The following is a 57366-nucleotide window of genomic DNA, read 5'->3' on the forward strand; positions in this document are numbered from 1 at the left end:
GGCCTCCCGCGGCCTGGGCGAGGCCATGGTCGGAATCAACGTCGACGAAATCCCGGCCCCGCACCGCCTCGCCGAGCGCGGCTGGTAGCCCAACCACTCTGAAAAGGAACGAACTTCATGATCCTTCATGACGACTGGGCACACCTGATCGGCGCAACAGTGGAAATCCGGCGCCAGGGAAAAACAGTCCGCACAGGCCGCGTCGACCACGCCACAAAGGATTCCAATATCCTGTGGCTTGCCCAGGACGGCAACAATCCGCGGAAAATGATCGACAAAGCGCAAGGCTACGAAGCTTGGAAGGTCTCTGCGTTTCGCCACTGATCTCGGGGAATCTCGGCACATCGGCCATCCCTCCCCGAATGAACGCCACGGCCCCAACCTTCCTTATGTCCGTCGCCCGCCATGTCGAGGTGAGAGCCAGATGTCGCACGCGTTGTCCGGCCAGCGAGTGCCCGAAACCCAGAATCGGAACGGGCACAGTTTTCGGCGGTAGGCCTTGGAAAGCCCCACTTTTCGTGGTGGAGCCTCACGTCAGGGAACCAGCCAGCTGGTGTCATCTTTGGTTCCAGATGGTCGCGGTCGCGGTGTTCTCTCATATCGCAGTTGTAGAAGGGCCCTTGTGGGTCCAGCAGAACTCGCATGTGGTGGTCTGCGGGGTCCCGCCACCATAGTGTTCAAGCCGGCTGGGCTTACCCCGCCAACCGCCCAGCTCTTTGCGCAGACCATGCTGGATGCTGGCCTGCCCGCCGGAGTACTCAACGTCGTGGCCTCCGCCAGCGCCGCGGGCAGCTCCGGGCCGCTGCTGGCCGGCGGGCAACGACTCATGGCCGACACCGCCACCAACGTACTGAGCATCTGCATGGAGCTCGGCCGGAACGCGCCGTTCATCGTCTTCGAGGACGCACCTGGACAAGGCCGTCGACGGCGCCTTTGCCGCCAAGATGCGGAACATGGGGTCGGTATGTGACCAAAGGAACTTAAACCGAAACGGGCCGGCAATAGAGCCGGCCCGTTCTCAGGGTGATTCAGTGCTCAGCAGCGAGTGGCTACCACTTGGTGCGGGGCTTGAAGCCGCCCTCGGTGCGCGGCTTGCGCGCGGCGTCGGTGCCGACGCCGCGCTCGTTGCGGTCGCTGAAGGAACGTCCGCCACGGTCCGCGGAGGACCGCTCGCCGTCGGTCTTGCGGAATTCGCGCTTGAAGCCGCCGTTACCCTTGAAGTTGCCCCCGCGGTCGCCGCCGCCGGAGTAACCGCCGCGGTCGCCACTACGGCTGCTGCTGCCCTGGTAGCCGCCACGCTCGCCGGAGGGCTTGCGTCCGTTGTCCAGTTCGAGGTGGATCAGTTCGCCGCCGATCCGGGTGCGGGACAGCGCCTTGAGCTGGTCGGCGCTGAGGTCCGCCGGGAGCTCCACGAGGGAGTGGTCCGCACGGATGTCGATGCCGCCGATCTGGGCCGAGGAGATGCCGCCTTCGTTGGCAATGGCGCCAACAATGGAACCCGGCATCACGCGCTGGCGGCGTCCGACGGCGATCCGGTAGGTGGCGTTGCCCTCGGTCAGGGTGCGGGTCGGGCCACGGGAGCCGAAGCCATCCTTGGCGCGTTCACGCTTCTGGAATTCCGGGGCTGCCGGCAGTTCCTTGACCAGGAGAGGCTGGCCGCCCTGAGCCATCACGGCCAGTGCGGCAGCGATCTCCGACGCCGGAACGTTGTGCTCTTCCTCATAGGAGGCGATGAGGTCGCGGAACGCCGCAACATCCTCGGAGGCGAGGGTTTCGGTGATCTTCTCCGCGAACTTGCCAAGGCGCAGGGTGTTGACCGATTCGGCGGTGGGCAGGTGCATCTGCTCCACCGGCTGGCGGGTCGCCTTCTCAATGGACCGGAGCAAGTACTTCTCCCGCGGCGTCATAAAGAGGATCGCGTCGCCGGAACGCCCTGCACGGCCGGTACGGCCGATGCGGTGCACATAGGACTCGGTGTCGTGCGGGATGTCGTAGTTGACCACGTGGCTGACGCGCTCAACGTCAAGGCCGCGGGCCGCGACGTCGGTGGCGACGAGGATGTCGATCTTGCCGTCACGCAGGGCCTCGACAGTTCGCTCACGCTGCTGCTGCGGGATGTCACCATTGATGGCAGCAGCCTGGAAACCACGCGAGCGCAGCTTGTCGGCGAGGTCCTCGGTGGCCATCTTGGTCCGGACGAAGGCGATGACGCCCTCGAACTCTTCGACCTCGAGGATGCGGGTCAGCGCATCGAGCTTGTGCGGGCCCATGACCTGCAGGTAACGCTGGCGGGTGTTGGCGCCGGTGGTGGTCTTGGACTTGACCTGTACCTCGGCGGGGTTGTTCAGGTACTGCTTGGAGAGCCGACGGATCTGGCTCGGCATCGTAGCGGAGAACAGCGCCACCTGGCGGCCCGCGGGGGTCTGCTGGAAGATCTGCTCCACGTCTTCGGCGAAGCCCATGCGGAGCATCTCGTCGGCCTCATCCAGCACGAGGTACTGGAGCTCGGACAGATCCAGGGACCCCTTGGTGATGTGGTCGATCACGCGGCCGGGGGTACCGACAACAACCTGGGCGCCGCGGCGCAGGCCGTTGAGCTGGGGGCCGTAGGCGGAGCCGCCGTACACCGGAAGGACGGTGAAATCGTCGATGTGCTTGGCGTAGGAGGTGAACGCTTCGGCAACCTGGAGCGCGAGCTCACGGGTCGGTGCGAGCACCAGGGCCTGGGTCTTGCGGGACGGGCCGTTGAGGTCGTGGAGCTCGGCCAGGCGGGACAGCGCCGGTACTGCGAATGCTGCAGTCTTACCGGTACCGGTCTGGGCCAGGCCCACGACGTCGCGGCCTTCGAGCAGCAACGGAATGGTTGCTGCCTGGATCGGCGAAGGCTTCTCGTAGCCCACATCCTGCAGGGCGGCCAGGACACGGCCGTCAATGCCGAGGTCTACGAACTTGACGCCTTCGTCTTCGGCGTCGTCTTCCTTCGCCGGAGCTGATGCGGCTTCGGGCTTAGATTCGGTCTGCGGTGCGGCTTCGGCGGCGGCCGGAGCTTCGTGGTCCGCAGGCGCCTCGGTGAATTCCGGGGCGGAGCCAGCTGCGGGGGCAGCCGTTTCAGAAGTCTCGACGTCGACCTGGCTATTCTCGGTGGTGATTTCGGTGTCGACGGAGTTGTTCTGATTTTCGGGCATAGGTGAAATATCCTCATCCATAGGGGCCAAGCGGCACAACCCGAGGTGAGCGGAGCCGCAGTACGCGTGACCTGAATCGCCGGACGTACTTGACCGGCCGGTCACATAGAAGCCCGGCGCTTTCGCAATCCCGTGGCAGGACTTCCCGCTGCATCTCTTGGCTGCTATCACAGCAGTCTGTACAGCGTTTTCTTTAGCCGGCTCTCCCTATGAAAATGCCCGCATCTCAATTGCGCGGGCCCCAACACTTACCAGTCTTGCCTCAAGAATTGGGCAGGAAATAAGGGATTTCCGGAGTGGGGGATACTTCAATCATAAAGCATGAATCCTCGCATGGGTAACCAGAGGGCCCGGAACAGCGGTGAGCTTGCGCACACGGGGCCCGCTGCCCTACGCCCGGAGACGGCGCTGCAGCTTCTCGAATTCCCCGTGGTACTCAGGCTGGAGGCGGATCTCACCGTCGGCGTCGGCGTCACGCAGGGCCTCCATATCCTCGAATGCCGGCTCGCTGAACCATTTACCGATCGTCACCCCGTGGCTGGGAACGAAGATCCGGTGGATGTGGTCCCCTGCCTGGATGCTGCCGACGCGCACTACCCGCAGATACGTTCCCACCCGCCCGGCATCGCCGAACCGCTTGGCCCAGTGCGGCTCTTGCATGCGGCGCTGGAACGTGGCGCAGGGCGTGCGCGGAGAAGTTACTTCAACTTCGACGTCGAGTCCGATCTTCCAGCGTTCCCCAATGACGGCGTTGGTTGCGCTGACGCCGGCGACGCGCAGGTTCTCACCAAAGGTCCCGGGCGGCAGTTCGCGGCCGAGCTCCGCTGCCCAGTAGTCGGCGTCGTCCTGGGAGTAGGCATAGAGCGCCTGGTCTTCGCCGCCGTGATGGATCCGGCTGGCCTGGATGTCACCGCGCAGTCCAAGCCTGTGCACCTTGACCGGCCCGGCCACCGGCCGTTTGTCGATGGCTGTCACGCCCACGCTTCCGGTGTCGTTCAGCAACTGGTGCACGCGGCAGACGGCGAAAACAGAGGCGGTGTCCATTTCACCAGTGTAGGCCCGGGCCGCACCGGCGTCGGAGACCGCCCGGGTTGTCATTTCGCGGCAGTGTTTGGCGCAATCATCGCCATCAAGTGCCGACTCGGCGGTAGTCCGCTTCATCGACCTGCGGGGTCTGGATCGCCGGCGTCAGGGAAGCGCGGCGCAGGACCAGAAGCCGGCACACCATGATGGCCAGGGCACAGAACACGCCGGCACTGGAGGCCATAATCCACGGGTAAGGCGCCTGGACATTGAGGTTTTCGGCGCCGAGGGCCACACCGATGGTCTTCGGCGACCAGAAGAAGACGGGTGCGGACAGGCCCAGCGCGGCTCCGGCGAGTGGGCAGCTCGCGGCGCTACGCCCCCGGGGCAGCCTGCGGGTGCAGCACCGTCCGGGAAGGCCGGTACGCCAGCGCCCAGTAGATCAGAATGGCGACGCCGCAGAGCACCCCGAGGCTGGCCACGATCAGCTGCCACTGGGTCTGCGGGTCCTTACCCCACTCCGCTGCGCCCGCCAAGACCGAGAGGTACTTGGGCGTCAGGTAAAAAGAAAGCGCGGAGAACGCGACGATGATCCAGCCCGCACGGCGCATCCGCCCGTTCCTGGATGGCACCCGCCGGATCGCGAAGCCCATGCCGGGCAGGGCGACAGCCATCCATACCCAGTGGTGGGACCAGGAAACCGGGCTGACCAGGAGCATCAGCACGGCGGTTGCCGAGACGGCGACCAGGTTTTCGTCCGCGGCCACGGCCCGCGTGATCACAAGTGCTGTGATCGCAGCCAGCGCCAGGGCCAGCACCAGCCACAACACGCTGGTCACGCCGGAATCCGGCAGCCCCAGGTGCAGCAGCAAGCCCTTGACCGAAAGATTGTCCACGTATGCGGGCCCACCGATTCGACCGGTGTCAGGCAGGATCTTGGTCCAAAAGGTGAGCGATGCCGTCGGCAGCACGGCCCAGGCGAGGCCGATGGAACCGAAGAAGCCGGCCGCCATCCAGGCGAGGGCTTTGAAATCGCGGCGGACCAGGAAGTAGAGCCCGAACGCGAGCGGAGTCAGCTTGATGCCCGCAGCCATGCCGATCAGCAAACCGGCGGGCCAGCGGATATGCCCGGCACGGGCTTTGCCGTAGAGCGCGAAGTCGGCCAGGATCAGACCCATCAGAATGATGTTGATCTGGCCAAAGTCGAAAGTGTCCCGCCAGGGCCCCAACAGCAGGATCGCTGCCGTGCCGGCCAGGGCCATTGTCCGGAAACGCCAGTCCGCGAATGCGTTCCGCCAGTTGCCGGGGCGGAAGTAGTGCCGCGCCAGCCAGGCGGCCAAGACAGCGGCGCCCAGCAGTGCCGTGCAGGTGAACAAGAGACTCCCGCCGCCCTGGCCCAGTGTCGCCATGGCCGCGAACAGCAGCGCCGCGAATGGCGGGTACGTGAACGGCAGCCCGTCCCGCGCCGCGTACAGCTCGTTGACGCCGATTTCCCCGGTCTGCAGCACCCGGCTGCCGCCGTAGAAGTAAACCTCAAAGTCATTCATCAGCGGAATATACGCCGAATACAGCACCACCAGCGCGAGGCCGACGGCGAGCGCGCCGGCCGCCGTCGCGAGCCAGCCGCGGGTGGTTGAGGACGTGGCAGTGGTGGTGGTCACGGGTGGTTAGCTGCCTGACCCGCCGGTCTGGGACGCAATCTGTGAGAATGCCTGCTCCAGGTCAGCGATCAGGTCCTCGACATCCTCGATGCCGCAGGAGAGCCGAATCAGGTTGACGGGGACGGCCAATTCGGTGCCCTTGACCGAGGCATGGGTCATTTCCGACGGGTAATTCACCAGCGATTCGATGCCGCCGAGGGACTCCGCGAGGGTGAACACGGAAGTCGACTCGGCCACCTTGCGCGCCGCCGCCTCGCCGCCCTTGAACTGCACGGAGATCATGCCGCCGAACTTCTTCATCTGCCTCCGGGCGAGCTCGTGGCCGGGGTGTGAGGGCAGTCCCGGGTAGAGTACGGCTTCCACTTCGGGGCGCTGCAGCAGCCACTCGGCCACGGCCTGGGCGTTGTCGCTGTGCCGGTCCATCCGGACGCCGAGGGTCTTGAGCCCGCGGGTGGTGAGGAAAGCATCCATCGGGCCGGAGACGGCGCCGACGGCAAACTGCACAAAGCCGATCTTCTCGGCCAGGTCCGCGTCGTTGACGATGATGGCACCGCCGACAACGTCCGAGTGCCCGCCGATGTACTTGGTAGTGGAATGCACCACAATGTCGGCGCCGAGGCCCAGCGGGTTCTGCAGGTACGGGGAGGCGAAGGTGTTGTCCACTACCAGGAGGGCTCCGGCGTCGTGCGCCACCTTGGCGAGCGCCGCGATGTCGGTGATCTTCATCATCGGGTTCGACGGCGTCTCCACCCACACGAGCCGGGTTTTGTGGGCCGCCACGGCCGTCGCCACGGCGTCAAGACTGGACATGTCCACCGGAGTGTTGCCAATTCCCCACTCCCCCAGAACCCGGCTGATCAGCCGGTAGGTGCCGCCGTAAGCGTCGTTGCCCAGCACAATGTGGTCGCCGGGGCGGGTCAGCGCACGGATCATGGAGTCCTCGGCGGCCAGACCGGAGCTGAAGGAGAAGGCAGCGGAGCCGCCTTCCAGCGCGGCGAGCTGTTCCTGCAGTGAATCCCGGGTGGGGTTGGTTCCGCGCCCGTACTCGTAGCCGGACCGTAGACCGCCGATCCCGTCCTGGGCGTAGGTGGAGGAGAAGTGCACGGGCGGCACAACGGCGCCGGTCCGCGGCTCGAACGCCTGGCCGGCGTGCACGGCGCGGGTGTTGAAGCCTGGGTTCTTTGAGGAGGAGTTGGCTGGCAAAGACATGTGCGTTCCTTTCGGCCGGCGGGCGGGGCATGCTGCAACGGCATGCCCCGCCACCGGGTCAGTTGCTGAGGTAGGCGAGCAGGTCGTGGCGGGTCAGGATCCCCACCGGAGCGCCGACGAACGTCACCATCAGGGTGTCGGCGCCGGAGAGGAGATCGCGGGCGGTCGAGATGGATTCCAGCGAGCCGATGACCGGCAGCCGGGCCTCCATGTGTTCGGAAATCTTGTCGGAGAGCTTGGCTTCGCCCCGGAAGAGCTTCGCGGTCAAGGTGCGTTCGTCAACCGCCCCCAGCACCTCGCCCATCACGACCGGCGGCTCCTGGGAGAGCACCGGGATGTGCGAGACGCCGTACTCATTCATGATGTTGATAACGTCGCGGACGCTTTCGGTGGGGTGGATATGCACAAGGTCCGGCAGCTCGCCGGTCTTGGACTTGAGGACCTCGCCCACCGACGCTTCGTCCCCGCCGGCGAGGAAGCCGTACGAGCGCATCCACTGGTCGTTGAAGATCTTGGCCAGGTAACCGCGGCCGGAGTCCGGCAGGACCACCACAACGACGGCGTCATCGGGCAGGTCCCTGGCGACCTGCAGCGCGGCCACGACTGCCATGCCGGAGGACCCGCCCACCAGCAGGCCTTCTTCCCGGGCCAGCCGGCGGGTCATCTCAAATGAGTCGGCATCGCTCACGGCGATGACGGCGTCGGCGACGGTTTTGTCATAGTTGGCGGGCCACATGTCCTCACCGACACCCTCGACGAAGTACGGCCGTCCGGTGCCGCCGGAGTAGACCGAACCTGCCGGATCAGCGCCGATGATCTTGACCACCCCGCCGTCGGCCGCCGCCCGGCCGGCCGAGACGTCCTTGAGGTACCGGCCGGTACCGGTGATGGTGCCGCCGGTACCGGCACCAATCACACAGTGCGTGATCCGGCCGTCCGTGTCGGCCCAGATTTCCGGGCCGGTCGATTCGTAGTGGCTGGCCGGGGCGGCCGGGTTGGAAAACTGATCGGGCTTATAGGCGCCGGGGATTTCGGTCACCAGCCGGTCCGAGACGCCGTAGTAGCTGTGCGGGCTGTCAGGGGCGACGGCGGTGGGAGTCACCACAACCTCGGCGCCGTAGGCCCGGAGGACGGCGCGCTTGTCCTCGCCGACCTTGTCCGGCACGACAAAAATGCACCGGTAGCCCTTCTGCTGGGCTACGAGGGCCAGTCCCACACCGGTGTTGCCGGAGGTGGGTTCCACGATGGTGCCGCCGGGCAGGAGCTTGCCGGTGCGTTCGGCCTCCTCGATCATCTTCACCGCGATGCGGTCCTTGATGGAACCGCCGGGGTTCAGGTATTCCAGCTTCACCAGGACCGTGGCCCCGATGCCGTCGGTAACGTGGTGCAGCTTGACGAGCGGCGTATTGCCGATGAGGTCCAGAACGGACTGGGCGTACTTCATAGATACAAAGTTACCGTCTCCGCGGACCGCGGGACGTCGGGGCAGTCATTCGGCGCATCCGGGTGCGAAGATTATCCGGTGACGAGCATGCGCTGGCCCAGGGAATTGAACGACCATCTGCTCCCCGCCGGCATGCTGGCCGCGGGCACCGCCGTGCTACTCACCGAGTTGTTGCCCTGGCCCGCGTTCGAGGCCCTGGCCGCCCGCACCGTCCCGGTGCTGGCCTTTGTGGTAGCCATGTCCCTCGTGACCGAAATGGTTGACGACGCCGGCCTGTTCCGGGTCGTGACGGAGCGGCTTGCGGTGCTGGGCCGGGGGCGGGTCTTCCTGCTGTGGCTGCTGGTGATCGGCCTGGCCACCGTCTCCACAGTGTTCCTGTCCCTGGATACAACTGCCGTGCTCGTGACCCCGGTCGTTGTGCTGCTGGCCATCCACGCCCGGATCCCGCCGCTGCCGTTTGCGCTGACAACGGTCTGGTTGGCCAACACCGCATCGCTTTTGCTGCCGGTGTCGAACCTGACGAATCTGCTGGCCCAGGACCGGCTGAAGCTCAGCCCGGCCGCCTTTGCCGGCCTCGTCTGGGCGCCGGCGCTGGTGGGGATCCTGGTCCCGATCGGGTTGCTGTGGCTGGCGTTCCGGAAGGACCTGGCCGGCCGCTACATTCCACAGCCAGCCGGCAAGGCACGGGACAGGCTTTTGCTGTACTTGGCGTCGGGGGTGATGGTGCTGCTGCTGCCCGCCCTCGTCTCCGGCGTTCCCGTGCAGCTCCCGGCGATCACGGCGGCGGCGGTCCTGCTGGGCCTCTTTCTCTGGCGCCGTCGCGCGGCGCTGCGGTGGTCCATGATCCCCTGGCGGCCGCTTAGCCTCACCGTCGGGCTGTTTATGGTGGTCGAAGCCCTGCACGCCCAAGGCCTCACGCGGTTCCTGTCCGGAATCGCCGGGTCAGGCGAGGGTCTTCCGGCGCTGCTGCAGCTCGCGGGAATCGGCGCTGGGTTGGCGAACGCGGCGAACAACCTGCCGGCCTACCTGGCGCTGGAACCGGCAGGCGACTCGCCGGTGCGGCTCGCGGCCCTGCTCCTCGGGGTGAACCTCGGCCCGCTGGTAACCCCGTGGGCGTCCCTGGCCACTCTCCTCTGGCACGAACGGCTGCGCACCCTCAACGTCAAGATCCGCTGGGGCGGGTTCGCGGTCGCAGGCCTCGCCGCCGTCGTCCTCACCGTGCCGCTAGCGGTTGTGGCACTCTGGCTGACCACGGAAATGCACTGATCACAGCGGCCGGGGAGCCGGCGCTTCCGCGCGCCGAGGCGTTTTGCCACAGTCCTGGAACGTTGCCCTCGGTGTCCTTGAAGTACGCGTTCCATCCATCTCCGGCAGTACCTGAAACTCCCAGCCGAAAATCGACCTGTAGAACTCCCGTGCGCGGTGCTCGTCGTCAGCGGGGATCTCAAAATGTACTACTCCACCAGCCATTACGTTCTCCTAGGAACAAGGATTCGGGCCAGGGGCGGGCGTACGCGGCCAGCCCCACAGCCGGAGTCTAACCCCGCCGGCCCGGGACGTTACGGGCCCTGCGGGGCGGGCCGCCGGCGGCCAAGATGCGGTCGCCGCTGGCCGTGCGTGGAATCATTGTCGGATGACCATTGCAGACGTCCCGGCAAGCGTTGCCGCCGCGGCCGACGCCTCGCTGCGCTGGCACCCGGGCGGCCCCTTCGACCTGTCCCAGACGCTCGGGCCGCTCCTGCGCGGGCAGGGAGATCCGTCCATCCGCACCGCGGCTGACGGACTGTGGCTGGGCTTCACGACGGCGTCGGGTCCGGCGTCGCTGCGCCTGACCGCCGCCGGACCGAGCTCGGAACCGGCCGTCAACGTCCAGGCTTGGGGTCCGGGAGCTGCCGCGGCCGTGGAATCCGTTCCGCGGCTGCTGGGCCGCGATGATGACTGGTCCGGCTTTGACGAGGCCGGCTTCCACGCCACGCTCCCCCGGATGGTGGTTGAGGCCCGGCGCCGAAACCCGGCTGTGCGGTTGCCCGCCACCGGCCGGATGATCGATTCCCTCGTGCCGACGGTGCTGGAGCAGAAGGTCACAGTCATTGAGGCGAGGCGCGGCTACCGGTATTTGATGTACCGCTTTGGCACGCCGGCACCCGGAGCAGGCACCGTCGCTCCCGCCAACCTGATGGTCCAGCCCACCGCCGAGCAGTGGCTGCGCATCCCGTCCTGGGAATGGCACCAGGCCGGGGTGGGGCCGCAACGATCGGCAACCGTCATGCGCGCGCTGCGCTCCGCCGTCGCGCTGGAGCGGCTCGCCGCGCTTCCGGCGTCGGAGGCCTCCGCGAAGCTGCAGACCCTTCCCGGAATCGGCGCGTGGACCGCGGCGGAGGTGGTGCAGCGCACCCACGGCTGTCCGGACTCCATTGCCGTGGGCGACTACCACCTTGCGGCGTATGTGGGCGCGGCGCTCACCGGCCGCCGGACGGACGACGCCGGCATGCTCCGGCTGCTGGCACCGTGGGCCGGGCAGCGGCAGCGTGTGGTCCGGATGATCGGGTTCAGCGGCTTCCGCAAACCCACCTTCGGGCCGCGGATGACCATCCAGGACCACCGCAGCCACTAGCCCGCCGCCGCGGCAGGGCGGGGTCAGAGCCCCAGACGGGCCACGGCTTCCTGCCGCATGTCCATTTTGCGGATCTTGCCGGAGACCGTCATCGGGAAATTATCCCGCACGTCCACATAGCGCGGGATCTTGTAGTGCGCCAGCTTCCCGCGGCAGTACTCGGCCAGGCTCTCGGCGTCCAGCCGGGCGGCGCCGGCCCTGAGGATAATGCAGGCCATCAATTCCTCGCCGTACCGGGCGTCCGGCACCCCGATCACCTGGACGTCCTGGATGTCCGGGTGTGTGTACAGGAACTCTTCGATCTCGCGGGGATAGACGTTTTCACCACCACGGATCACCATGTCCTTGATCCGTCCCTCGATCACGATGTAGCCGTCCGCATCCATCCGGGCGAGGTCGCCGGTGTGCATCCAGCCCTCGGCGTCGATCGCCTCCGTGGTCTTTTCCGGCTGGTTCCAGTACCCCTTCATAACGGAGTATCCGCGGGTGCACAGTTCTCCGATCTCCCCGCGCTGCAGCACCCCGCCGGTCATTGGATCCACAACAGTGCTCTCCAGGTGCGGCATCGTCCGGCCCACGCTTTGGGTGCGCTGGGCCATTGTGTCGACACTGCGGGTCATGGTGGACACCGGCGAAGTTTCCGTCATCCCGTAGCAAATAGCGACGTCGCGCATGTTCATCTCCGCTATGACCCGGTTCATCACCTCGATGGGGCACAACGATCCTGCCATCACCCCGGTGCGGAGCGTGGAAAGGTCGTAGGAGGCAAAGTCGGGCAGCGCCAGTTCGGCGATAAACATCGTGGGCACGCCGTACAACGAGGTGCCGCCAAAGTCCTGCACCGCTTCCAGCGCGGCTGCGGGGGCGAAGCCCCGGCCGGGAATGATGGTGGCGCAGCCGTGGCTTAGTGCGGCGAGGTTTCCAATGACCATACCGAAGCAGTGGTAAAACGGCACCGGAAGCACCACCCTGTCCCGTTCGGTGTATTCGAGCAACTCACCGATCGAGTAGCCGTTGTTCAGGATGTTGTGGTGCGAGAGCGTGGCCCCCTTGGGGAAGCCGGTGGTGCCCGAGGTGTACTGCAGGTTGATCGGGTCGTGGGGGTCCAGCTCGGCCATCCGCGCCTTCAAGGCAGCGTGCCCGACGTCGTCGGCACGTTTCAGGAGTTCCGCGTAGCTGCGCTCGCCGCCAGCTTCGGGGACGCCGGCCGTAAGGCCCGGCAGGCCGGAATCGGGAAGGAAAACAAGTTCGACCAGTTCCTGGCATTCGGCCAGCGCCTGACGAGCCATGGCGGTGTAGTCGCTGTTACGGTCCGAGGGGGCCACGACCAGCATCCGCATGCCGTTCTGTTGCACCACAAATTCCAGCTCGTGGCTGCGGTACGCGGGATTGACGTTGACCAGGATCGCCCCGGCCTTGGCCGTCGCGTACTGCAGGATGGTCCATTCGGCGCAGTTCGGGCTCCAGATCCCGATGCGATCGCCTGCTGCCACGCCCAGGGCCAGCAGGGCACGGGCGACCCGGTCGACGTCGTCGTTCAGTTTGGTATAACTCCAGCGGCGCGCTTCCTCCCCCGGAACCGCCGCAGCCTCGATCAAGGCGTCCTGATAAGGGAACCGGGCCACGATTCGTTCGAAATTATCGCCGATCGTTTCCTCAAGCAGCGGGACGTCAGTGTCCCCGGCTGTGTATGCAAGCATGCTGTGACGCTACCAACACTCGGCCGGCAAAAGAAGACCAAAGCTTGGATGTCCTACGAAATCTTCGGACACAAGGACGCGACCCGGTATGGTGAAAACCATGAGCGAACCCATAGACCTTCAGGCCACCTTCATCCCCAACGACGGCGAATTCTTTCGTGTGAAGCTCGCGCTGGAGATTGCGATTGAGCAAGTAGTCAACGAACCCGGCTGCATCCGGTACGAGTTGACGGAGGCCACCGAGGCCAAGCTGGTGCTGACCGAACAGTGGGCCTCGCAGGAAGACCTGGACACGCATTCAAAAGGAACAGCGGTCCAGGACCTCAACGAATCCCTCAGCGCACTGCTGGCGGAGCCGGTCAAGCTCGTGAAACTCTAAGCCCCCAGTCCCAAAACAACGCGGGGCCGCTGCCCACCCATTGGTCTTACGACCATGGGTGCGCAGCGGCCCCGCGTTTTTCTCTGTGGGTCCGTGCGGGGTAGCTAGGACTCCGGGATCTGGCTGCCGTCCTGGGCGGTGGCTGCCGTGGCGGCTTCCGCCTGGGACCGCGCGACGTGCGCGTGGACTTCTTCCATATCGAGGGCCTTGACGGCGTCGATGACCTGCTCCAGCTGCTGGGCGTTCAGCGCACCCGGCTGGGAAAACACCAGCACCTTTTCACGGAACGCCATCAGGGTGGGGATGGAGGTAATGCCGGCCTCGGCAGCGAGCTGCTGCTCGGCCTCCGTGTCCACCTTCGAGAACACAACGTCCTGGTGCTTCTCGGAAACTGCGGCGTAGGTGGGTCCGAACTGCTTGCACGGGCCGCACCACTCGGCCCAAAAATCAACAAGGACAATGTTGTTGTCCTCGACGGTCGATGCGAACTGTTCACCTGTAATGTCTACGGTAGCCATGGTTCAACGGTACGCGAGCAGCCCCGCCTTGTCCCGCGCATTTCGCTGTTGGCACATCCATGTGACGACACACCGGCGGGCCCGGATTTCCGCCCCGGGGCCTTAGGTGTACCCAGCCGGCCCGGCGGCTTGGGCCTGTCGCCGGCGCCACGTGGGGACTTAGGCCCAGACGTTCGGGGCGGCGCGGCGCGCCCCGGGAAGGGCATTGGTTTCGCGCCACTCGTGAATCCAGGCGGGCAGTTCCAAATCCGCCGGAGGCGCCCCGAACTCACGGATGATTTCAGCCTGGCTAACCGGCTTGCCCTTGCTGACCAGACGGGTTGCGATGAAGGCACGGGCGTAGATTTCCCCGTCCACCACCATCCGTTGCTCGAAGTAGATGGCTTTCTCGTCCAGGCCGATGATCCTCGTTTCAATGGTGTACCGCTGCCACAACTGCAGCGAACGGCGGAAAGCGATTGTCTCCCCCGCCGCCACGGGACTCCATCCCCTGCGGCGCATGGCCTTCCAGGTTCCGCTGCGGGCCATCAGGTCAAACCGGCCCAGGTCCATCAGGGAGAAATACATTCCGTTGTTGACATGCATCGCAATATCAATATCGGTCGGCAGTACCTTCAACGGCAGCGACGCGGTGTCCCAGATGCTTAGCGGAGAGCGGCGGGACGAGGTAAAAAGCAGGACGAGCGTGCGCAGGAGCAGATGCATGGTGAACATGTTACCCGCGAGTAACAAAGCTGCCAAGACCCGTACCCGCGGCGTGCGCCCCGTCCGGCGGTAGGTTGAGTGTCCGCCGGCCGGCCGCTTCTCCGGGGTATTACGCTGTTCGGATGACAAGGGACCTGACTGTACGGGCCGTTTCGCCGGCGGACGCTGGCGGTATTGCCCGCGTGCACCTCCAGGCCTGGCGCGAAAGCTACGCCCACCTCCTGCCGGCAGCTGCCCTGGCCGGACTGCAGCAGGGCCCGCGGGAGAGGAGCTGGCGTTCCATCATCGCCGCCGGCACCTCAAGTGTCTGGGTGGCCTGCGCCGGCGCCGAGATCGTCGGCTGGGCCAGCGCCGGGGCCGGACGCGATGAGGACGGACCCCGAGACCGGGAGCTGATGGGACTCTACGTACTCGCCAGCCAGTATGGCTCGGGGGCGGGCCAACTGCTGCTGGATTCAGCCGTGGCCGACAGCGGTGCCTATCTTTGGGTTGCCGAACAAAATCCCCGGGCGCTCGCCTTTTACCGCCGCAACGGCTTCTCCCCCGACGGCTCCGCAGCCGACCACGAACTGCTCGGCACCCCGGTCCGGATCCTGCGGATGGTCCGCTGATCCCCGGTCCCTGGCCGCGCGACGTTTCAGACGGTCGCGATCAATTCTGCTTCGAAGCCGTCCGAATTCACCAAATATGCGGCGTAGTGGTCCGGGCCGCCGGCGTGCGGGTACTTCTCGGGGAACAGTTCCCGCCAGCCATGCGCGACGGCGTCCACCGCCACGGCATCGACCTGACGCCGGGTACCCGCTCGAAAGGCAAGGTGGTTGAGTCCGGGCGCGGTGCGCTCGTAGGCGCGGCTGCTCAGCGCCGGAGACTCCTCGACGACGATGTACGTCGGACCCCGCCGCCAACTGCACCCGTGCGGCCAGTCCTGGTGGTCGCGATAGCCCAGCCGGGTCAGGAGCCAGCCCCATTCGGACTGCGCACGGCCAAGGTGCGGGACCCACAGTTCCACGTGGTCCAGGGCTCCGGGCGTTTCATCAGTCACCTGAAGAGTCTCGCACGCCTTGAGGCAGAACTTGCCGCCGCCGTGCTCCCGCGGCTTACGCCAGAATGCGCTGGAAGAGGAGGTGGTCCTGCCAGGCGCCGGCAATGTTGAGATAGTCCGGTGCCATGCCGATCTGCATAAACCCGGAGCGCTTAAGGACCTTCTGCGAGGCTGCGTTGTGCCGGAGGGTGGCCGCCTGCAGCCGGTGCAGGCCCAGTGCCTCCCGCGCTGACTCGACGGCGCAGGCGACCGCAGCCGAGCCGATCCCGCGCCCGCCGTAGCCTTCGTCCACCCAGTACCCGAGGTTGGCGCTGAGAAACGGGCCCCGGACGATGCCACTGAGGGTCATCAACCCCACAATCACGTCACCGTCGGTGAGAACCCAGGGAACAGCCGATCCCGCATCGAACAAGTCCAGCTTGGATTGAATGCTTGCCCGTTGACCGTGGACGGTGAAGAACTCCTCTGCCCGCAGCGGCTCCCAAGGCGCCAGGTGCTCGCGGTTCCGCCGGTATGCAGCGCTCAGAGCCGCCGCGTCGGATGCTCGCAGCACCCGGACCTGGACGCTGCCGGCCAGGGTCTGATCGTTGGCACGCAAAAGCTCAGGCCGCATCGTCGTCGTCCTCGCTGGAATCGGCGCCACGGACGCTGACGCTTGCAACGCCTTGCAGGTCCATAAGCGGCAGGACGAGGTTGCGCAGCGGATGGCGTCCGAAGAACCGCACGTCCATGGAGACCATTGGCTTCTGCTCATCCCCGCTGCGACGGGTGCGCTGGATCGAGGAACTGAACCCCAAGGTGGTGGCGATCTCGAGGATCTGCCGCAGAACGCCCTGGCCATCCGCATAGTCGATGTGCATCACGCGGTTCCTGTCCACGGAAGGGATCCTGCCGGCGCCACAGGCGCCCCGGGGTCCATCACAAACGCGAAACCGTAGGCGGACACCAGGGTGAACGCGCAGGAGCCGAGTCCCACCAGCACATGGGTCCGGTAGCCGGCGCTCTTCTGCCGGACCTGGCGCTCAATGCCGATCAGCGAACAGAGCACAAACGTCGCAAGCAGCAGGCCGGCTTCCACCAGGCTTGTTTCGGTGAAGAATGCAAACATTCGGCCCACCTTACTTGGCCCGTGAATCAATGGCCGGGCTGGCCGGGAGCACTGCTGCACGAACCCCCTCTTTCCTCGGACGCTTCCGCCACCATAGGATCGAAGAACCGCGCCGCTGTGGCAGCGTGCGGCCGGCCTCGGTCGCCGGCTGTCCGGACGTCACGGCCCGCTGGGGCGCAGACGCGGGCCGGGCCAGGGAGGACACTGTGGAGGACCCCTACCAGCTGGAACGTTTCGTCACAGCCCAGGATTCAGACGAAAGCTACCGGCGTGCCCTCGATGAGCTTCGCGGGGGATCTAAGCGCAGCCACTGGATGTGGTTTGTGTTCCCGCAGCTCGCCGGACTCGGGAGGAGCGCGACTGCACAGCGGTACGCAGTGACATCGCTGGATGAAGCGAAGGCCTATCTGCTGCATCCGGTCTTGGGTCCCCGGCTGGTCGAATGCACACAGGCGGTGGCCGGCCTGGCAGGGCGCTCCGCCGTGCAGATCTTCGGCGGGATCGATGAGCGGAAGCTGCGCTCCTCAATGACCCTGTTCCTGCGGGCGGACCCCCGTGCGGGCATCTTCCGGGAGGTGCTTGCCGCATACTTCGACGGGGTGCCCGATCCGGCCACCGACCAGATCCTCGGCCTCAAGCGTCGACCCGAAGCAGGACCCGGTTAGGCTTCCGGCGTTGCCAGCGCCGTGATCATCCGTTCCAAGCGGGCGACACCGGCGTAGCGGCCGGCGTTGTCAGTTACCAACAGGGGCTCGAACCGGCTGGAGGCGGACCGCGTCATGGACCGGGCCAGGGCCTCGCTCAGCGGGGTATCCAGGTTCACGCGCATGCCGGGGTTGACCACGCCCAGCCCCGCTGCGGCCGGGGTCAGCACAGAAACCGGCCGCAGGTGCTCACCGATCAAAACCACCGACTCAAGTCCGGGGTTTCCGGCGAAGGCCTCCGCGGCGAGCACGACAGTACTTGCCGTCGTCGCAGATTCTAGGACATCGCGAACGACTGCCTTGCCGGATGCCGCTGGCTTCGAAGCGAGCCGGTGGGCCAGATCCAGATCGATGCCGGCCCAGGCCGGTGCCGGCCTGGCCAGGTAATAGCCCTGAACCAGGGGCACACCAAGAGAGACCAGAGCGTCGAGTTCCTCCACCCGTTCAACACCCTCGGCCAGGATCCATGCGTCGACACGGCTGGCAAAGGTGCCCAGCATCTCGATCAGGGCTCGCTTTGCTTCATCGCGGTCGACGTCCTGGATGAGGTCACGGTCGATCTTGATCAGGGAGGGCCGCAGCGACAACAGGTGCCGCAGTCCCGCGTAGCCGGCACCGGCGTCGTCCACGGCGATCAGGGCGCCGGCGGCACGCAGCTGGTTCAGGTCAGGTTCCAGCCCCACGTAGGAATCGATGGGGGTCTGTTCGGTCAGTTCAACGATGAGTCCACCCAGATTTCCTTCCTCCCGCCAGATGCTCCGGATCTCCTCGGTGCCCAGCAGCTCGGGAGAAACGTTGAGAGTCAGGAAGCAGTTGGTCGGCAGCGTGGAACGGGCCGCGAGTGCTGTCCGCAGGGCGGCCGATTCGAGTTCTGCAGACTTCCCATGGTCGCGGGCAGCGGAAAACCACACTTCGGGATTTTGCTCGGTGAAGCCGGGAAACCGGGCGAGCGCTTCATAGCCCACCACCGAACCGCGGGCTGTGTCGACAATCGGCTGGAACGCCGCTGCGAGGCCGTCTCCACGGCAGGCGACCGCCAAGAGCTCCTCCCAGTGCGGTCCCGCGGGGGCGCGGGCAGCGGGAGACGGCCGGCCCGCCGCGGGGCTGCTCAACTAACCGGAACGATTGCTCGGTGGACCGACCGGACGACTTCGTCGGGCAGTTCCACCAAGCCATGCGCGGCCGCTGCGTGCGCGGCGACGGTGACCAGGATTTCGTCTTCCGTGCTGCATACCCATCGGGCTTCGCAACCAGGTACTACGTCTCCACAGGCAAAAGATTTCACGTAGGCTCCTTGATATTTGACGGCGATAATGAATATTTGGCGTCAAAACTGTTTGACGGCGAACGGCACTACAGTACTGCCCTGAGCGGCAATACACGGTGATATGCGCCTGGCGGCTGCCTTTTATCCTGGCTGCTGCTCCGGTGCAATTGCTGCTTGATGTTCAGCTTTTGGCCCCGGTGTCATCCTCGCCGATGATCTCCCGAACCCAATGGGCTCCCGGCGGGCCGCGCCGGACTGCTTACCGCCTTGGCCTACCGAAGAGCTATTCGTGGCCCGTCATCGCACGGATGGGACTGAATATTAACATTTGCGCTCCAGCGTCCCGTCCCTTCCCCGGAGCAGCCTCAGCACCGTCATTTCCAGCACTTTCAACGTCGGCTGCCCGACGGAATTTTCCGGGCCGCCGCGCAGCACCGTTTAGGACGAGGCACTCGCCGCCCACCGGATGTTGAACCAGTTGGACGCCGGGGTGCTCCCGGGCCCCGAAAAGGACTGTCCAGCCGGGGAACAAAATTGAGCTCATCGCGGTGCACCCCGGCATGGCCCAAGGGCCGACCGGGCAGCGTTGACACCGCCGGTCAACCGGACTATTCTACAACCAAATGGTTGTAGATAAGCTAAGGGATGCCGAATTTGACCGCCTGTTTCAGGCGCTTGCGGATGCTACCCGCCGCGATATCGTCACTCGGGTGACGGCTGGAGAGTCGTCCGTGTCGGGGCTGGCGGACCACTACGCCATGAGTTTTGCCGCCGTACAGAAACACGTGGCGGTCCTGGAGCGCGCTGACCTGGTGACGAAGGAAAAGCGCGGACGGGAGCAGATCGTGCGCGCACGCCACGATGCCCTGCAAAGGGCCCGGCGGCTGCTCGATGAATACGAGGTGATCTGGCGGGACCGGGCCACCAGGATCGCAGAAATTCTCACCGAGGGATAGGAAGAGTTCCGCCATGGCCGTTATCAGTTCACACCAGAATGCCGCAGCCCTCAGTTTCACCGTCATCGCCGAGTTCGACGCCGGCATCGAGCGCGTCTGGCAGCTCTGGGAGGACCCGCGCCAGCTGGAGCGCTGGTGGGGCCCGCCCACGTGGCCTGCGACCTTCGAGAGCCACGACTTTGTGCCCGGCGGGAAGGCCAGTTACTACATGACCGGACCCGACGGCGAAAAAGCCCGCGGCTGGTGGCGGTTCACCGCCATCGAGGCTCCGCACCGCCTGGAGTTCGACGACGGTTTTGCTGATGACAACGGCGACCCGAACCCCGACCTGGGCACGAGCCATGCAGTGATGAGGCTGGCGGCAGTCGAAAACCGCACCCGGATGACAGTGGTGTCGACCTTTGACTCGGCCGCCGCACTGGAACAGGTCCTCGCCATGGGCATGGAAGAGGGCATGAAGCAGGCCCTCGGCCAGATCGACGGCATCCTCGCCGGCTCAGGCCCCGCCTGACCACCACCGTCCGCCCCGCAGCTCCGGAGCGGAACGAGGGGCCCCGGCAAAGAAAAAGTCTCCGGAACCTATTGGTTCCGGAGACTTTTTCAAGGGTGGCAGATGAGGGATTCGAACCCCCGTAGGCGTTGCCAGCTGATTTACAGTCAGCCCCCTTTGGCCGCTCGGGTAATCTGCCGAACTTCAAAAGAAGATCACTCCCGGCCGCTATCTACAAAACGCCTGTTTCCAGTCCGTTCCGCTTCCAGTAACCGCGGGCAAGACAACTTTACAGAACTTCCGCCGAAGAATCGAATCGGCGGTCTGCCACCTCAAAAAGCCTGGAAACTCAGGCCTCGCCTAGGATGCGGCCGGCGAGTTTCGCCTCGAACCTTGCGGCCTGTTCCTCGGTGACCTGGTTCAGCTGGATGGCCCGCGCCAAGTCCGCATGAACACCATCCAGCCTCGCCGAGGCATCGGCGGCGGGGCTGAAAATGATCGAAGCCGCCAGTGTTGCGGCAGCCACCGAGGTCGCGGCGGCGGCAATTCCGCCAACTGCCGCCGCGGTGGAGCTAATGACGTACCGGACGGCCTGGTTTTGCATAAGGTCTACCTTTCGGGGAACTCTTCCAACTCCCGCAACTCTGCGCGCCGAAACTTCGTTCCCGCCCTGACTCAGCTTTGAGCGGACTGTGAAAGCGGCGGATCGCGGCGCCTTCAGATCGGGGCATCCGTACTAGGCTGGATTACAGACCCCAGAGCCCCTCGACGGGCACCCCAACGATCAGGAGGACAGTCATGGCAGGCGAATCCACATTCGACGTCGTCAGCAAGGTAGACAAGCAGGAAGTCGCCAATGCGATGAACCAGGCGCAGAAGGAACTGGTCCAGCGCTACGACTTCAAGGGAGTCGGCGCCGAGGTTGATTTCAGCGGCGAGAAGATCCTGATGAAGGCCAACTCCGAAGAGCGTGTGCTGGCCGTCCTGGACGTGCTGCAGTCCAAGCTGATCCGACGCGGCATCTCCTTGAAGTCGCTGGACACGGGTGAGCCGTATCCCTCCGGCAAGGAGTTCCGGCTCGAGGCCACCATCAAGGAAGGCATCGAGCAGGATCTCGCCAAGAAGATCAACAAGCTGATCCGCGACGAGGGTCCCAAGTCCGTCAAGTCGCAGATCCAGGGCGACGAGCTGCGCGTGACTTCCAAGTCCCGCGACGACCTCCAGGAAACCATGAACCTGCTCAAGGGATTCGACGAGGCAGACCTGCAGTTTGTGAACTTCCGCAGCTAAGAGCCTGCCGCGGCACAAAGTTGCCGACGACGCGCGAAAGGGCTGTCGATGCCGTAATACCGGCATCGACGGCCCTTTCGCGCAGCACGGGCACTTCTCGGCGTCAGGGAGGGTCGCCGCCCGCCGGTGCCGGGCCAGCGCCTAGCCCGATTGCCGGCCGGCCATCCGCTCAAGCCGGCCGATCCTCTCGCTCATCGGCGGATGCGTCGAGAACATCTTCGCTACGCCGCCGGCGCGGAACGGATTCGCGATCATCAGGTGCGAGGCGTTAACCAGCCGCTGGTCCTGCGGCAGCGGCGCCAGTTGCACGCCCTGCTCAATCTTGCGCAGGGCGGAGGCGAGCGCCAGCGGATCACCCGTGAGCTTGGACCCGTCCTCGTCGGCGTCGAACTCCCGGGTCCGGGAAATGGCCATCTGGATCAGCGAGGCGGCAAAGGGTGCGAGCAGCGCCATCGCGATCGCGGCGATGGGGTTGGCATTGCGCCGGTCCCCGCCGCCGAACAACAGGAACATCTGGGCCACGGAGGTAATAACCCCGGCGACGGCCGCAGCCACGGACGAAGTCAGGATGTCCCGGTTATAAACGTGCATCAGCTCGTGGCCCAGCACACCGCGCAGTTCGCGGTCGTCCAGCAGCCGGAGGATGCCTTCCGTGCAGCACACCGCCGCGTTCTGCGGGTTCCGTCCGGTAGCGAAGGCATTTGGCGCCATTGTCGGCGAGAGGTAGATCCGCGGCATGGGCTGCTGTGCCGTGGCCGAGAGCTCTTGGACAATCCGGTGCAGTTGCGGCGCCTCGGCCGCCGTCACGAGATAGGCCTGCATGGACCGGATGGCGATTTTGTCACTGTTCCAGTATCCGTAGGCAGTGGTGCCAACGCCGATCAGGGCCATGATCCACAATGGCGCGGCGCTGCGCAGGCTGGCGGCCATCAGTGCGCCGATACCCAGCAATACCGCCCACAGCACGCCAAAAAGAGCGGCGGTCTTCAGTCCGTTGTGATGCTGGTGCAATGTCCCTCCCGCAAGTTGTCCTGCCCTGGACCCGGACCCGGACAACGTTTCGTTACGGCACCGGGTTCCGCGCGTCGTACCTCAGGAAGCCCGACTGCCAGCGCGCCACGGTCCAAGCCACCGCGACGCACAACAAGCCGCCCAGAAGCAGGACCCAGCCTTCACTAAGAATTTTAGTCCCGCCGCCCGCCAGCATGTCCCCCACCCTCGGACCGCCTGCCACCACCACTATGAACACTCCCTGCAAGCGGCCGCGCAGGTGGTCAGGGGCCGAGGCCTGCAGGATGGTGGTGCGGAAGACGGCACTGACAGAGTCCGCGATGCCGGCCAGCCCGCAGCACAGGGCCGCCGGAAGCAGCCACCACGTTACGCCGCCGGCGCCGGAGTTCCCGGCAAGCACCACGACGAGGCCGAAACCGGCAATCGAGGCGCCCCAACCCATCACGGACCAGACGACGGCCGTTCCCTGCCGACGCACCGCCCCCAGCGGCCCGGAGAAGAGGCCGGCCAGGAACGCCCCAACCGCGGTGGAGGCAAGCAGGATGCCCACGGTGGTTTCGCCGCCGCCGATCATGACGGCGCCGATCGCGGGAAGAAGCGCCCGGGGCTGGGCAAGGATCATCGCGACGAGGTCAATCACAAAGGTCATCCGCAAGTTGGGGCGCGTGCCCAGGAACCGGAAGCCTTCGACGACGGAGCGCAGGCCCGCCGGCCGCGCATGCTCACCCGGCGGCATGGCGGGCAGACGCAGGAGGGCCCACAGGGCGAAGGCGAAGGTGCCGACGTCGACTGTATACGTCCAGGCGAAGCCGACGGAGGCCACGAGAAGCCCGGCCAGCAGGGGCCCGGCCGTTAGGGTGAGGCCGAAACTGATCATGCTCAGCGCGTTCGCCGCCGGCAGGAGCTCCTTGCGGATCAACACCGGAATAATGGCGCTGCGAGCCGGCTGGTTGATGGCCTGGGCGCCGCTCTGCACAGCGACCAGAACGTACAGCAGCCAGATATTTCCCAGTTGCAGCCAGGCTTGCAGTGCAAGGCAGGCGGTGGTCAGCCACAGCACAGACGAAGCCAGCAGTGCTACCCTGCGTCGGTCGTGGGCGTCGGCGATCGAACCGCCCAGCAGGCCACCGATCACCAACGGGACCAGGGCGAAGATGCTCAGCAGTCCAACGTACAGGCTGTCCTGGGTGAGCCGGTAGACCTCCAGGCTCACGGCGACCAGGGTCAGTTGGCTGCCCAGCGCGGCGACGGCGGACCCGAGCCACAGGCGGCGGAACGCCGGACTCTCGCGCAAGGGCGTAATGTCCGCCAGATATTTCCCCACCCGGATACTCTAGCGGCGGCGGAAGGGCCGGCCGGTGTTCCGGACGTCCGGCGCGGTCTGGGGGTCGCCCTTGGGACGGGGTCGCTAAGGGGGTGCGTAGTTAGCCGAGCCTTATTGCGATCGAATCATAATAAGTGCTTGAATGGTGCCATGACGGTTTCGACAGGCAGCCAGGCAGCATGGGCTGCTGCCCTGCGCGCCCATGGCCGCCGCGTGACCAAACAGCGGCTGGCCGTCCTTACCGCCGTCGAGCATCTCCCGCATTCACCGGCCGAGCACATCCTGGCCGCCGCACGCCGGGAACTTCCCGAGTTGACCGCACAGTCCGTCTATGTTGTCCTCGGCGACCTGACCGAGTTGCAAATGCTGCGCCGCTTCGAGCCGCCGCACTCTCCCGCCCTGTACGAGACGAGGGTGGGCGATAACCACCACCATGCTGTCTGCATCGGTTGCGGCCGGGTGGAGGACGTCGATTGCGCCGTCGGCCATGCCCCGTGCCTGACACCCAACTGGGATACCAACGCCCGGCCGATGAGCATCCAGATCGCCGATGTGCTCTACCAGGGCGTCTGCCAGGACTGCCAGGAAACCCAACAACTTCCCGCCACCTCTGAAAACAAGTAATCCACCAAGGAGAATGATGACTGCGAACCTTTCCGCGCCCATCCCGCACACCGCGACCACTACCCAGACCGGAGCCCCCGTCGCCTCCGACGAGCACTCGCTGACCTCCGGTGCCGACGGTGCCACCGCGCTGCACGACCGTTACCTGGTCGAGAAGCTGGCACAGTTCAACCGCGAGCGGATTCCGGAGCGCATCGTCCACGCCAAGGGTGGCGGCGCCTTCGGCACCTTCACGGTGACCGGCGACGTTTCCCGGTACACCCGCGTAGCTGCGTTCCAGCCGGGCGCCCAGGTTGGCACGGCCATCCGCTTCTCCTCCGTCGCCGGCGAGCAGGGCTCCCCCGACACCTGGCGCGATGTCCGCGGTTTCGCGACCCGCTTCTACACCCCCGAGGGAAACCTGGACATCGTGGGCAACAACACCCCCGTGTTCTTTATCAAGGACGGCATTAAGTTCCCGGACTTCATTCACTCGCAGAAGCGCCTGCCGGGTTCCGGTCTGCGCGATGCCGACATGCAGTGGGACTTCTGGACGCTCTCCCCCGAGTCCGCCCACCAGGTCACCTACTTGATGGGTGACCGCGGACTGCCCCGCTCCTGGCGCGAGATGCACGGTTTCTCCTCCCACACCTACCTGTGGACGAACGCCGCGGGCGAACGCTTCTGGGTCAAATACCACTTCCGCTCCAACCAGGGCGAGCACAACATCACCAACGAACAGGCCGGGGAGCTTGCCGGCGCCGACGCCGACTACTACCGCCGCGACCTGTATGAGGCCATCAACGAGGGCAACTTCCCCAGCTGGGACCTGCACGTCCAGGTCATGCCTTACGAGGACGCCAAGACGTACCGCTTCAACCCGTTCGACCTGACCAAGGTCTGGCCGCACGCCGACTACCCGCTGGTCGAGGTCGGCCGTTTCGAGCTGAACCGCAACCCGGAGAACTTCTTCGCCGAGATCGAGCAGATCGCACTGTCTCCGGCGAACGTCGTCCCGGGCCACGACATCTCGCCGGACAAGATGCTCACGGCACGTGTGTTCTCCTACCCGGATGCGCACCGCTACCGCGTGGGCACCAACTTCAACGAACTGCCGGTCAACCGACCGGTCTCGCCGGTGAACAACTACTCGCAGGACGGCTCGCTGCGCCACGGCTACAAGCCGGCAACGGCCCCCGTCTACGCGCCGAACTCCTTCGGCGGTCCCGTGGCCGACCCGGCCCGCGCCGCTGAGGGTTCCTGGGAGTTCGACGGCGCCCTGATCCGCACCGCAGCGACCCTGCACTCCGAGGACAGCGACTTCGGCCAGGCCGGCACGCTGTACCGCGACGTCTTCGACGAAGCAGCCAAGGCCCGCTTCCTGGACACCATCACCGGTGCCGTCGGCGGGGTGCAGAACGCTGCGATCAAGGAACGCGCCATCCAGTACTGGACCAACGTCGACGCCGGACTCGGCGCGAAGCTGCGCGCCAACCTGGGTGCCGGCGCTGCCAGCTCCGAGGCTGAGGCAGCCAACAAGATCTGATCCTCTTGTTGGCGGCTGCCGCGTAACGCCGAAGTCGCCGGAGCCGTGCCAGTTCGTCGGAAGTTTCCGGCGAACTCGCACGGTTCCGGCGACTTCGCTGTGTCGGGACCGGCCACTCCCTGATCAGGAGCGGGTGAGGGCAGCGTTCCTGTCGCCGGGGCCGTTAACCGAAGCCTTGGCCTCGGCGAGTTTCTCGTTCAACCGGGAGTGCCGCTGGCCGTAGGAGAAGTAAATAATCACACCGATCACGAGCCAGCCGGCGAAGAAGATCCACGTCTCCACGGCCAGGTTGGTCATCAGATACAGGCACAGCACTGCAGAGACAATCGGCAGGACCTTCCCCAGCGGCACGCGGAACGCCGGTTTCAGGTCCGGCCGCTTCTTACGGAGCACCAGCACTCCGATGCTCACCGTCACAAATGCCGAGAGCGTGCCGATGTTGATCATTTCCTCCAGCAGGTCCACGTTGGTGAGTCCGGCGACGACGGCAACGGCGGCTCCGCAGATGATCTGCAGCCGGACCGGCGTCGCGCGGATGGTGCTGGTCTTGGACAGCGAGCGGGGAAGCAGGCCATCGCGGCTCATGGCCAGCACCACCCGGGAGAGGCCCATCAGCAGCACCATGATCACAGTTGTCAGGCCCACCAGGGAGCCGAAGGCGATGACCTTGGCCGCGTCGTTATTGCCAACAGCCTCGAACGCCGTGGTGAGGGTCGGGTTCTTGGCCACGGCCAGTTCGGTGTACGAGACCATGCCGGTCAGCGCCAGTGAGACCAGGATGTACAGCACTGTGACGACGGCGAGGCCGCCGAAGATGCCGCGGGGCAGGGTCTTCTGCGGGTTCTTAACCTCCTCGGCCGAGGTGGCAACAACGTCAAAGCCGATGAAGGCGAAGAAGACCAGGGCGGCGCCGGCGAAGATGCCCAGCGTGCCGTACTGCGCCGGGGCAGCCCCAGTAAGGAAGCCGAAGAAGGACTGCTTCATGACGTCGGCGGCGCCGGTGCCCCCGGTCGGCTCGGACGCCGGAACGAAGGGCGCGTAGTTCTCGAACTTCACGTAGCTGAAGCCCACCACGATGACAAAGAGCACAACTGCGATCTTGATCAGGGTAAAGACGTTGCCGACGCGGGCGGACAGCTTCGTTCCCAGCACCAGCAGCACCGTAAACACGGCGACGATCAGGAAGGCGCCCCAGTACAGGTCCACGCCCGCCAGGGAGATCGACGGCGGGATGTCAGCGCCCATAAGCGCGAAGACTTTGCTGAGGTAGATGCCCCAGTACTTGGCGATCACCGCACCGGCGGTGAACAGTTCGAGGATGAGGTTCCAGCCGATGATCCACGCCAGCAACTCGCCCATGGTGGCGTAGGTGAAGACGTAGGCGGAGCCGGCGACCGGAATAGCCGTGGCGAACTCGGCGTAGCACATGATGGCCAGGGCACACGTGACGGCGGCAATGGCGAAGGACAGGGTCACGGCGGGGCCGGCGAAGTTTGCGGCCGCCTTGGCGCCCACCGAGAAGATACCGGCGCCGACAGCGACGGCGACACCCATAATCATCAGGTCCCAGGAGCTGAGCGAGCGCTTCAACTTGCGTCCGGGTTCCTCGGCGTCCGACATGGACTGCTCAATCGATTTGGTCCGGAATAGATTCATGGCAAAGTCCACATTCTTGGTAGCTGGGTGGAAACAACCTGTCCATAGTAGTGTCCATCCACTGGACGGCCATTTTCATCCCGCATAGTGAGACCAGAAAGCGGGCCGCGCAGGGTAGCTGCACGGCCCGCTCGCGGATCATCCGCCCGGTTCCAGGCCCGCCTAAACCGGCCAGTCCATCAGCTTTGACCGGATCAGGAACCGTTTGCCCTCAGGTGCTTCCACCGAGAAACCACTCCCCCGGCCGGGAACGACGTCCACGGTCAGGTGCGTGTGGCTCCAGTAGTTGAACTGTTCCTTCGACATCCAGAACTCAATGGGCTGCGGCTGCAGGCCGTCCGAGATGTCGAACAGGCCAAGTTGCACGTCGGAGTCACCGGTGATGAATTCCCCTGCGGGGTAGCACATCGGGGAGGAGCCGTCACAGCAGCCGCCGGACTGATGGAACATCAGCGGCCCGTGTTGGAGCCACATCTTGCGCAGCAGCTCCACCGCGGCCGGAGTGAGCGCCACCCGGGAGAAGTCTTCCCCGGGAAGGGTCACTGCGGCGTCGAGTTTTGTCCCGGACATTAGCATTCTTCCTTCGTCAGTATTTGATGACCACACGGCCGTCGATCTTGGCGTGCTTCATTTCGTCGAGGACGGCATTCACTTCCGAGAGTTCCCGGGTGGAGACCGTGGGCCGGATCTTGCCCTGGGCGTAGAAGTCCAGCGCCTCCTCCAGGTCCTGCCGGGTACCCACAATGGAGCCGCGGACGGTCAGGCCCTTGAGCACAATCTCAAAGATCGGCGCCGGGAAGTCGCCCGGCGGCAGGCCGTTGAACACAATCGTCCCGCCGCGCCGGGCCATGCCGATCGCCTGGCCGAATGCCGACGGGTGCACCGCTGTGACCAGGACTCCATGGCAACCTCCTGTTTCGCGCTGGATAACTTCGGCCGGATCCTCGTGCAGGGCATTGACGGTCAGTTCGGCCCCGTGCTTCTTGGCGAGGGCGAGCTTGTCGTCGGCAATGTCAACCGCGGCGACACGCAGGCCCATCGCCACCGCATATTGGACGGCGATGTGGCCGAGTCCGCCGATGCCCGAGATCGTGACCCACTGGCCCGGCCTGGCCTCGGTCATCTTCAGGCCCTTGTACACCGTCACGCCGGCGCACAGCACGGGAGCCACCTCCACGGGGTCCGAGCCGGCCGGGATCCTGGCGGCGAAGCGGGTGTCCACCAGCATGTACTCGCCAAATGAACCATCCACGCTGTAGCCGGCGTTCTGCTGCGCTTCACACAGGGTCTCCCAACCGGTCCGGCAGTACTGGCAGTCGCCGCAGGCGGACCAAAGCCAGGCATTGCCGACGAGGTCGCCGACGGCCAGGTCCGTCACGCCGGCGCCGAGGGCAACGACTTCACCGACGCCTTCATGTCCGGGGATAAACGGCGGGCTCGGCTTCACCGGCCAATCGCCTTCCGCGGCGTGCAGGTCCGTGTGGCAGACTCCGGTGGTCAGGAGCTTTACCAGCGCTTCACCCCGGCCCGGCACGGGGACGGGCAGGGTCTGGATCTGCAGGTCCTTGCCGAATTCGGTCACTACTGCGGCCTGCATTGTCGTCGTCGTCGTTGTCGTCGTCATAGCGAAATCCTTGCGTCATAAAGCGTGTGTGTAACCAAAGGCATGTGCAGTGGGCCGGCATCCTTCCGCTGAGGTGCACAACTGGTGCGGTCGGGGCGGATCCATCCTGATCCGCCCCGACCGGGTTTGGTGCGGCTTAGAAGAAGCCGAGCTTGTTCTCGTTGTAGCTGACCAGGAGGTTCTTGGTCTGCTGGTAGTGGTCCAGCATCATCGAGTGGTTTTCGCGGCCGATGCCGGATGACTTGTAGCCGCCGAACGCAGCACCCGCCGGGTAGGCGTGGTAGTTGTTTACCCACACCCGGCCGGCCTGGATCTCACGCCCGGCGCGGTAGGCTACGTTGCCGTTGCGGGACCAGACGCCGGCGCCGAGGCCGTAGAGGGTGTCGTTGGCGATGCCCATGGCGTCGTTGTAGTCGCTGAAGCGGGTCACGGAGACCACAGGGCCAAAGATTTCCTCCTGGAAGATCCGCATCTTGTTGTGACCTTCGAAAATGGTCGGCTGGACGTAGTAGCCGCCGGCCAGGTCGCCGGGCATTTCGGCCCGGGCACCGCCGGTGAGGATCTTGGCACCCTCCTGCTTTCCGATGTCGATGTAGGAGAGGATCTTTTCCAGCTGGTCGTTGGACGCCTGGGCGCCGAGCTGGGTTTCGGTGTCCAGCGGGTTGCCTTGGATGATCTTCTCGACCCGGGCCACGGCGTCGGCCATAAAGGAATCGTAGATGTCCTCCTGGACCAGGGCGCGGGAGGGGCAGGTGCAGACTTCGCCTTGGTTGAAGGCAAAGAGCGTAAAGCCTTCCTGGGCCTTGTCGTAGAACGCGTCGTTGGTGTCGGCCACGTCGTTGAAGAAGATGTTGGGGCTCTTGCCGCCCAGTTCCAGCGTGACCGGGATGAGGTTCTGGCTGGCGTACTGGCTGATCAGCCGGCCGGTGGAGGTTTCGCCGGTGAAGGCGATCTTGCGAATCCGCGGGCTGGAGGCCAGCGGCTTGCCGGCCTCGACGCCAAAACCGTTGACCACGTTCAGGACGCCGGCCGGGAGCAGGTCGCCGATGAGTTCCATCAAGACCAGGATCGAGGACGGTGTCTGCTCGGCCGGCTTCAGGACCACTGCGTTGCCTGCGGCGAGGGCCGGGGCGAGTTTCCAGACGGCCATCAGGATCGGGAAGTTCCAGGGGATGATCTGGCCGACGACGCCGAGGGGCTCGTGGAAGTGGTACGCGGTGGTGTCCTCGTCGAGCTGGGACAGCCGGCCTTCCTGGGCCCGGACGGCGGAGGCGAAGTAGCGGAAGTGGTCGGCGGCGAGCGGGATGTCCGCGTTGAGGGTTTCGCGGATCGGTTTGCCATTGTCCCAGGATTCGGCGACGGCGAGCATCTCGAGGTTCTCATCGATGCGGTCGGCGATCTTGTTCAGGATGGCGGCCCGCTCGGCCACGGAGGTTTTGCCCCAGGACGGGGCAATCTTGTGTGCGGCGTCCAAGGCAAGCTCGATGTCCTCAGCGGTGCCGCGGGCAACCTCACAGAACGCCTTCCCGGTGACGGGGGTGATGTTCTCGAAGTACTGGCCTTTGACCGGGGCAACCCACTCGCCGCCGATCCAGTTCTCGTAGCGGTCCTTGAAAGTAACCTTCGAGCCCTCGGTACCGGGCTGTGCGTAAACAGTCATTGCTAGCTCCTTTGCTGTGCAAGATTGATGGCGGCCAGTTGCCGGCGCCACCGTTGCACTCAGCCTAGGAGCCAGGAGGTTGCAGTCAGGTTGCAGTGGGCGTGACCCGGGTCACGCTGCTCCGAAAGCGCACTTCAGGCGGTAAGTTCCGCCTCGAGCCGTTCCAGGTCAGCGACGATCGCGGCCCGTTTGGGCGAGCGCGGCGGCAGCAGCTTCAACGCCGCGATCCGGACCTCGACGTCGTCCCTGGCCTCGGGAAGCTCGGCGTAGCGCAGCAGCGACTCGGCGCTGCCATCCGTGAGGACCGCTTCGCGGAGCAGTGAACCGACCCGGTTCCGCAGCTCGGCGATGCCGGGGGCCTCGGAGCGCGGCAGGACGGCGCCGCGGTAGATCTCCAAGGCGATCCGGTGGGCGCCGCGCTGCAGGCAATTGAGGACCTGGACTGAGTCCGGCACCAGATCCAGCGGCAGCCGGTAGGGGCGCGACTCGGGAACGGCGTCCGGATTGAGCTGCTGGAGGACCTTTCGCAGGCGGACCATCTCGGCCCGCAGAGTCATGGTGGAGGCGTTTCCGGGGTACAGCAGTGCGCAGAGCTCCTCGGCGTTCAGGCCGTCCGGGTGGGTGCTGAGCAGCGCCAGGATTTCACTATGCCGGGCCGACAGCGCCACAGTGCGGCCGTCGATACTAAGCAGCGCCTGGTCCCTGCCGAGCAGCTGGAGGCTGTTGCGGTAGAGGCTGCCGGAAGCCACGGCCGGCCCCCCGCCCGAAGCGGCGGAAGCGGCGCCCCGCCGTCGTGCCGGCGAGGACTGGCGCGCAGCGGCCAGCTGCAGCCGTTCCACCCGCAGGTGCGCCTGGGCAGCGGCGACCGTCGCTTCGACCAGCGACAGTGTGTGCGGGGCGACGGCAGATTCCGTCCCGGTAATGTCGACGACACCCAGCAGGGCCCCGGAATCCGGATCATGGAAGGGAACTGCCGTGCAGCTCCACGGGTGCACGGAGCGTTTGTAGTGTTCGGCGCCCGCGATCTGGATGCCGCGGCCCAGGGCCAGGGCAGTGCCGGGGGCGCTGGTTCCCACCGTCGCCTCGGACCAGTCGGCCCCGGGTACGAACATCATGCCTTCGGCCCGGCGCCGCATCTCGGCATCGCCTTCGACCCAGAGCAGACGACCCACTTCGTCCCCCACGGCGACAAGCATTCCACTCTCGTGGCTGGGCAGAACCAGGAGTTTGTGGATCACGGGCATAATGGCGGCGAGCGGATGCTGGCGGCGGTACTCTTCGAGTTCCTCTAGGTCCATGGCCAAGGGGGCCTCGGGGTTGTCCGGGTTCGCCTGCAGCTCCGCTGAGCGGCGCCAAGATTCCTGGATCAGGCTGCTGAGACCCGGGAGCTGCAGGTCCGCCGGCAGCACACGTCCCCGGGAGTCCAGTTGCTCATGGCCGGCGCTTGCATACTGCTGGCGCAACGCAGCGGGCAACCTACCCGCTGGCGGGAACGGAGCCGCCGGATGGATCACTTTCGTCATTGAACTCCCACTGGAGAGGCGCGACCACGCCGAAGGCAGCCACGTCCAGCTCAGTGTAGTGCGCGTTGTCAGTGCCCGCCATAGCTCGCCGGTCCCGGGCACTGTCGGAGCGTGGCCTGTGCCAACTGCGTGGACCAGGCGCCACCTCCGGCGGGGCGCCAAAGCGCCTTCGACGCCGCAACACCCGGTGCCCCAGCGTTCTTGCGCGTCGCGGGGTGAGCTGCGCCGCGTGGAGCAGGATTAGTCGCGGGAGATCTGCACCATGTCCTCGCGCGGAACCACCTTAACGCGCTCCCGGACGATTCCGTTGGCCTCGCCGGACGCCGACCACTGCGCGCCAAGGGCCAATTCGTGGGCGTCGAGCTTGTTCCAGCCTTCCCAGGTGGTGTATTCGACCCCGCGGGCTTCAAGGAGCTCGATGATCGCCTGCGGGTCCGGGTTTTGCGCCGGCGGCAAGCCCAGCCGGTCCTCGAGCAGGCAGCCGATGGTCTCCAGGGCGTCGCCCTTGGTGTGGCCGATCAGGCCCACGGGGCCTCGCTTGATCCAGCCCGTCGCGTAGATGCCCGGCACCGGATTGCCGTCGGAGTCCAGCACACGGCCGCCCTCGTTGGGGATGACGCCGCGGCGGGCGTCGAACTCCAGTTCGTCCAACGGCGAGCCGTGGTACCCGATCGCGCGGTAGACGGCCTGGACCGGGTAGTCCAGGAACTCCCCCGTGCCCTTGACGTTTCCGGTGCCGTCCAGCTCCATCCGTTCGAACGTGATGCCGGTAACCTCGCCGGGCCGTGCTGCGTCATCATGGACCTCCACCGGGCTGTGCAGGAAATGCAGGTGCAGGCGGCGGGAAGATGGCTCCTGCGCTGCGGTGTGTTCCTCGACGAGCCAGTTCGTGAGGGTGTTCACCATGGTGCGGATCTGGTTGTTGCCGCGGATCGCCTCGTCCGAGGCGTCGTCGAACTCGAAGTCCTCCGGGTAAAGGACAATATCGACGTCCCGGGCGTGCGAGAGCTCGCGCAGTTCCAGCGGCGTGAACTTCACCTGGGCCGGTCCGCGGCGGCCAAAGACGTGCACATCCGTGACCGGGGAGTTCTTGAGCGCCTGGTAGACGTTGTCCGGGATTTCCGTCACAAGCAGCTCGTCGGAGTGTTTGACCAGCATCCGGGCGACGTCGAGGGCCACATTGCCGTTGCCGATCACGGCGATCTCCTTGGCCTCCAGCGGCCAGTCGCGCGGTACATCCGGGTGGCCGTCGTACCAGGAAACGAAGTCCGCCCCGCCGAAGGATCCCGCAAGGCCCACACCGGGGATATCCAGTTCCGCGTCCTTGACGGCTCCGGTGGAGAAAATCACCGCGTCGTAGAAGGCCCTGAAGTCGTGCAGGGTCAGGTCGCGGCCATAGCTGACGTTCCCGAGGAAACGGATGTCGCCGCGGTCCAGGACCTTGTGCAGGGCGTTGACGATCCCCTTGATCCGGGGATGGTCCGGGGCGACGCCGTAGCGGATCAGGCCATAGGGGGCCGGGTAGGCTTCGAAAAGATCGATGCTGACCTCGAAGTCGCCGTCCTTGACCTCGTTGGACTTGGTGAGAATGTCAGCAGCATAGACGCCGGCCGGGCCGGCGCCGACAATCGCAACGCGGAGCGGACGTTTGGACGTGGTTTCGGCCGAGTTGGACACCGGAAGCCCTTCTGAGTCTTAGCGACGGCGCCAGCTCATGCAGCGCACAGTCTTCCATTCTAAATGTCCTCGGCCGCCTCCGGGTGCCCCGGTGACCAACGTCCCAGGAATCCCGGGCCCGGCGCTGCAGGCATCGGAGCCGAAAGCAGGAATACCGGCCCTGGAGGTGGTGTTATTGATCTTGTGCCTACCCCCGATGGATCCCCCGCCCCCACGTCTCTGACGACCAGGGGCGCTGCTGCCCCCGGCGGGGGTGCCCCGCAGCATGCCCCGGCAGCTCTCAAGGCAGTAGACACGGACACCACGGCGGGAATTGTCTTTGGGATCGGCGCGTACGGCCTGTGGGGGCTGATGCCGCTCTACTTCTTCCTGCTGCAGCCCGCCGGTGCGGTGGAGATCGTGGCGAACCGGGTGCTCTGGTCGCTTATTTTCTGCGTCCTGCTGATCACTGTCACCCGTTCCTGGCGGGTCCTGGCGGCCGCCTTCCGGAACCGCACCATCATCTTCCCGCTCGTCATGGCCGCTGTGCTGATCGCCGTCAATTGGCTGACCTATGTCTACGGCGTAACCACCGGACAGGCCGTTGAAGCCTCATTGGGGTACTTCATCAACCCGCTCGTCTCGGTGCTGTTGGGTGTGGTGGTGCTCAAAGAGAAGCTGCGGCCGCTGCAGTGGTCCGCCGTCGGAATCGGTTTCATCGCCGTGGGCGTCCTCACGGTCTCCTACGGCAAACTGCCGTGGATCGCGTTGACTCTTGCGCTGAGCTTTGGCCTGTATGGTTTCGTCAAAAAGCGCGTCGGTCCACGCGTTGATGCGATTACCAGCCTCTCGATCGAGACGATTGTGCTGGCGCCGGTGGCCGCGGCCGCCTTGATCGTCCTGGCGCTGACCGGCGCTGCGACGCTGACAACCAACGGGTCCGGGCACTTCTGGCTCCTCGCCGCCTCGGGCATCATTACCGCCGTGCCGTTGCTGTTCTTCGGAGCCTCCGCCAGGCGCCTGCCGATGACGACCATCGGCCTGCTGCAGTACTTCGCCCCCGTGCTGCAGTTCATCGTGGCACTCGCCGTGTTCCACGAACCCATGACCACAGACCGCTGGATCGGTTTCGGCGTGGTGTGGCTGGCGCTGCTGGTACTGACGGTGGACATGCTGCTGACCGCACGGAAGAACTCCGTACTGCGCAAACGGGCGCGCGCGGCTGCCTGATCCCGGAACCTGGGGACCCGCCACGGGCCGGCGGGGGCCGGGCCGATGCTCGCGATGGGTGTTCCGGTGCGTTATTGTCATGGCATTGGACGCATTAAGTTGGAAGCTGAGGTATGCCCGTGCCTGACCGGGATTTTGAAACCCCAGGCGGGTCGTTGATCGAATCCCTTGAGTTCGACCACGGCGGCATTCTGCGGCTCGTCTGGCGGCGGGGGGTCAGCATCGACGGCGCCGGCGCCCAGTTGGCCATGGACCGTGTTAACGAACTGTGCCGGGGGCTGCCGCGTCCGCTCCTGATCGATATGGCCACCACAAATTCTGTGAGCAGGCCGGCGAGGGCCGTGTTTTCGCGACCCTGCGACGCGTCGGCCATCGCCCTGCTTGGTTCCTCCCCCGTTGACCGTGTCCTTGCCAATTTTTTCCTCGGCGTCCACGCGGCACCGGTTCCGACGAAGTTCTTCACCAGCCAGGATGAGGCTGTCAACTGGTTGATGACGCGGGCCGATGCTCGCGAGTAACGACGACTGGCGGCTCGAACAACTGGTAGCAGGCATCGTCGTCCTCTCCTCCGGGGATCTGTCGAACCGGCTGGAGACTTCCCCTGCCCGGGACGGCATTGATGCCGTCACTACCGGCATCAATTTGCTCGCCGAAGAGCTCCAAAGCATGTATGACAGCCTGGAAGTCCGGGTCGCCGAACGCACGGCGCTGCTGGAAGACGCCAAGGCGGACCTGCGCCGGGTCATCAACACCGATGAACTGACAGGCTTGGCGAGCCGGTCGCTGCTGCGGGAGACAATCTCCCGCTCCGCCCTTGCGGCCGGGGAATCCTGCCGCCCGCCCGCGCTGATCCTGGTGGACCTGGATGCCTTCAGATTGGTCAACGACAGCCTGGGAAATGCTGCGGGGGACAGCGTCCTGGTGGAAATCGCCCGGCGCCTGAGGTCCGCCGCCGACGGGCAGCATCTTGTGGCCCGGCTCAGCGGAGACGAATTCGCCGTGCTGGTCAGGGACTGCGACCCCGAGTCCGTGCTGCAGCTCGCCGCCCGCCTCGTGACGGCCACCGAGGCAGCCATCCCGGCGGGCGGAATCACCGTAAACGTCACGACAGGAACAGGCGTAAGGTTCGGCGAGTCCGGGCTCCGAGCCGACGAACTCATCCGGGACGCCAACATTGCCTTGCACGAGGCGAAAAAACTGGGCCGCAACAAGTTGCAGGTTTTTTCCCCGGCCATGCACGAGACCGCGAAGGCGCGGGTCCATCTCGTCACGGAAGTACGGACCGCGATCGCCGCCGGCGAGTTTGAGCTGCACTACCAGCCAATCGTCGACCTGCGCACGGGCGGTGTCGCCGGAGCCGAGGCCCTGATCCGCTGGCGGCATCCGAGCCGGGGGCTGCTGGCGCCCGCTTCGTTCCTCGCCTCGGCGGAAGAAAGCGGCCTGACCGTGGAAATAGGCCGCTGGGTATTGGACCAGGCCATCGCACAGGCCGGCCGCTGGCGGACCGCACCGGGCCTTCCCGAAGATTTCCGCATCCATGTCAACCTGTCAGCTGTGGAACTCCACCACAGCGACCTGGCCGGGTACGTCCAAGGCCTGCTCGCGAAGTACGGGGTGGTGCCGGAACATCTCGCGATCGAAATAACCGAAACGGCGATCATGAGCGGCGGACCGGAAGTCTCCCGAACCATGGAAGCGCTCACCGGGCTCGGCATTCCCCTGGAGATTGACGACTTCGGCACTGGCTATTCGTCCATCAGCTACCTGCGGACCCTGCCGGCCCTGCACGCGAAAATCGACAAGTCACTCATCGATGGCCTGGTGCAGGACAGCCAACAGGAAGAATTCGTCGCTGCAATCCTGCAGTTGATCCACTCGGCGGGCCTTGGCGCCGTAGCCGAGGGAATCGAGCACCGGGAACAGGCAGAGAAGCTCAAGGAAATGAAGTGCGAATTCGGGCAGGGCTATTTCTTCAGCCGGCCTCTTGCGGTGGCTGATATGACGGCACTTCTTGCCGCCGGTGATCTGCACTGCTTCGCGTCCCCGGCCGGCAGCCGGGAGGGCCAGGGACGTCGCCGAGCGGACGCACCAACGTAATGGTCCTGCTGCCGGATGCACTGGCCAAATCCACCGACACCCTTCGGCTTGTGGTCCGGGTGGCCGCCCTGTCCCTCAGGTTCCCCCGGCACCCTAATAGCCTCTGGGACGAATTTTGGCGCGGTGTTGCGGCAGGTTCGCTGCGTGAGGCCGTCATCTGGGAAGCCAACGCGGAGGGAGAAATGGGCCAGCACCTTGCTCGTCTGGCCGGTCTGCTGGATACCGGGCTCCCAATCGTCGACCTCGGCTGTGGCACCGGGGCCCCGTCCCGGCGGCTCGCCGAGCTGTTTCCCGCAGTCGTCGGAGCCGACGTTTCGCCCGGAGCCGTGGCCGCCGCCACCTCGGCCAGCGCTGGGGTGCCGCACCTCAGATTCGTTGTCCTGGACGCTACGGACCCGGAAGCCGTCACTGGCCTTGCAGTCAATCTGGGCGAAGCAAACGTCTTTGTGCGCGGTGTGTTCCATGTCCTGAGCCCACGCCGCCAGGCTGCGTTGGCGCGGGCCATCGAACCGCTGCTGGGAACCCACGGCCGGATCTACCTGGTCGAGTCGAACGTCCCCGGCGGGGCCCTCGACTATCTGCGCGGGCTGGGTGCCACCGGACGTGCCATCCCCGCGCCCCTGAGGCAGGCCATCGCGACCCTTCCTAAACCGGGCCATTTTGGTGCACAGCAACGGGGCCGGGCGTTCCCTGCCGGGCACTGGACGGTGTTTGCGGACGGCGCGACAACCCTGGAGACAGCACCCATGCAGGACGGCGGTTCCGGCGTCACGATCCCGGCCTACTGGGCGGTTCTGGGCAAACGGCACAGCTAGCGGCCGGCCCCGGCCCGCGACGGCTCTGGCTGCGGCGGGCCGGGCCAGGTGTTAGTCCGTAGGGCTGGTGTTGACCCGTACGTAGTCGCGCGGGACCACCACCATGGGAACCGGCAGGGCCAACAGTACTTTGTGTGCCGTGCTGCCAATGAACAGTTTATTCTTCTCCGCCAAGCGGGAGGAGCCCACGATCAGGATCTCGCCCTCGTCCCATTCGAGGTCGTCGATCGCCTCCTCAATGGAGCGCCCGTGGGCAACTTCAACGCTTACCTGGTGCCCCGCCGGCAGCCGGCCGGCGGCCGCGGTGAGAACGGTATTGGCATGCACGTGCGCCGCATTGATGTTTTCGCCGCCGATCCCTTCGGCGTCGAGTTCCACGAGGGAAACCAGCCGCAGCGGGACGCCGCGGCGTTCAGCGGATTCGATCGACACCTCGATCGCCGCATCCGCCCCGCTGCGCTGGCCCACCGCGAGGGTCAGCCGCGTGATCGCTTCGGTCCGGCGGTAACCGCGCGGGGCCAGCGCCACCGGAACCGGAGAGGCATGGAGCAGGGCGTTGGCAGCACTGCCGATGGTGTAACGCTTAAACAGCCCGGCGCTGGCGGCACCAACAACGATCAGGCCGGCCCTGTATTCCAGGGCCGCGTCGATGAGGCCTGCGGCGTGCGAATCGGCTTGGCGGACATGGAACCGGGCCTCGATGTCCTTGGGTACAAGGGACAGGCCCTCCCGTTCGGCCCGGAGTACTTCCTGCTCGGCTGCGCTGATACGGCTGCCCTCAGGGTTCATCGCGACATAGGGCGTTCGCCGGTCCACCACGTAGACCAGGTCAAGGTGCGCGCCCTGGGCGCGGGCCATGGCGGAGGCCAGGGCCACGGCGTCAGCGCCGCGTTCGCTGGGAGTGTAGCCGACTACGTATCGCATGTATGAACCCCTTATGGGTCTGTGGCAGAAGCCAGCCTTGCTCCGGGGGTCCCGGGCGACGTCGGCCGGTCTGCGTTCCTGCAGTGGTAGGAACGACTCTAGCCCAGCAGGACCCGAATTGGCCGGGATGGTCAGCGGGATTTGGCGCCGCGCCCGGCAACGCTCCGATCCGACGCCGGGCGCGGCCCGGATTAACCCAGCAGGGCCCCGGACCGTGGTCCGGGGCCCTGCTGTTGTCCGGCCGGGGTTGTTGTCCGGCGGGCCGGATCCGTTAAGCGTTCGCCTTGACGGCGGCGGCCAGCACCTGGAGTCCGTCCAGCAGGAGCTCGTCGCTGATGACCAGCGGCGGCAGCAGGCGGATAACGTTCCCGTACGTGCCACAGGTCAGGATGATGACGCCCTCCTTCAGGCAGGCTGCGGCGACGGCCTTGGTCAGCTCCGGGTTCGGCTCCTTGGAGCCGGCCTGGACAAGTTCTATCGCCAGCATCGCACCGCGTCCGCGGACCTCACCGATCACTGGCTGTTCAGCGGCGAGTTCGCGCAGTTTGCCGAGCGCGATCCCCTCGATGTGCTTGGCCCGGGCGTTCAGGCCGTACTGTTCCATCGAGCCGATCGACGCCAGCGCCGCAGCGCAGGCCACCGGGTTGCCGCCGTAGGTGCCGCCGAGGCCGCCGGGGTGGACGGCGTCCAGCAGCTCCGCCCGGCCGGTGATCGCGGAGAGCGGCATGCCGCCGGCAATGCCCTTGGCCATGGTGATGATGTCCGGGATAACGCCTTCGTGGTTGACGGCAAACCATTCACCCGTGCGGCAGAAGCCGGACTGGACTTCGTCGGCGATGAAGACGATGCCCTTGTCCTTGGCCCAGGCGGCAAGAGCCGGCAGGAAACCCTCGGCCGGGACGATAAAGCCGCCCTCGCCCTGGATCGGTTCGATGATGATCGCGGCGACCTGGTCCCCGCCGATCTGCTTTTCGATCATCGTGATGGCGCGCTTGGCGGCCTCGGCACCGGTGATCCCCGGGTTTTCCTCGCGGAAGGGGTAGCTCATAGGCATCCGGTAGACCTCGGGCGCGAACGGGCCGAAGTTGGTCTTGTACGGCATGGCCTTGGCGGTCAGTGCCATCGTCAGGTTGGTCCGGCCGTGATAGGCGTGGTCGAACGCGACGACCGCGTCACGGCCGGTGGCCAGGCGTGCCACCTTGACGGCGTTTTCCACGGCTTCGGCACCTGAGTTGAACAGCACGGTGCGCTTCTCGTGGTCGCCCGGGGTGAGTCGGTTCAGCTGCTCCGCGACGGCGACGTAACCTTCGTAGGGGGTGACCATAAAGCAGGTGTGGGTGAAGTGCTCCACGGCTTCCTTGACCGCGCCGACGACGGCCGGGTCAGAGGCGCCGACGCTCGTTACGGCGATGCCGGAGCCGAGGTCGATGAAGGAGTTGCCGTCGACGTCGTGGATGATCCCGCCGTCGGCATCGGCAACGAAGACCGGGACGCTGGAGGCGACGCCGGCAGCGACGACGGCCTTGCGGCGCTCGGTCAGGGCGAGGGACTTGGGTCCCGGAAAGTCGGCCTGGACGCGGCGCTTTTGCTCCAGACGGTACGTGATGTCATGTGCGGTGATGGTCATGGGAAAGCCTTTCTAAGCGTGAAGTGGGGGCTAAGCCGGGCGGGCGGGTGAGTTAGGCGTCGAGCGCGCTCATCACGTGCTTGATGCGGGTGTAGTCTTCGACGCCGTACATGGAGAGGTCCTTGCCGTAGCCGGAGTGCTTGAAGCCGCCGTGCGGCATCTCGGCGGTGAGCATGATGTGCGTGTTGATCCAGACGGCGCCAAAATCAAGGTCCCGGCTGACGCGCATGGCCGTGCCGTGGTCGGTTGTCCAAACGCTGGAGGCGAGGGCGTAGTCGACGTCGTTGGCCAGCTCCACGGCCTCGTCCTCGGTGCTGAACTTCTGCACCGTGATGACCGGGCCGAACGTTTCCTTCTGCACAATGTCATCGCTCTGTCTGGCGCCCGTGACGATCGTGGGCTCGAAGAAGAATCCCTTCTCACCCGCCCGGTGGCCGCCGGTCTCGATCCGGCAGTTCGCCGGCAGGTGGTCCACAACTGCGGTGACGGCGTTGAAATGGTTGACGTTGTTGAGCGGGCCGAAGTAGTTCTCTTCATCGTTCTGAGAACCTGTGCGCAGGGTCTTGGTGTGTTCGACCATGGCTGCAACAACGTCGTCGTGGACGTCTTCCTGGACCAGGACGCGGGTGATCGCGGTGCAGTCCTGGCCGGCGTTGAAGAACGCAAATTCGGCGATGGCCGCGGCGCTCTTCTTCAGGTCGGCGTCTTTGAACACGATGGCCGGGGCCTTGCCGCCAAGTTCCAGGTGGGCGCGCTTGAGGCCCTTCGCGGCACCGGACGCGACCGCGATGCCGGCGCGGACGGAGCCGGTGATCGAGACCAGGCCGGGGACCTTGTGCTCGACCATCAGGGCGCCGGTCTCGCCGGTGCCCAGCACAACATTAAGCACGCCCGCCGGGAAGATGCCGCCGGCGAGGCGGGCCAGCACGAGGGTGGATTCCGGCGTGGTGTCCGAAGGCTTGAGTACCACGGTGTTGCCCGCGGCCAGGGCCGGCCCGATTTTCCAGATCGCCATCAGGAACGGGTAGTTCCAGGGTGCAACCTGCGCGACTACGCCGATAGGTTCGCGCCGCACGTAGGACGTGTGGCCCTCGAAGTATTCTCCGGCGGACTTGCCCTCCATAATGCGGGCGGCACCGGCGAAGAACCGCAACTGGTCCGCCCCGGCGGCAACTTCCTCGGCGGCGATCAGGGACCGGACCTGTCCGGTGTTCCGGTGCTGTGCTTCGACGAGTTCGTCGCTGTTGGCCTCGACGGCATCAGCGAGCTTAAGCAGCATCAGCTGGCGCTGGCCCGGCGTCACATGCTTCCAGGTCTTGAAGGCATCATTCGCGGCGGTCATCGCGGCGTCGACGTCGGCCTGGACCGAAATCGGGGAGATGGCAACGACGTCCCCGTTCGTGGGGTTGACGATGTCCAGTACCCCGGTTCCGGCCGGGGTAACAAACTCGCCGTTGATGAAGTTCTGCAAGGTTTGAACCACGGTGTACAACCTCTTTCACGCTGAAAGGACCCAATGAGACTGCTCCGAGCCTATGCCAGCGGTGCACACCAGGGAATAGTCACCTGCACACCATTCCAGCGTGATTTTAGTGCGCTTGCCCAGCCCCCGGTTATCCTGAAGTTATGGCCATTTCACTCGCTGCTCTGTTGGGGGTTCCGTCCCTCAAACTCGCCAAGGCCGGCCTCGCCGAGACCACCTGGCACCAGGACATTGCCTGGGTGGCCGTTACCGAACAGGAAGATCCGCAGCGGTTCCTCAACGGCGGCGAGCTGGTCCTCACCACCGGCATGCGCCTCAAAAGCGCCCCGGAACAGCGCCGCTTCGTCCGTCAGGTCCAGCGCGCCGGGGCGGTAGGCATCGGCTTTGGGATCGGCCTGACGCACGAGGCCGTGCCGCAGGCACTGATCGCCGAAGCCAACCGGTGGGGCCTGCCGGTGGTGGCGGTCCCGTATGAGACGCCGTTTATTGCGATCGGCAAGCTGGTCGCCGATGCCCAGTCCGCCGACCATTTCACCAAGCTGGAACGGCTCATTGCCGGGCACCAGATCCTGGCCCGCGCCCTGCTTACCGGCGGCGGCCTCGCCGAACTGCTCAAGCACCTCGGATCCATGCTGCGGACAGAGATCGTGCTGACCCAGTTCACCGCGCAGCTTTACAGCAGCGAGCCCGGTCACGCGGCGCCCAGCGCCGAAGGCTGGGCATCCTTCTCGATTCCCACCGGCCGCCGCGACGCCTGCACCCTGTGGGTGCGGCAGCCGTTTGAGGACTCCGGGATTGTGGGCTATGCCCAGAACCTGATCAGCGTCGAGCTCAACAACATGGTCAAACAGCGGCAGTCCCAGCGCGCGCTGGCGGGCCAGGTCCTCGAGGATGTAATCCACGGGACCCTGGAGGCCAATGAGGCCACCCGGCGGCTGGCCGGAATCGGCATCAACAGCACCCGCAGGAACGTTGTGCTGCTGGCAGAATCGGCCGCCCACCCCAAACAACTGGTCACCTCCTCCCTGCCGCAGCCGCTGGAAGGGTCGATCAGCGCCGTCGTCGGCAAGGATCTGGTGGCCGTGGTCCCCGACGACGGTTCCGGCGCCGGGGCCCTGGCCCGCAGCCTCAGCGATCATCTGGCCGAAGCCGGAATCCACGCGACGATCGGGATCGGCGGAGCCTACACAAAACCCAACGGGCTGCGCTGGAGCTATTTCGAGGCCCGTGACGCGGCAAGCCACGGCCTGCCCGTGAACGAACCTGAGCGGCTGAGCCTAACCTCGCTGCTGCTGGCCAGCGAGGATGTGCCGCTGGCGGACATGGCGAACGAGTCCCTCAACCCGCTCCGGAGCTTTGATGCCGCCCACGGCGCCGAGCTGTTGCCCACGCTCGAGAGCTACCTGAACAACAACGGCTCGGTGGCGGCCGTGGCCGAGGAGCTCACGCTGCACCGGAACACGGTCCGCTACCGGCTTGCCCAGATCACCGAACTCACCGGCTACGACCCGGCTCAGACCTCGGACCGTGTGCAGCTGTGGCTTGCGCTGGCCGTGCAGCGTCTGGGCGCCCGCCACTCGGGCTAAGCACGGCCCCCGGCCGGTGCCGACCCATCCGCGTTCCCGACGGGTCCGAATAGCCCTATGGCACCTTTTTGGTGCGTTGAAACCGTACGGCTACCTAACTGGAGATGAACGTGAATAAGACCCTCAAGACCGCTACCCGGATCGCCGCAGGATCAGCACTGGCATTCTCCGCCTTCGCCGTCACGTCAATGCCGGCCCAGGCCGCCACCGCCCCTGACACCACGGCCGTGAGCAGCAGCCCGGCATCGAACAACCACTTCACCTTCGGTCCGTTGTTTGAAGGCGGGCTTATCAACGGCCCCCTGGTGGACGGCCCCCTGGTGGACACCGGTGTGATCGGACCTTTCCAGTTCGGCCAGTTCCAGTAAACCTCCCCTGACCCCGTCAGTCCGGCCGTCCGGCCGCCCTGGCGGGGTCATCCCGTCTGAGCCCGCGGCGCGGGCCGCTTCGCTGTGCCCTGAACGCGCCCACCTCGAAAGATACCGAGAAGGAACATGTCCCCGAATCCTCTGAACGCCCAGCCCAACACCTCCGGCGGCCGGCTGGATCTGAGTCCCGCGCAGCGGGGCATCTGGTACGCGCAGCGGCTGGCGCCGGAGAATCCGATGTACCAGATCGGGCAGTTCGTCGAGATTGAGGGAACGCTTGAGGTGCCGGTGCTGGCCGAGGCCCTGGCCCGGGCCGTGGCGGAAACCGATGCCCTCAATGTGGCCTTCGGCGAGGACCATGCAGGTCCGTTCCAGCTGCCGCGGTCCAACCCGGCCGGACTGGACGTCACGGATCTTAGCGGCGCCAACGACCCCGAGGCCCAAGCCCGGATGCTGATGGACTCGGACCTGGGCTTCCCCCGCGATGTCATCACCGATGAGCTGCTGCACACCGAACTGATCAGGATTTCCGACCAGCGGCACTTCTTCTACCAGCGCGTGCACCACCTGATGCTGGACGGCTACTCGGCCGTGCTGGTGCTCAAGCGCGTGGCAGAGCTTTATCAGGGCCTGCTGGGGGGCTCCGACGGCAATGGCGCCGGGCGTGACCGGCCGCGGGCCTTCGGCGCCTTGCCCGAGCTGCTGGCCGCCGAGAGCGACTACGCAGAATCAGCGACCGCCGACGCTGACCGCAGCTTTTGGAAAGACCAGCTGCAGGGCGCTTCGGCCGCAACAGGACTCGCCGGCCGGCCGACGGGTACGGCCAGTTCGCTGGTCCGCGCCACCAGGACGCTGCCGCCCACGGCCGTCGCCGCGCTGGCCTCAGCCACCGGATCCGCACCTGCCCAGATCCTCACCACGGCAGCCCTTTACCTGCACCGGATCACCGGCGAACGCGAGGTCTCCGTGGCACTGCCGGTGACCGCGCGCCGCGGCCAACTGGCGAAATCCACGCCGTCCATGCTCTCCAACATCCTGCCGATCCGGATCGGCGTCGAACCCGGCGCGACAGTGCGGGATACCGTCAGCGCCATGGGCGCCACCCTGCGCGGCGCCCTCATCCACCAGCGCGCCCGCTTCGAGGACCTGAATGCCCAGAGCGGCTACCGCGGCCCCTCGGTGAATATCCTGCCCGTCCTGGAAAACATCAGTTTTGGCCCGGCCCGCGGCACCATGAACATTCTCTCCACCGGCCCCATCGATGACCTCTCCATCATCATCCACGGCCTGGCCGGCGGTTCGGCGCCCGAGGGCGGTTCCCGCGGCAAAGCGGCGCCCACCGTCCAGTTCGAAGCCAACGCGGCGCTCTACAGCACATCGGAACTGCAGGAGCATCTGGAGCGCTTCGTCCGGCTCCTCGACGCCGTAGCTACCGAGCCCGAGTCGCTTCTGGCCTCACTGTCGGTGACGACCGCCGCCGAAGAACTTTCGCTGCTGGCGGCCGGGGAGGCCGGGGACGCGGACCTTCCCGGGCACACCATAGTGGAGGAGTTCCGGCTCAACGCCCGCGAGTCCGGCCCCCGGACCGCCGTCGTGGCGCCCGACGGCGAACTGACTTTCGGCGAGCTCGAATCGCGGTCGAACCAGCTGGCCAGGTTCCTCAGCAGCCACGGGGCGGGCCCCGGGCAGACCGTTGCCGTCCGGCTGGGCCGCAGCGTCCTGCTGCCCGTCGCAATCCTGGCGATCCTGAAATCCGGCGCCGCATACCTGCCCCTGGACCCGGACTACCCGGCGGGCCGGGTCGAGGGCATGCTCGAAGATGCCGCGCCGGTCCGGCTGCTGACGTCCGGAGCCTTCACCGGCGACGCGTCCGAGCATGCCGACCTCGCCACGGATGTACCCGTCACTGTGCTCGATGCCGCCCTGATGGTGTCCTGCCTGGACGGCAAGGACGCGTCACCGCTTCCGTGCCCGGCCGGCCAGCAGGATCTCGCGTACGTCATCTTTACCTCCGGTTCCACCGGCCGGCCCAAAGGCGTCGGCGTCGAGCATCTGGCCCTGCTGAACCTTTACACCTCGCACCGGGAGAGCATCTTCGCCCCCGCAGAAGAGCGGCTGGGGCGGAAGTTGCGGGTCGCGCACACCGCAGGGTTGTCCTTTGACGCCTCCTGGGACCCCATCCTCTGGCTCATCGCCGGACATGAACTGCATCTGGTGGACAACCAGACCCGCCGGGACCCGGAAGCCCTCAGCAGCTACCTGGCCGGCACCGGCATCGACTCGATCGAAACCACCCCGTCCTTCGCCAAGGTGCTGCTGGCCGGGGGCTTGTTCGATCAGGCCGCCCACCCATCCGTGGTGGCCCTGGGCGGCGAAGCCGTCGACCCGCCGCTGTGGAGCGCCCTCGCCGAGAAGGAAGGGCTCGTGGCCTACAACTTCTACGGCCCCACGGAGACGACTGTCGATTCCCTCACCGCCGTGATGTCCCCCGGCACGGAACCGACCCTCGGTGACTCCGTAGCCAACAGCCGGCACTACATCCTGGACTCCGGCCTGAACCCGGTTCCCGTCAACGCCATCGGTGAGCTCTACGTCGCCGGCATCAACCTGGCCCGCGGCTACCTTGACCAGCCCGGGCTCAGCGCCGAACGCTTCGTCGCCGACCCGTTCGTTCCGGACGGCTCCCGGATGTACCGGACCGGCGACGTCGTCCGGCGCCTGCCGGACGGCACCCTGGAATTCCGCGGCCGGATGGACGCCCAGGTCAAGATCCGCGGTTTCCGGATCGAGCTCGCCGAAATCGAGGAAGCGCTCCGCGGCCTCGACGGGGTGGAACACGCCGCCGTCGCCGTCACGAAGAACCGCGCCGGCTACGACCAGCTGCTCGGCTATGTCACCGCGGCCGGACCGGACGGAACCACACTGGACACGGCCGGACTCCGGCACGCAGTCCGCCGGCAGCTGCCGGATTATATGGTGCCCACCGCCGTGCAGCAGATCCCCGACATCCCGCTGACCGCCAACGGCAAACTGGACTCCCGGGCCCTTCCTGCTCCGCAGCAGGAAACCGCCGTCTCGACGCCACGCAATGAGCGGGAACGGATCGTAGCCGATGCCTTTAAGGAGGTCCTGGGCCTCGACGCCGTCGGCGTGGACGACGACTTTTTTGAACTCGGCGGCCACTCGCTGCTGGCTACCCGGCTCGTGGCACTGCTGCGGGACCGGACCGGGGTCGCACCGGCGCTGCGCACGGTTTTTGAACAGGCCACCGTGGCTGCCCTCGCCGGCACCCTTGAGTTGGGAGCCAACAACGCCCACCCGCTCAAGCCCGCCGACCGCCCGGCCGTTGTGCCGCTGTCCTTCGCCCAGCGCAGGCTGTGGTTCCTGAACCGCTTCGATCCGGAGTCCGGCGCCTACAACATCCCTGTGGTGCTGGACCTCAAAGGCACCCTGGACGTCCCGGCGCTTTATGCTGCGATCAACAGGCTGGCCGGACGCCACGAAACACTGCGGACGGTTTTTCCGCTGATCGACGGTGAACCCGCCCAGCAGATCCTGCCCGACGGCGAGCGGCCGGTGGAACTGCTGGCTGTCCAGTGCAGCGCCGAAGGACTGCCGGGCGCCCTCGCAGCGGAAACCCGCCGCGGCTTCGACGTCACACGCGAACTGCCGCTGCGCGCCGTGCTGTTCCAGCTGGCGCCGGAGCACCACGTATTGGCCATCACACTGCATCACATTGCCGCAGACGGCTGGTCCCTGGCACCGCTCGCGCAGGATCTCTCGCTCGCCTACAACGCCCTCGCCTCGGGCGCGGACACCGCACTGGCGCCGCTGCCGGTGCAATACGCCGACTACACGCTGTGGCAGCGCGGCGAACTGGGCAGCGAAGCTGACCCGACGAGTGCCATCTCCCGCCAGCTGGAGTTCTGGACCCGCGAACTGCGCGGCGCTCCGGAGGAACTCCGGCTGCCGTTCGACTTCATCCGGGGCGCGCACAGCGCCGCCGGACCGGCGTCGTCAGTTCCCCTGACCATCCGTCCGGAAACCAGCGCCCGGCTAAACGCGCTGGCACGCGAACACAACGCCAGCCTCTTTATGGTGCTGCAGGCCGCGCTCGCGGCCCTGCTCACCAAGTCCGGCGCGGGAGAGGACATCCCGCTCGGCACCCCCGTGGCCGGCCGCACGGACACCCAGCTCAACGAGCTGGTGGGCTTCTTCGTCAACACCCTGGTGCTGCGGACCAACACCTCCGGAAATCCCACCGCGGCGGAGCTCGTGGAAAGTGTCAGGTACACAAACCTGCACGCCTACGCCAACCAGGACGCGCCCTTTGAGCGTGTGGTCGAGGAGCTCAACCCGGCCCGGTCCCAGCACCGCCACCCCCTGTTCCAGGTGATGCTCACGCTGCAGAACACTGCGGCTGCCGGGCTGAACATGAACGGGCTCGATGCCACCGCGGACCTGAGCCAGGAACCGGGCGGGGCTAAATTCGACCTGCTGCTGGACCTGGTGGAAGCTGCCACCGATGAGGACGGGCCCGCGGCCACCGGCATCCGCGGCTCACTCGCCTACAACCCCGCGTTGTTCGCCCGGTCCACCGTCGAGCAGCTCGTGGCAGGGTACGTAGCAGTGATCGAGCAGTTCGCCGCAGATCCCGGGATCACGCTGGACCGGCTGCGGATCCAGTCCCCCGAGCAGCACCAGCTCGCCCTGGCACACAGCCTGAGTGCAGGGGCACCCGGGTCCGGCGACTTCGGCCCGGAAACCGTCGTGGATGCCCTCCGCGCCACGATGGCACGGACTCCGAACGCGCCGGCACTCGTGGACGCCACCGGGGCCATGAGTTTCGCCCGGCTCGATGCCCGGGTCCGGGCCCTCGCCGCCGGACTGATGGCCTCCGGTGTGGGCCCTGGCGACCGGGTCGCCGTTGCCCTGCCGCGCACTGCCGACGTGGTGACTGCGGCCCTCGCGGTACTGGCCGCCGGCGCCGTCTACATCCCCGTGGACCTTTCCTACCCGCAGGAGCGGATCCGGGTGATCCTTGAAGACGGCGCTCCCGCCGTCGTCATCTCCGCCGCACCGTCCGCGGCGGACCGCGGCACCGACGGCCCGCGGCACCTCGACGTCGGCACGCTGCTGGCGGCGGGTGCCGAGGTCACCGACGCGGACCTGGCACAGCGCCGCCCGGCCGCCGGCGACCTCGCCTACGTGCTCTACACCTCCGGTTCCGCCGGGCGACCCAAGGGCGTCGCCGTGCCGCACGGCGCGCTGGCCAACCTGTACCGGCACCACCACCGCACACTGTACGTACCGCGCTTCCAGGCCGCCGGTCCGGACGGTACCGTGTCCGTGGCCCATATCGCCGGGCTTGGCTTCGACGCCGCCTGGGACCCGATGCTGTGGCTGATCGCCGGCGCGGAGCTCCACATCGTGGCTGACGAGGTCCGCAGCGACGCCGAATCACTCGCTGGCTACTGCCGCAGCCACGGCATCGACGTGCTGGAAACGACGCCGTCCTACGCCGGCCAGCTTCTGCACAGCGGCCTGCTCGACCCGGCCCGGGACCAGCCGCTGCTCCTCGCCCTTGGCGGCGAGGCTGTGACGGCCGAGCTGTGGACGCAGCTGGCCTCGACTCCCGAGGTCGCGGCCCATAACTTCTACGGTCCCACTGAGTTCACTGTGGACTCGGTGACCGCTGAGATCAGCGGCGGCTCACCGTCCATCGGCCGTGGCATCGCCAATACGGACACCTTTGTCCTGGACCCGTACCTGGCGCTGGCTCCGGCAGGCGTGCCGGGCGAGCTGTACCTTGCCGGTCCCGGCATGGCACGCGGCTACGACCGGCGCCCCGCCGAGACGGCCTGCCGTTTTGTGGCCAACCCCTTCGCCGCCGACGGCAGCCGGATGTACCGCACCGGCGACCTGGTCCGCCGGGCACCGGATGGCTCCCTGGAGTTCCTCTCCCGCACGGACGAACAGGTCAAGGTCCGCGGTTTCCGGATCGAACTCGGCGAAATTGAGGCCGCGCTGGCCTCCCACCCGCAGCTTGACCGCGCGGTAGCCGTGGCCGACGGCGAGCCGGCCCACCGTGTGGTGGCCTACTACACGGGGAGCGCCGGAGCCGAGGATCTGCGCGAGCTGGCCGCCGGCAAGCTGCCCGACTACATGGTGCCGTCCGTCTTTATGCAGTTGTCCGCGATTCCCCTGACGCCGCACGGCAAGCTGGACCGCAAAGCCCTGCCGGCTCCCTCCGCGGGCACCGGCGCGGGCTCCGGGGCCGCTCCCGAGACCGCTGACGAACGCACCATGTGCGGGATCTTCGCCGATGTCTTGGGCGTTGCTGAGGTCTCGATGGGCGATGACTTCTTCGTCCTGGGCGGACACTCCCTGCTCGCCGTCTCGATGATGGGCGGAATCCGCGACGCCTTTGGCACCGAACTTCCGCTGCGTATGCTCTTCAACGAGCCCACACCGGCCGGGCTGCTCTCGGCAGTGCACCGGCAGACCGGTACCCCGGGGACCGAAGCTTCCGCGGCGGCGCCGGCAACGGCGCCGGGCTCCGGGCAGCGGGAGCCGGCCGCTGAGCCGGTCTCCCTCACGGAATGGCTGGCAAACAACGATTCTGCCCGCAATGCCCGGCCGGAGCTCTCGTACGCCCAGTCCCGGATGTGGTTCCTCAACCAGCTGGATCCGGGCTCGGCCGACTACAACATCTCCCTGGCGGTGCGTCTGACCGGTGAACTCGACGAACAGGCACTGGCCGCCGCCGTCGGCGCGCTGTTCCGGCGCCACGACGTCCTCCGGACCATCTACCCGGAGACCGGCGGAGTTCCGGAGCAGCTGGTCCTGGACCCCTCTGACGCCACCCACGGGCCGGGCATGCACCTGACCGTCAATCCGCCCGCGGCGCGCGACGCAGTCCCGGTGCTGCTGCGGGACGACGCAGAGCACGGCTTTGATGTCCGCTCCGAGCTGCCGCTGCGGGCGAGGTTGATCCCCGTCCGCTCAGCCGGCTCACCGGAGTGGGTCCTGCACCTTGTGATGCACCACATCGCAAGCGACGGGGCGTCCCTGGCCCCGCTGGCGCGGGACCTCTCTGCCGCCTACACGGCCGCCCGCGGCCAGGGCCCGGCCGCCGCTCCGGCACCCCTGCCCCTGCAGTACGCCGACTACGCCCACTGGCAGCGGCAACAGCTCGACGGGAGCGCCCTTACGGCCAAACTGGACCACTGGCGCCGCACCCTGGCCGGGATCCCCGCAGAGCTGATGCTGCCGGCGGACCACCGCAGGCCCCGCGAGTCACGCCAGCCCGGCCGGCAGCTGGGCTTCCTGCTCGGTCCGGACAGCGTCACTGCACTGAACGCCCTGGCCTCGGCATCGAACGCCAGCCTGTTTATGGCGCTCCACGCCGCCCTGGCCGCTTTCCTGCACCGCAGCGGCGCCGGCGAGGATCTGGTGATTGGTTCCCCCACCGCCGGACGGACGGACCCCGCCCTGCGCGAGCTGGTCGGCTTCTTCGTCAACACCCTGCCGCTGCGCGTGGACGCCGCCGGAGACCCCAGCCTGCGGACCATGCTCGGCCGCTCGCGGGAAGGCATCCTGGATGCCTTCGACCATAACGACGTACCGTTCGAACGGCTCGTCGAGGCCGTCAACCCGGACCGTGAACTGGGACGCCACCCGCTGTTCCAGACCATGCTCACCGTGGACACCGGGGCTCCTGCCGTTCCGCAACTGCCCGGAGTCCGGGTGGACGCCGAACCCGAAACAGGGTCGGGCGAGGCGAAATTCGACCTCTCCTTTACGTTCCGGCCCGACGGCGGAAACGGCGGACTGGCCGGCACGCTGGACTACAATGCTGCGATGTTTGAGGACGCCACGGCCCGGCGCCTGGCCGCCAGTTTCGGCCGGTTCCTGGAGCTCGCCGCAGCTTCCCCGGACACCCCGGTTTCGCTGCTGGGCCTGATCGGGACTGCGGAAGCTGGCGCCCTGATGAAGGTCACCGCCGGATCCCGCTCGGATCCGTCTGCGGAAGACCCCGAACCCGGAATCCTGGCGGCGTTCGCCGCCACGGTCCGGGCGACGCCGGACGCCGCAGCGGTGGTCGCGGCCGATGGCACCCTGAGCTTTGCCGGACTTGCCGCCTCGGCATCCCGGATCGCGGCCGCACTCACCGGGACAGGTGTCAGCCGCGGCGACGTTGTATCCGTGCTGCTCCCCCGCTCACGGGCAACAGTTGAGGGCATGTTCGGTGTACTGGCCGCCGGCGCCGTCTACAACCCGATCGACACCGAATACCCGGACGAGCGCGCCTCGGCAATCATCGCGGACGCTGCCCCGCCGGTCATCCTGACCAGCCGCAGCGTGGCCGCCCGGGTGGAGCAAATCCTCGCCGGGCTGACGGTCCGGCCCCGGGTGCTGGTCCTGGAAGACCTGGCGGCAGTGACGGAACCGGAGAAGGAACCCGGCCGGGACACCGTCGCCGCCGCGCTGGCAGCGTTTGCCGTTCCGGAGCCGCGCGAGCTGGCCTATGTGATCTTCACATCCGGTTCCACCGGCCGGCCCAAAGGCGTCGAAATCAGCCATGGCGCCCTGGCTGCCCTGCTCGGATCGCACCGCGAGACCCTGCTGTCCGGCCTCGGACACCGCCGGGCCGCGCACACCACGGGCGTTGGCTTCGACGCCTCCTGGGACCCGATCCTGTGGATGGTGGCGGGCCACGAGCTGCACCTGATCGACGACGAGACCCGCCGCGACGCGCAGCAGCTGGCCGCCTACTTCGCAGCGCATGGCATCAACGCGTGGGAGACCACCCCCGGCTATCTCCGGCAGCTCCTGGCCGAGCCGGAATTCACCCGGCTGCTCGAGGCGCACACCCCCGGCGGCGACGAGGCGGAACGTTTTAGCCTGGCCCTCGGCGGGGAGGCCTTCGACGCAGGACTGTGGAACACAGTTGCCGCACACCGCGGCGTCCAAGCCTGGAACCTCTACGGACCTACCGAAGCCACCGTGGATACCGTGCTGGCCCGGGTTGGCGGGACCGGCGAGCCGGTGCTGGGCAGCCCCACCGCGGGCACCCGGCTTTACGTCCTGGACGACCGGTTGCAGCACACCCTTCCCGGCGCGGCCGGCGAGCTCTACATCGCCGGCCGCCAACTGGCCCGCGGCTACCGCGGCCGTCCGGAGCTGACGGCCGAGCGTTTTATTGCGGATCCCTTCACCGGCGGCGGCGAACGTATGTACCGCACCGGCGACCTGGTCTTCCGGCACGCCGACGGCCGGCTGGTATTTGCCGGCCGCAACGATGACCAGCTGAAGATCCGCGGCTTCAGGGTCGAACCCGGCGAAGTGGAGCAGGCCCTGCGCAGCGCCGCCGGCGTCAGCGCCGCCGTCGTCCGTGCCGTCGGCACCGACGGCGGCACGCGCCTGATCGGGTACGTCGTTCCGGCGGCACCCGGCCACACGGCGGACTCCGCCGACGGCCCCGATGCCGGAACCCTGTCCGGGGAGGTCCGCGACCACGTACGGGGCCTGCTGCCGGACTACATGGTTCCCGCCGCCGTTGTGGTGATCGATGAGGTGCCGCTGACCCCGCACGGCAAGGTGGACACGGCCGCGCTGCCGGATCCCGGCAGCACGGCCCGCACTGCCGGGCGGGGTCCGCGGACGCCGCGGGAAAAAACCGTCGCGGCGATCTTCGCCGACGTGCTGTCCCTGGACCGGGCCGGCGTGGACGAATCGTTCTTCGAGCTCGGCGGCCACTCGTTCCTGGCCCGGCCGCTCATCGCCAAGGTCAACGCTGCACTGGGGACGGAGTTGACGGTCCAGTCGCTGTTCCGGGCGCCCACCGTCGAGGGCCTGCTCCGCGAGGCGTCCAAAGGTGCGCAGGAGAGCGCCGCGGACAGCCTGCGCCAACTGCTTCCGCTGCGGACCACCGGAACCAAGCTGCCGCTGTTTGCTGTGCACCCGGCATCCGGGATCAGCTGGGGCTATGCCTCCATGCTGGGCAAACTGGATCCGGAGCGGCCGTTGTTCGGACTCCAGATGCCCGGCATGGAACCGGGCCGCACCCACCCGATCGAGGCAGCAAATCTGACCGAACTGGCCGATGACTACATCGCCAAGCTCCGCTCCGTGCAGCCGGCGGGCCCCTACCATCTGATGGGGTGGTCCTTCGGCGGCCACCTCGTCCACCGGCTGGCCACCCGGCTGCAGGAACTCGGCGAGGAGGTGGCTTTCCTGGCCATCCTCGACGCCTTCCCCGGCAACCAGGAGGATAACGCCAAGGTGGGTACAGGCCAAGCGCTCTGGGCCAGCTACCTCGAAGCGCAAGGCTATGAGCTGGGGGAACAGGACAAGGCCGGGCTCGACGGGCAACGCGCCCAGGAAATCCTGCGCGAACACCACAACCCGCTGGGCAGCGTCCCGTTGGCCTCTGTCAACGCCATGGTGGGCAACTTCCCGCCGCTGGCGCGGCTGATCCGCCAGGAGCAGCCGCAGGTTTTCGACGGCGACCTGCTGTTCCTCCGGGCCACCCGCGAGGTGCCTGAAGGCACCCCCGGCACCGGTGCCTGGCAGCCGTTCATCAGCGGGACCATTACCGATGTTGCCGTGGACGAGCGTCACTCCCAGCTGCTCAGTGACCGGGCTCTCAGCGCAATTATGCCGGCACTGGCCATCCAACTGGGCAGCGGACCCGAATAACCAGTGATGCCTCAGCTCCAGTAGGGGGCTGTCCGAACGCCAGAACTGACAGGAAAGGTCAACGTGACGAATCCATTCGATGACAAGTCCGCAACGTTCTCCGTACTCGTGAACGAGTACCAGCAGCACTCCCTCTGGCCGGCTTTCGCGGCAGTGCCGCAGGGCTGGGTCACCATGTTTGGCCCGGACAGCCGGGAGGCCTGCCTCGACTACGTGTCCCGGACCTGGACGGATATGGCGCCGCGCAAGGTCGCAGAACTCGCTACTGCGCAGTGATCCGGGTCGAGAACGTCAGCAAGAGTTTCGGCAGCTTCAAGGCCCTTGACGGGCTCACGCTGCGGGCCGGCGAAGGAACGGTGCTGGGACTGCTGGGACCAAACGGTTCCGGCAAGACCACCACCGTCAAGGTGCTCACCACCTTGTTGTCCCCTGACAGCGGCGACGCCCGGGTCGCCGGCCATTCGGTGCTCAGCCATCCGGAGCTGGTGCGGCGGAACCTGGGCCTGTCCGGCCAGTATGCCGCCGTGGACGAGAAACTAACCGCCTTCGAAAACCTGCACATGGTGGGCCGGCTCTACGGGATGAACCGACGGACCGCCACGGCCAGGGCACACGAACTCCTCGAGAGCTTCCGGCTCACCGACGTCGCAGGCAAACGCTCCGGGACGTTTTCCGGCGGCATGCGGCGCCGGCTGGACCTCGCCGGAGCCATAGTCGCCCGGCCCAAGGTCGTTGTACTGGACGAGCCCACCACCGGACTTGACCCGCGGGGCCGCCTCGATACCTGGGACGTTGTGTCCGGTCTTGTGGCGGACGGCACCACCGTGCTGCTCACCACCCAGTACCTCGAGGAGGCCGATCGGCTCGCAGACCACATCGCCGTCATTAACCACGGCCGCGTCATCGCGGAGGGGACCGCGACGGAACTGAAACAAAGCGCCGGATCCGAACGGATCGACGTCGTGATGCGCAACGCCGCCGACCTCGCCGCGGCGGCCGGGGTGCTGGAGCAGGCAGCGGGCCCGGGCTCACGGCCCGAGCTGGACCCGCAAAACCTGCGGATTTCCGTCGCCGCTCCCGAAGGCCACCGGTTGCTGGTCCGGGTGCTTTCAGAACTTGATGCCCGCGCCCTGCCGGTAGAGGAAGCATCGCTGCGCCGCCCCACCCTGGACGACGTCTTCCTGCAGCTCACCGGCCACGCCGCGGCGCCGGCCACGCAAGACCGGACGCCGGACGTGCAGACGCCGGAGAAAGTCGAGGTGCCAGCATGAGCGCCATCGCCGCAGCCGCCCGCGACAGCTCCGTCATTGCCCGGCGCAACCTCATCAACGTAGTGCGCACGCCCGGAGCGCTGGTCACGGGAATCGTGCAGCCGGTGATGTTCGTCCTGCTGCTGGGCTTCGTCTTCGGCGGCACCCTCGGCGGGGACCAATACCGCAGCTACCTGATCGGCGGCATCCTGGCGCAGACCCTGACGTTTAACGCCTCCTTCACCGCGGTCTACCTGGCCAAGGATCTCCAGCTCGGGCTGATCGACCGCTTCCGCTCCCTGCCGATGTCCCGCGTGGCCGTAATCCTGGGCCGCACCTCCTCGGATCTGTCCACGAGCGTACTGTCCGTCGCCGTCACCCTGCTCTGCGGTCTCGCCATCGGCTGGCGGATCTCCACGGGGCCGGCATCCGCCCTGGCCGCCCTGGCCCTGTTGCTGCTGTTTGCCTTTGCCGTCTCCTGGATCGGGGCAGTCATTGCCCTGACCGCCCGGAGCGTTGAAGTCGCCCAAAGCCTCGGGCTTGTCTGGCTGTTCCCGGTCACCTTTGTGTCCGGCGCCTTTGTGTCCGTGACCTCCCTTCCGGGCCCGCTGCGGGTGATTGCCGAATGGAATCCTGTCACCGCCGTCGCCACTGCCGCCCGGGAGCTCTTCGGCAACACGGCACCGGCTGGATTCCTCACGCCGACCGGCTGGCCAGCGGAGAACGCGGTCCTGTACTCCGTGCTCTGCAGCATCGGGATCATCGCCGTTTTTGCCCCGCTGGCGATCGCCCAGTACCGCCGGATCAGCAAGCGATGATCGCGTCCGGGCACGGGCCCGCCGAGATCGGCTACCTCGTGGTCCCGTCACCCGCCGTCAGGGATGCCGCGGTAGAGGCCGGCCAGGGACTGTTCGCGGGCTTATTCGGCGGCCTGGGCGCGTTCCTCTCGGCACCGGAACGCGAGGCCTCGCTCCGTTTCAGCCGCGCCGAGGACCGGCTGGACTACCCGGCGTCCCACGCCCTGTTCCGGCTGCTCGCAGCGTGGCGGCTGGGGCTCGAACCCGAAGACGCTGCCGGGCTGACCGTCCGGCGGACGTGCGCCGGCTGCGGCAGCACCACCCACGGCAAACCCTCGATCGAGGGCGTCGAATTGAGCATGTCGCGCAGCCACGGAACGGTGATGGCTGCTGCCGGTCCGGCCGGCGCCAGCCTCGGAGCGGACCTCGAAAGGGTGCCCGCCCGCGTGTTCGCCGGCTTCGACGAGTTCGCCGTCGCGCCGGAGGAACATCCCGGTCCGGATGGCCCAGAGCTGACCGACGCCGGGCGCATCCGGCTATGGGTGGCGAAGGAAGCCGCGCTGAAAGCGGCGGGACTTGGCTTGGCC

At 66.6% G+C, this 57366-nt stretch carries 50 protein-coding genes, 1 tRNA gene and 1 pseudogene (1 of these 52 only partly in view); 23 read left to right on the forward strand and 29 right to left on the reverse strand.

The features are described 5' to 3' along the window. Positions 1-117 precede the first annotated feature (117 nt). Entirely contained in the window at positions 118-324 is a 207-nt protein-coding gene (locus QK287_RS00005; protein WP_282358497.1) for a hypothetical protein, read from the forward strand. Here the strand turns inward: QK287_RS00005 and QK287_RS18485 are convergent. Further along, positions 288-644 carry a hypothetical protein gene (locus QK287_RS18485; protein ID WP_309485677.1) on the reverse strand — a complete coding sequence of 119 codons (357 nt, stop codon included), beginning with the start codon at positions 642-644 and terminating at the stop codon, positions 288-290. The genes QK287_RS00005 and QK287_RS18485 overlap by 37 nt on opposite strands. A 23-nt stretch (positions 645-667) precedes the next feature. Between QK287_RS18485 and QK287_RS00015 the strand changes: the two are divergent. Beyond that, positions 668-959: pseudogene (locus QK287_RS00015) on the forward strand (aldehyde dehydrogenase family protein); the annotation flags it as partial. Between the two features lie 90 nt (positions 960-1049). Here the strand turns inward: QK287_RS00015 and QK287_RS00020 are convergent. The 6 genes from QK287_RS00020 to QK287_RS00045 form a co-directional block, all read right to left on the reverse strand. Further along, a complete protein-coding gene (locus tag QK287_RS00020) occupies positions 1050-3185 on the reverse strand; it encodes a DEAD/DEAH box helicase (RefSeq protein WP_282358498.1) in 2136 nt (711 codons plus the stop codon). Positions 3186-3575: 390 nt separating this feature from the next. Continuing rightward, positions 3576-4229, reverse strand: coding sequence for an MOSC domain-containing protein (locus tag QK287_RS00025; protein WP_282358499.1), 654 nt, complete (start codon positions 4227-4229; stop codon positions 3576-3578). An 85-nt stretch (positions 4230-4314) separates the two neighbouring features. After that, positions 4315-4503, reverse strand: coding sequence for a hypothetical protein (locus tag QK287_RS00030; protein WP_282358500.1), 189 nt, complete (start codon positions 4501-4503; stop codon positions 4315-4317). A gap of 79 nt (positions 4504-4582) precedes the next feature. Then, a complete protein-coding gene (locus tag QK287_RS00035; protein ID WP_282358501.1) occupies positions 4583-5869 on the reverse strand; it encodes a glycosyltransferase 87 family protein in 1287 nt (428 codons plus the stop codon). Between the two features lie 6 nt (positions 5870-5875). Continuing rightward, the gene (locus QK287_RS00040) at positions 5876-7078 is read right to left on the reverse strand and encodes a cystathionine gamma-synthase (RefSeq protein WP_226773955.1); all 1203 of its coding nucleotides are present in this window, start codon (positions 7076-7078) and stop codon (positions 5876-5878) included. A 58-nt stretch (positions 7079-7136) separates the two neighbouring features. Next, positions 7137-8522 (reverse strand): cystathionine beta-synthase, encoded by a 1386-nt coding sequence (locus QK287_RS00045; protein WP_226773956.1) that lies wholly within the window; start codon positions 8520-8522, stop codon positions 7137-7139. 87 nt (positions 8523-8609) lie between these two features. On the opposite strand from QK287_RS00045, the gene QK287_RS00050 reads away from it, so the two are divergent. After that, a complete protein-coding gene (locus QK287_RS00050) occupies positions 8610-9788 on the forward strand; it encodes an SLC13 family permease (protein WP_282359020.1) in 1179 nt (392 codons plus the stop codon). A gap of 367 nt (positions 9789-10155) precedes the next feature. Beyond that, a complete protein-coding gene (locus tag QK287_RS00055) occupies positions 10156-11136 on the forward strand; it encodes a 3-methyladenine DNA glycosylase (protein ID WP_282358503.1) in 981 nt (326 codons plus the stop codon). Between the two features lie 23 nt (positions 11137-11159). Here the strand turns inward: QK287_RS00055 and QK287_RS00060 are convergent, their stop codons facing one another. Next, positions 11160-12836, reverse strand: a complete 1677-nt coding sequence (locus QK287_RS00060; RefSeq protein ID WP_282358504.1) for an AMP-binding protein — start codon at positions 12834-12836, stop codon at positions 11160-11162. 100 nt (positions 12837-12936) lie between these two features. Between QK287_RS00060 and QK287_RS00065 the strand changes: the two genes are divergently transcribed. Beyond that, positions 12937-13215: an antibiotic biosynthesis monooxygenase gene (locus QK287_RS00065; RefSeq protein WP_226773959.1), complete on the forward strand. Its 279-nt coding sequence runs from the start codon at positions 12937-12939 to the stop codon at positions 13213-13215. Positions 13216-13319: 104 nt separating this feature from the next. Here QK287_RS00065 and trxA read toward each other — a convergent pair whose 3' ends face one another. Together trxA and QK287_RS00075 are read right to left on the reverse strand one after the other, a co-directional pair. After that, positions 13320-13733, reverse strand: a complete 414-nt coding sequence (gene trxA / locus QK287_RS00070) for a thioredoxin (RefSeq protein WP_226773960.1) — start codon at positions 13731-13733, stop codon at positions 13320-13322. 159 nt (positions 13734-13892) lie between these two features. After that, a complete protein-coding gene (locus QK287_RS00075; protein WP_226773961.1) occupies positions 13893-14438 on the reverse strand; it encodes an acyl-CoA thioesterase in 546 nt (181 codons plus the stop codon). A gap of 122 nt (positions 14439-14560) precedes the next feature. Between QK287_RS00075 and QK287_RS00080 the strand changes: the two genes are divergently transcribed. Continuing rightward, positions 14561-15049, forward strand: a complete 489-nt coding sequence (locus QK287_RS00080; RefSeq protein WP_226773962.1) for a GNAT family N-acetyltransferase — start codon at positions 14561-14563, stop codon at positions 15047-15049. Positions 15050-15075: 26 nt separating this feature from the next. On the opposite strand, the gene QK287_RS00085 is transcribed toward QK287_RS00080, so the two are convergent. The 4 genes from QK287_RS00085 to QK287_RS18495 are packed head-to-tail and all read right to left on the reverse strand — an operon-like array spanning position 15076 to position 16588. Then, entirely contained in the window at positions 15076-15480 is a 405-nt protein-coding gene (locus tag QK287_RS00085) for a VOC family protein (protein WP_226773963.1), read from the reverse strand. A gap of 55 nt (positions 15481-15535) precedes the next feature. Continuing rightward, positions 15536-16093, reverse strand: a complete 558-nt coding sequence (locus tag QK287_RS00090) for a GNAT family N-acetyltransferase (protein WP_226773964.1) — start codon at positions 16091-16093, stop codon at positions 15536-15538. Then, positions 16083-16358 (reverse strand): hypothetical protein, encoded by a 276-nt coding sequence (locus QK287_RS18490; protein ID WP_348774680.1) that lies wholly within the window; start codon positions 16356-16358, stop codon positions 16083-16085. The genes QK287_RS00090 and QK287_RS18490 overlap by 11 nt, the downstream gene beginning before the upstream one ends. Next, the gene (locus QK287_RS18495) at positions 16340-16588 is read right to left on the reverse strand and encodes an MgtC/SapB family protein (protein ID WP_309485679.1); all 249 of its coding nucleotides are present in this window, start codon (positions 16586-16588) and stop codon (positions 16340-16342) included. The genes QK287_RS18490 and QK287_RS18495 overlap by 19 nt, the downstream gene beginning before the upstream one ends. Positions 16589-16602: 14 nt before the next feature. Between QK287_RS18495 and QK287_RS00100 the strand changes: the two genes are divergently transcribed. Further along, positions 16603-17253, forward strand: a complete 651-nt coding sequence (locus QK287_RS00100; RefSeq protein ID WP_348774843.1) for a DUF1810 domain-containing protein — start codon at positions 16603-16605, stop codon at positions 17251-17253. Here QK287_RS00100 and QK287_RS00105 read toward each other — a convergent pair. Together QK287_RS00105 and QK287_RS00110 are read right to left on the reverse strand one after the other, a co-directional pair. Further along, positions 17250-18404 (reverse strand): EAL domain-containing protein, encoded by a 1155-nt coding sequence (locus QK287_RS00105; RefSeq protein ID WP_226773966.1) that lies wholly within the window; start codon positions 18402-18404, stop codon positions 17250-17252. The genes QK287_RS00100 and QK287_RS00105 overlap by 4 nt on opposite strands. Beyond that, a complete protein-coding gene (locus QK287_RS00110; protein ID WP_226773967.1) occupies positions 18401-18577 on the reverse strand; it encodes a DUF1059 domain-containing protein in 177 nt (58 codons plus the stop codon). The genes QK287_RS00105 and QK287_RS00110 overlap by 4 nt, the downstream gene beginning before the upstream one ends. Before the next feature lie 605 nt (positions 18578-19182). On the opposite strand from QK287_RS00110, the gene QK287_RS00115 reads away from it, so the two are divergent. Both QK287_RS00115 and QK287_RS00120 read left to right on the forward strand, forming a co-directional pair. After that, positions 19183-19515 (forward strand): metalloregulator ArsR/SmtB family transcription factor, encoded by a 333-nt coding sequence (locus tag QK287_RS00115; protein ID WP_226773968.1) that lies wholly within the window; start codon positions 19183-19185, stop codon positions 19513-19515. A 13-nt stretch (positions 19516-19528) separates the two neighbouring features. Beyond that, the gene (locus QK287_RS00120; RefSeq protein ID WP_226773969.1) at positions 19529-20026 is read left to right on the forward strand and encodes an SRPBCC domain-containing protein; all 498 of its coding nucleotides are present in this window, start codon (positions 19529-19531) and stop codon (positions 20024-20026) included. A gap of 96 nt (positions 20027-20122) precedes the next feature. On the opposite strand, the gene QK287_RS00125 is transcribed toward QK287_RS00120, so the two are convergent. Together QK287_RS00125 and QK287_RS00130 are read right to left on the reverse strand one after the other, a co-directional pair. After that, positions 20123-20204, reverse strand: a tRNA-Tyr gene (locus QK287_RS00125). 150 nt (positions 20205-20354) lie between these two features. Further along, entirely contained in the window at positions 20355-20609 is a 255-nt protein-coding gene (locus QK287_RS00130) for a hypothetical protein (RefSeq protein WP_226773970.1), read from the reverse strand. Between the two features lie 194 nt (positions 20610-20803). Between QK287_RS00130 and QK287_RS00135 the strand changes: the two genes are divergently transcribed. Further along, entirely contained in the window at positions 20804-21295 is a 492-nt protein-coding gene (locus QK287_RS00135; RefSeq protein ID WP_226773971.1) for a YajQ family cyclic di-GMP-binding protein, read from the forward strand. Between the two features lie 141 nt (positions 21296-21436). Here QK287_RS00135 and htpX read toward each other — a convergent pair whose 3' ends face one another. After that, positions 21437-22306, reverse strand: a complete 870-nt coding sequence (gene htpX, locus QK287_RS00140; protein ID WP_282358517.1) for a zinc metalloprotease HtpX — start codon at positions 22304-22306, stop codon at positions 21437-21439. 52 nt (positions 22307-22358) lie between these two features. Beyond that, positions 22359-23630 (reverse strand): MFS transporter, encoded by a 1272-nt coding sequence (locus QK287_RS00145; RefSeq protein WP_282358519.1) that lies wholly within the window; start codon positions 23628-23630, stop codon positions 22359-22361. Between the two features lie 150 nt (positions 23631-23780). Between QK287_RS00145 and QK287_RS00150 the strand changes: the two genes are divergently transcribed. Beyond that, positions 23781-24254: a transcriptional repressor gene (locus QK287_RS00150; RefSeq protein ID WP_226774180.1), complete on the forward strand. Its 474-nt coding sequence runs from the start codon at positions 23781-23783 to the stop codon at positions 24252-24254. Positions 24255-24270: 16 nt separating this feature from the next. Next, a complete protein-coding gene (locus QK287_RS00155) occupies positions 24271-25779 on the forward strand; it encodes a catalase (protein ID WP_226774179.1) in 1509 nt (502 codons plus the stop codon). 123 nt (positions 25780-25902) lie between these two features. On the opposite strand, the gene QK287_RS00160 is transcribed toward QK287_RS00155, so the two are convergent. From QK287_RS00160 to QK287_RS00185, 6 genes are all read right to left on the reverse strand, one after another. Then, positions 25903-27435 (reverse strand): amino acid permease, encoded by a 1533-nt coding sequence (locus QK287_RS00160; protein ID WP_282358524.1) that lies wholly within the window; start codon positions 27433-27435, stop codon positions 25903-25905. 162 nt (positions 27436-27597) lie between these two features. Then, positions 27598-28005: a DUF779 domain-containing protein gene (locus tag QK287_RS00165; RefSeq protein ID WP_226774177.1), complete on the reverse strand. Its 408-nt coding sequence runs from the start codon at positions 28003-28005 to the stop codon at positions 27598-27600. A gap of 16 nt (positions 28006-28021) precedes the next feature. Beyond that, on the reverse strand, positions 28022-29032 hold the full coding sequence (gene adhP / locus QK287_RS00170; protein WP_226774182.1) for an alcohol dehydrogenase AdhP: 1011 nt from the start codon (positions 29030-29032) through the stop codon (positions 28022-28024). A 163-nt stretch (positions 29033-29195) separates the two neighbouring features. Beyond that, complete coding sequence (locus QK287_RS00175) at positions 29196-30719, reverse strand: aldehyde dehydrogenase family protein (protein WP_226774176.1); 1524 nt, start codon at positions 30717-30719, stop codon at positions 29196-29198. A gap of 134 nt (positions 30720-30853) precedes the next feature. Then, the gene (locus tag QK287_RS00180) at positions 30854-32242 is read right to left on the reverse strand and encodes a helix-turn-helix domain-containing protein (protein ID WP_226774175.1); all 1389 of its coding nucleotides are present in this window, start codon (positions 32240-32242) and stop codon (positions 30854-30856) included. A gap of 240 nt (positions 32243-32482) precedes the next feature. Continuing rightward, a complete protein-coding gene (locus QK287_RS00185) occupies positions 32483-33919 on the reverse strand; it encodes an FAD-dependent oxidoreductase (protein ID WP_226774174.1) in 1437 nt (478 codons plus the stop codon). A 183-nt stretch (positions 33920-34102) separates the two neighbouring features. Here QK287_RS00185 and rarD point away from each other — a divergent pair, with 183 nt between their 5' ends. The 4 genes from rarD to QK287_RS00205 all read left to right on the forward strand — a co-directional run bounded on the left by rarD (position 34103) and on the right by QK287_RS00205 (position 38040). Next, on the forward strand, positions 34103-35128 hold the full coding sequence (gene rarD / locus QK287_RS00190) for an EamA family transporter RarD (RefSeq protein WP_282358532.1): 1026 nt from the start codon (positions 34103-34105) through the stop codon (positions 35126-35128). A gap of 113 nt (positions 35129-35241) precedes the next feature. Further along, positions 35242-35646 (forward strand): STAS/SEC14 domain-containing protein, encoded by a 405-nt coding sequence (locus QK287_RS00195; RefSeq protein WP_226776176.1) that lies wholly within the window; start codon positions 35242-35244, stop codon positions 35644-35646. Further along, positions 35633-37225, forward strand: coding sequence for a bifunctional diguanylate cyclase/phosphodiesterase (locus tag QK287_RS00200; protein WP_282358538.1), 1593 nt, complete (start codon positions 35633-35635; stop codon positions 37223-37225). Before QK287_RS00195 ends, QK287_RS00200 begins: the two co-directional genes overlap by 14 nt. Continuing rightward, positions 37225-38040, forward strand: coding sequence for a class I SAM-dependent methyltransferase (locus tag QK287_RS00205; protein WP_282358539.1), 816 nt, complete (start codon positions 37225-37227; stop codon positions 38038-38040). Before QK287_RS00200 ends, QK287_RS00205 begins: the two co-directional genes overlap by 1 nt. A 51-nt stretch (positions 38041-38091) precedes the next feature. On the opposite strand, the gene QK287_RS00210 is transcribed toward QK287_RS00205, so the two are convergent. From QK287_RS00210 to QK287_RS00220, 3 genes are all read right to left on the reverse strand, one after another. Then, positions 38092-38964 (reverse strand): universal stress protein, encoded by an 873-nt coding sequence (locus QK287_RS00210; protein WP_226776173.1) that lies wholly within the window; start codon positions 38962-38964, stop codon positions 38092-38094. A 271-nt stretch (positions 38965-39235) separates the two neighbouring features. After that, positions 39236-40591: a 4-aminobutyrate--2-oxoglutarate transaminase gene (gene gabT / locus QK287_RS00215; protein WP_282358540.1), complete on the reverse strand. Its 1356-nt coding sequence runs from the start codon at positions 40589-40591 to the stop codon at positions 39236-39238. Positions 40592-40643: 52 nt separating this feature from the next. Then, entirely contained in the window at positions 40644-42074 is a 1431-nt protein-coding gene (locus QK287_RS00220; RefSeq protein WP_282358541.1) for a gamma-aminobutyraldehyde dehydrogenase, read from the reverse strand. Between the two features lie 143 nt (positions 42075-42217). Between QK287_RS00220 and QK287_RS00225 the strand changes: the two genes are divergently transcribed. From QK287_RS00225 to QK287_RS00255, 7 genes are all read left to right on the forward strand, one after another. After that, complete coding sequence (locus tag QK287_RS00225) at positions 42218-43660, forward strand: PucR family transcriptional regulator (protein ID WP_282358543.1); 1443 nt, start codon at positions 42218-42220, stop codon at positions 43658-43660. A gap of 110 nt (positions 43661-43770) precedes the next feature. Next, positions 43771-44028: a hypothetical protein gene (locus QK287_RS00230; RefSeq protein ID WP_226775683.1), complete on the forward strand. Its 258-nt coding sequence runs from the start codon at positions 43771-43773 to the stop codon at positions 44026-44028. Positions 44029-44154: 126 nt separating this feature from the next. Next, positions 44155-54732 (forward strand): non-ribosomal peptide synthetase, encoded by a 10578-nt coding sequence (locus QK287_RS00235; RefSeq protein ID WP_282358550.1) that lies wholly within the window; start codon positions 44155-44157, stop codon positions 54730-54732. A 63-nt stretch (positions 54733-54795) separates the two neighbouring features. Then, entirely contained in the window at positions 54796-55008 is a 213-nt protein-coding gene (locus QK287_RS00240; protein WP_226759692.1) for an MbtH family protein, read from the forward strand. After that, complete coding sequence (locus QK287_RS00245; RefSeq protein WP_282358556.1) at positions 55005-56003, forward strand: ATP-binding cassette domain-containing protein; 999 nt, start codon at positions 55005-55007, stop codon at positions 56001-56003. The genes QK287_RS00240 and QK287_RS00245 overlap by 4 nt, the downstream gene beginning before the upstream one ends. Beyond that, complete coding sequence (locus QK287_RS00250) at positions 56000-56800, forward strand: ABC transporter permease (RefSeq protein WP_226775686.1); 801 nt, start codon at positions 56000-56002, stop codon at positions 56798-56800. The genes QK287_RS00245 and QK287_RS00250 overlap by 4 nt, the downstream gene beginning before the upstream one ends. Continuing rightward, positions 56797-57366 carry the 5' portion of a hypothetical protein gene (locus QK287_RS00255; RefSeq protein WP_282358557.1) on the forward strand. It continues 240 nt past the right edge of the window, so only the first 570 of its 810 coding nucleotides appear in the window; its start codon is at positions 56797-56799; the stop codon falls past the right edge of the window. Before QK287_RS00250 ends, QK287_RS00255 begins: the two co-directional genes overlap by 4 nt.

This window comes from Arthrobacter sp. AL05 (genome assembly GCF_029960715.1).
Classification (GTDB): Bacteria; Actinomycetota; Actinomycetes; order Actinomycetales; family Micrococcaceae; genus Arthrobacter.

Excerpts from the sequence above, each read along its gene's own strand:
- QK287_RS00005 (WP_282358497.1), top strand. The coding sequence starts at position 118 with ATGATCCTTCATGACGACTGGGCACACCTGATCGGCGCAACAGTGGAA.
- QK287_RS18485 (WP_309485677.1), bottom strand. The coding sequence starts at position 644 with ATGCGAGTTCTGCTGGACCCACAAGGGCCCTTCTACAACTGCGATATG.
- QK287_RS00020 (WP_282358498.1), bottom strand. The coding sequence starts at position 3,185 with ATGCCCGAAAATCAGAACAACTCCGTCGACACCGAAATCACCACCGAG.
- QK287_RS00025 (WP_282358499.1), bottom strand. The coding sequence starts at position 4,229 with ATGGACACCGCCTCTGTTTTCGCCGTCTGCCGCGTGCACCAGTTGCTG.
- QK287_RS00040 (WP_226773955.1), bottom strand. The coding sequence starts at position 7,078 with ATGTCTTTGCCAGCCAACTCCTCCTCAAAGAACCCAGGCTTCAACACC.
- QK287_RS00045 (WP_226773956.1), bottom strand. The coding sequence starts at position 8,522 with ATGAAGTACGCCCAGTCCGTTCTGGACCTCATCGGCAATACGCCGCTC.
- QK287_RS00050 (WP_282359020.1), top strand. The coding sequence starts at position 8,610 with ATGCGCTGGCCCAGGGAATTGAACGACCATCTGCTCCCCGCCGGCATG.
- QK287_RS00055 (WP_282358503.1), top strand. The coding sequence starts at position 10,156 with ATGACCATTGCAGACGTCCCGGCAAGCGTTGCCGCCGCGGCCGACGCC.
- QK287_RS00060 (WP_282358504.1), bottom strand. The coding sequence starts at position 12,836 with ATGCTTGCATACACAGCCGGGGACACTGACGTCCCGCTGCTTGAGGAA.
- QK287_RS00065 (WP_226773959.1), top strand. The coding sequence starts at position 12,937 with ATGAGCGAACCCATAGACCTTCAGGCCACCTTCATCCCCAACGACGGC.
- trxA (WP_226773960.1), bottom strand. The coding sequence starts at position 13,733 with ATGGCTACCGTAGACATTACAGGTGAACAGTTCGCATCGACCGTCGAG.
- QK287_RS00075 (WP_226773961.1), bottom strand. The coding sequence starts at position 14,438 with ATGCATCTGCTCCTGCGCACGCTCGTCCTGCTTTTTACCTCGTCCCGC.
- QK287_RS00080 (WP_226773962.1), top strand. The coding sequence starts at position 14,561 with ATGACAAGGGACCTGACTGTACGGGCCGTTTCGCCGGCGGACGCTGGC.
- QK287_RS00090 (WP_226773964.1), bottom strand. The coding sequence starts at position 16,093 with ATGCGGCCTGAGCTTTTGCGTGCCAACGATCAGACCCTGGCCGGCAGC.
- QK287_RS18495 (WP_309485679.1), bottom strand. The coding sequence starts at position 16,588 with ATGTTTGCATTCTTCACCGAAACAAGCCTGGTGGAAGCCGGCCTGCTG.
- QK287_RS00115 (WP_226773968.1), top strand. The coding sequence starts at position 19,183 with ATGGTTGTAGATAAGCTAAGGGATGCCGAATTTGACCGCCTGTTTCAG.
- QK287_RS00120 (WP_226773969.1), top strand. The coding sequence starts at position 19,529 with ATGGCCGTTATCAGTTCACACCAGAATGCCGCAGCCCTCAGTTTCACC.
- QK287_RS00130 (WP_226773970.1), bottom strand. The coding sequence starts at position 20,609 with ATGCAAAACCAGGCCGTCCGGTACGTCATTAGCTCCACCGCGGCGGCA.
- QK287_RS00135 (WP_226773971.1), top strand. The coding sequence starts at position 20,804 with ATGGCAGGCGAATCCACATTCGACGTCGTCAGCAAGGTAGACAAGCAG.
- QK287_RS00150 (WP_226774180.1), top strand. The coding sequence starts at position 23,781 with ATGACGGTTTCGACAGGCAGCCAGGCAGCATGGGCTGCTGCCCTGCGC.
- QK287_RS00155 (WP_226774179.1), top strand. The coding sequence starts at position 24,271 with ATGACTGCGAACCTTTCCGCGCCCATCCCGCACACCGCGACCACTACC.
- QK287_RS00160 (WP_282358524.1), bottom strand. The coding sequence starts at position 27,435 with ATGAATCTATTCCGGACCAAATCGATTGAGCAGTCCATGTCGGACGCC.
- QK287_RS00165 (WP_226774177.1), bottom strand. The coding sequence starts at position 28,005 with ATGTCCGGGACAAAACTCGACGCCGCAGTGACCCTTCCCGGGGAAGAC.
- adhP (WP_226774182.1), bottom strand. The coding sequence starts at position 29,032 with ATGCAGGCCGCAGTAGTGACCGAATTCGGCAAGGACCTGCAGATCCAG.
- QK287_RS00175 (WP_226774176.1), bottom strand. The coding sequence starts at position 30,719 with ATGACTGTTTACGCACAGCCCGGTACCGAGGGCTCGAAGGTTACTTTC.
- QK287_RS00180 (WP_226774175.1), bottom strand. The coding sequence starts at position 32,242 with ATGACGAAAGTGATCCATCCGGCGGCTCCGTTCCCGCCAGCGGGTAGG.
- QK287_RS00195 (WP_226776176.1), top strand. The coding sequence starts at position 35,242 with ATGCCCGTGCCTGACCGGGATTTTGAAACCCCAGGCGGGTCGTTGATC.
- QK287_RS00200 (WP_282358538.1), top strand. The coding sequence starts at position 35,633 with ATGCTCGCGAGTAACGACGACTGGCGGCTCGAACAACTGGTAGCAGGC.
- QK287_RS00205 (WP_282358539.1), top strand. The coding sequence starts at position 37,225 with ATGGTCCTGCTGCCGGATGCACTGGCCAAATCCACCGACACCCTTCGG.
- QK287_RS00210 (WP_226776173.1), bottom strand. The coding sequence starts at position 38,964 with ATGCGATACGTAGTCGGCTACACTCCCAGCGAACGCGGCGCTGACGCC.
- gabT (WP_282358540.1), bottom strand. The coding sequence starts at position 40,591 with ATGACCATCACCGCACATGACATCACGTACCGTCTGGAGCAAAAGCGC.
- QK287_RS00225 (WP_282358543.1), top strand. The coding sequence starts at position 42,218 with ATGGCCATTTCACTCGCTGCTCTGTTGGGGGTTCCGTCCCTCAAACTC.
- QK287_RS00235 (WP_282358550.1), top strand. The coding sequence starts at position 44,155 with ATGTCCCCGAATCCTCTGAACGCCCAGCCCAACACCTCCGGCGGCCGG.
- QK287_RS00250 (WP_226775686.1), top strand. The coding sequence starts at position 56,000 with ATGAGCGCCATCGCCGCAGCCGCCCGCGACAGCTCCGTCATTGCCCGG.